Below are 56,282 nucleotides of genomic sequence, written 5' to 3' on the forward strand. Positions count from 1 at the left end.
TCCCGGCAAGCAGTTCAAGCCGAAAGCCTGGGAAAAGATGGATTATCCGCAGCTGAAAACGGCGATTCATGACTATACCCGCGATACCATCGCCCGCTTTAAGCAGGCAGGCGTCCTGCCGGATATGGTGCAGATCGGCAATGAGATCAACGGCGGCATCCTGTGGCCGGAAGGGAAAAGTTGGGGGCAGGGGGGCGGCGAGTTCGACCGGCTGGCCGGGCTGCTGAACGCGGCTATCGCTGGCCTGAAGGAGAACCTGCATCACGGCGAGCAGGTGAAAATCATGCTGCATCTGGCCGAAGGGACCAAGAACGATACCTTCCGCTGGTGGTTTGATGAGATTGATAAACGCCATGTGCCATATGACGTGATTGGTCTGTCGATGTACACCTACTGGAATGGCCCGATCAGCGCCCTGAAGGCCAATATGGATGACATCAGCAAACGCTATAACAAAGACGTTATCGTCGTCGAGGCGGCCTATGCCTATACCCTGGCCAACTGCGACAACGCGGAAAATAGTTTCCAGGCGAAAGAGGAAAAGGACGGGGGTTATCCCGCCACCGTGCAGGGGCAATATCACTATATTCACGATCTGATGCAGGCCGTCATAGATGTTCCCGACCAGCGCGGCAAAGGTATTTTTTACTGGGAGCCCACGTGGATTGCCGTGCCGGGAAATACCTGGGCTACCCCGGCGGGGATGAAATATATCCACGACGAGTGGAAAGAAGGCAATGCACGTGAAAATCAGGCGCTATTTGATTGCCAGGGAAAAGTATTGCCGTCGATAAAAGTTTTTAATTAATTTTTTGTCGTTTTTTTCAGGAAGTTTATTATGAATAAATTTGCACCTTTACATCCGAAGGTTAGTACGCTGCTGCATGGCGCGGATTATAATCCGGAGCAATGGGAGAATGACCCCGATATTATTGATAAAGACATTGCCATGATGCAGCAGGCAAAATGCAATGTGATGTCGGTGGGAATATTTAGCTGGGCGAAACTGGAGCCACGCGAAGGGGTATTTAATTTCGCCTGGCTGGATACTATCCTCGATAAACTGTATGCCGCCGGCATTCATGTTTTTCTGGCCACGCCGAGCGGCGCGCGTCCGGCGTGGATGTCTCAGCGCTATCCGCAGGTTCTGCGGGTGGGACGCGATCGGGTGCCGGCCCTGCACGGCGGCCGTCACAACCACTGTATGTCGTCACCGGTCTATCGCGAGAAAACCCTGAAAATCAATACCCTGCTTGCAGAGCGTTATTCTTCACACCCGGCGGTACTGGGCTGGCATATTTCCAATGAATATGGCGGTGAATGCCATTGCGATCTCTGCCAGAACCGTTTTCGCGACTGGCTGAAGGCGCGTTACCAGACCCTGGAGAACCTCAACCAGGCCTGGTGGAGCACCTTCTGGAGTCATACCTATACCGACTGGTCGCAAATTGAATCACCTGCGCCACAGGGCGAGGTGTCAATTCACGGTCTCAATCTTGACTGGCATCGCTTTAACACCGCTCAGGTGACCGATTTCTGCCGCCATGAAATTGCCCCGCTGAAGGCGGCTAACGCCTCCCTGCCGGTGACCACTAACTTTATGGAGTATTTCTACGATTACGACTACTGGCAACTGGCAAAGGCACTGGACTTTATCTCGTGGGACAGCTATCCGATGTGGCACCGCGATAAAGACGAAACCGCACTGGCCTGCTATACCGCGATGTATCACGACATGATGCGCAGCCTGAAGGGCGGCAAACCGTTTGTGCTGATGGAATCCACACCAGGCGCCACCAACTGGCAGCCGACCAGCAAACTGAAGAAGCCGGGAATGCATATTCTCTCCTCGCTGCAGGCGGTGGCGCATGGCGCCGACTCGGTGCAGTATTTCCAGTGGCGGAAAAGCCGCGGTTCGGTTGAGAAATTTCACGGCGCGGTGGTTGACCACGTCGGGCACATTGATACCCGTATTGGTCGTGAAGTCAGCCAGCTCGGCGAGATACTGAGCAAGCTACCGGAGGTCCGGGGTTGTCGCACCGAGGCGAAAGTAGCGATTATCTTCGACCAGCAAAACCGCTGGGCGCTTGATGACGCCCAGGGGCCGCGCAATCTGGGTATGGAGTATGAGAAGACGGTCAACGAACACTACCGTCCGTTCTGGGAACAGGGTATTGCCGTCGATGTGATTGACGCTGATGTCGATTTAACGCCATACCGGTTAGTGATTGCCCCGATGTTATATATGGTGCGCGACGGCTTTGCCGCGCGGGCAGAGGCGTTTGTCGCCAGCGGCGGCCACCTGGTGACCACCTACTGGACCGGCATCGTCAATGAGTCCGATCTCTGCTATCTCGGCGGCTTCCCGGGCCCGCTGCGCAATCTGCTGGGGATCTGGGCGGAAGAGATCGACTGTCTGAATGACGGCGAGTTTAATCTTGTGCAGGGGCTTGCCGGGAATCAGTGCGGTCTGCAGGGGCCCTATCAGGTGCGCCATCTCTGTGAACTAATCCATACCGAGAGCGCTCAGACGCTAGCCACCTACCGGGATGATTTCTATGCCGGACGGCCGGCGGTGACGGTGAACGGTTTCGGGAAAGGTAAAGCCTGGCATGTCGCCTCCCGCAACGATTTAGCCTTCCAGCGCGATTTCTTTGCTGCCCTGAGCAGGGAGCTGGATCTGCCACGAGCGATAGCGGCGGATTTACCGCCCGGCGTAGTGGCTACCGCGCGCACCGACGGTGAGAGCACGTTTGTCTTCCTGCAGAACTACAGCGCGCAAAGTCATACTCTGACTCTGCCGCCGGGGTATTGGGATTGCCTGACCGACGCGGCGGCGCCGGACCCGCTGACACTCTCAGCATGGGATTGCCGTATTCTTCGTCGTCACGCCTAATCCTTTTTTCTCCACGCCTGCTCTGCTGAGCAGGCTTTTTTTTATCTTAAACCTGGAGTTTATGATGGTGAGTTTAAAATCCTTTCTGCACTATTTCTCTCCTGCACGTCCGGCACAGCCGTTAAGCGAGGTGGAAAAACAGCAAATCGAGGCGCTGATTCAGGCCTTTGGTGGCGAAGCGAATATTACGCAAGTGGATGCCTGTATTACTCGTCTGCGGGTGACGGTTCGTCATCTTGCTGCCGTGGATACTGACGCATTACAGCAGCAGGGCGCGCTGGGCGTCATTATTCTCGGTCAGCAGGTGCATGCTATTTTCGGTAAGCAGTCCGATGCGTTGCGTCAATTGCTGGATGAGCATTTTGCTACCCGGAAATAAATAAAACGGGATAACCTGAAAACAGGTTATCCCGAAAATAAGACAAAGACAGCAGTGGCAATAATGATTACCGGAGGGTAATTAATGACCTTACAGTTGGAGATATAAATAACGTATTTGTCTTACCAGCGCGATATTACCACCAGGCCTCAACCTGCACGCCGAAATTCCAGGTATTATTCGCCGTCTGGTCTTCAAACGGTTTACCATCTTCGGAATCATTCAGGTATGAAGCAAAAATGCGTAATTCCGGGCGTGACATAAAGTCCGGCCCGTCCGCGAGGCCCAGCGCAATGGTATATTTCTCACCGGCCTGTTTGTAGCTGGTGCCATTGTTATAGCTGTCTTTCTGATAGAAACCGCCGACTTCGCCAATCAGGCGGACGTAGTCGGTGAACTGATACTGCCCACGGGCAACCAGCGACAGCATCCGCGTTTTGTCGGTGTAGTCGGTAATATCATCCGCCGAGCCCCAGGTCAGGACGTGGTTGATGGAGAACTTTTCGGTAATCGGGATCAGGCCGGTGTTAATCACGCGATAGCCGGTGGCGTCGTTCACGTAGTTCCACATATCGTACCAGCCGCCGCCCTGGGAGACCATGTTCTGCGCCAGCCCTTTGTTGGCATACTGCAGCACGGTTTTGTTATAGCCGCCCAGCATATCCTGACTGATTTCACCGGTCAGCATCACGCCATTATCGGCATCGTACAGCCCGCCGTAGCTGTCCTGTTTTTTGGTGGTGTTCGGCATGGCGTAGTCGATGCCGAATTCGGTCCACGAACCCGACCACGGCTTCCAGCCTGCATAGCGTAAATCGATATAGTTAATATTGACGTTGCTGTCGCCATCGACGCGATAGTCAACGTCGTTGGCATCGCCGCGGATCCAGGCTAGCGAGACGGCGCCAGGGCCGAGGGTGTAGTTTTCCACCCCGGCCCCGGAGCCGGATATGTTCCAGTATTTGGTATCGATGATGTGCAGATCGTGGCGCTGGTAGTAACGTTTCCCCCCCCAAATCACCGCATTCGGATCGCCGGGGATCAGCCCTTTGATCTGCAGGTTCAGCTGACGTAAACCGAACTGTGCATCATCATTCAGCGTGGTTTCATTATCGTTAGAGCCGTCGGAGACCATGCTGACCATGCTGTCGAGATAGAAGCTGACGTCATCTTTCTTGTAGACCTCGGAGCCCAGCTCTAACTCACCATAGGTATCCGATTCATTACCCAAACGGCCCAGCTTGTTCTTTTGCCATTCCGCTTCACTACCATCGCCGGAGACCCCAACCCCGGCGCGCATATAGCCATGGAAATCGATACTCGGGATTGCGGCGGTCGCCGCAAACGCGGAAGGGGCGATTAGCGCAGCGGCTAACGCGGCGGAAAGGGCGCGCAGTGTCGTATTCATCTCTATCCTCTTATTGTTTTGTATTACGTTCACATAACTGATGTCATAAAATGCCTAAATGTAACTTCAGGCAAACGAGATATGATTATTGTGTGACTAAGTGCAAATAATCATGCTGGTTTTTGTTGTGATGGGTGAGGTGATTCACAATTAACTGTGTTGTGAACGTAATACTTTTTGTGGTGTAATTTTGCGATGAAAGGTGGCGGTGAGCGTTTTTTCAAATGGCCCCTGTTACAATCATGGGATAACAACATAAGGAACCGGACCATGAAGTCTAAAAGCGCTACTCTGGAAGACGTCGCACGCCATGCGGGCGTCTCTTACCAGACCGTGTCCAGGGTACTCAATAAATCTGCCAATGTATCCGAAGCGACGCGCCGCAAGGTGGAGAAATCGATAGAGGCCTTACGCTATGTGCCAAACCGGCTGGCGCAGCAGCTGGTGGGGAAGGAGAGTCAGACGGTCGGGCTGGTGACGATTTCGCTGGCCTGGCATGCGCCTTCCCAGGTGGCGGCGGCGGTAAAACGTTATGCCAATCTGGAAGGTTACCAGGTCCTGATTTCGATGATCGATGAGAGCGTCAACCAAAGTATTCAGGATTCCATCAATGAGCTGAAATCTCAGCGGGTGGATAAAGTCATTATCAACGTGCCGCTGGAGACCGAGCAGGCGCAGAAAATCGCCGCTGACAACGATGATATCGTCTGCCTTTTTCTCGATGTCGACCCCTACAGTTCCGTGTTTAACGTTTCGTTTAATCCGGCAGATGGCACCCGGGCCAGCGTCAAATATCTTTATGAGATGGGGCATCGGGAGATCGCGTTGCTGGCGGGGCCGGACAGCTCCGTCTCGGCCAAACTCCGGCTGAAAAGCTGGCTGGAGACTCTGGAGGGCTACGGCCTGAAGCCGGTGACCGTTCTGCACGGCAACTGGGATGCGCAAAGCGGCTATGCCGGCGCGCTGCAGATGCTGCGCGAAACGCCCAATTTCAGCGCCGTGCTGGTGGGTAATGACCAGATGGCGCTGGGGGTGCTCAGCGCCTTCCATCAGCACCAGGTGGCGGTGCCGGGGGAGAAGTCCGTCATTGGCTATGACGATACCTACGAAAGCTCCTTTTTCTATCCGGCGCTGAGTACGGTGTCGCTGGACCTCGATCTGCAGGGGAAAGAAGCGGTGCGGCGGATCCTCGCCAGCACCAGCGGTGCGCCACATACTTCATCCATCCTGCCGGCGCGCCTGGTGATACGTCATTCCAGCGGCGCCAGAACTGAGCAAGGCAAAGATCTGCAGGCCATCGCGGAACAGCTACGCGCCATCGCCCACCGTCTGGCGCCCTGAAACCTAAGGCGGGGAAACTCGCCTTAGGCCCATTACCCTTAATTTGAACATGGTTGATCTTTGTCGTGGAACGGCGTAACTTAAATGTTATGTTATAACATAATGACGAGGTCATCATGAAAGCCCATATCCATCCCCCCTATCGCACGGTGGTGTTTCACGACACCAGCGTTAATGAGTATTTTAAAGTCGGTTCCACCATCCGCACCGATCGCGTGATTGAACTCGACGGCGAAACTTTTCCGTATGTAACGATCGACGTCTCCTCGAAATCGCATCCGTACTACACCGGCAAACAAAAAACCTTCGCCAGCGAGGGCAGCGCGGCCCGGTTCCGTCAGCGCTTCGGCGGCTTTATTGATGCGAAAAGGAAGGCATGATGCAGGTCGTTAACTCATTACGCAGCGCCAAACAGCGCCACCCGGATTGTCAGCTGGTCAAGCGCAAAGGGCGGCTGTACGTTATCTGTAAGAGCAACCCCCGCTTTAAAGCGGTGCAGGGGCGCAAAAAACGTCGTTAACGGAAGCTCTCCAGAGTGCGGCGCTGCTGGCCGTCGGCGGTAAAATTGTCGGCGGCCAGCCATTGCCGCATGGCGTTATCCAGCTGCGGCCATTCGCCGTCTATCACCGAAAACCAGTCCGTATCCCGGTTATGTCCTTTGCTCACCAGTGCCTGACGAAAACGTCCTTCGTACTGAAAACCCAGCCGTCTTGCCGCCCGGCCCGACGGCATATTGAGACTATTACATTTCCATTCATAGCGACGATAACCGAGCGTATCAAACACATACTGCATCAACAGCCAGTGCGCTTCGGTGGCCATAGCCGTTCGGCTCAGCAACGGTGAAAAATGCACATGTCCCACCTCTACCACGCCGTGGGTGGCATCGATGCGCATTAATGCTAGCGAGCCAACCGCCTTCCCTTGCCGCTGGTCAACGACGGCAAAATGGATCGGGTCTGCCAGCGTGGCGACCTGCTCCACCCAGGCACTGAATTCTGCAAGGTTGCTCTCAGGTTCACGCAGCAGCCACGTCCAGCTGCGGGCGTCTGGCGCCAGCTGGTGAGCAGCAAACAGGTCGCTGGCATGCGCGAGAGTCAGTGGTTCGAGCCGACAGCGGCTGCCCTGTAATACCTGCCGTGCTGGCCATGGACGCGGTTGCCAGTCAGGCAGCGCGGCGCCGAGTTCCTGTCCAAACTGATTGTATTCACGCATTGCGGTTTCCTTAGCGGGGTTTTTCAGGCAGCGTACGCGCTCACTGGTTCCATAAAAAGTGCCACAGGCGTATGTTTTTATAGGGCCACGAGGAGATGAGATGAACATACCGGACGATGGTTTTTTTACGCTGGTGACGCAGGGGATACAGCACCGATCGGATGAAACCCTGCAGCGGGCCCTTTACCACACATTGCGCCATGCCATCCTGCAGGGAACTCTGGCGGCCAACTGCCGTTTGCCCGGATCGCGGGTGATGGCCGGACGGCTGCAGCTGTCGCGGAATACGGTCAATGCTGCCCTGGAGCAGCTGGCGCTGGAGGGGTACCTGACGCGGAGCCGTCAGGGGACGCAGGTGGTACCGCTCGCCGCCTGCCGCGAAGAGGCCGTGAAGGTGCCGCCCGTTGTGCTGCCTGAGCGGCTGCAAGGGCTGCCAGCCGCGATGCGTCGCGACTCTCCGGCGCTGCTGTTTACCCCTGGCATGCCGGCGGTGAACTATTTTCCGTTGCCGCTGTGGCGGCGGCTGATGGATAACGTCTTACGCGACGAGGGCAGCGCGCTGCTGGGCTATGGCGAGGCGGCAGGCGACCCCTTGCTGCGGGAGGCTATCGCTCGTCATCTGGCGCTCTCCCGGGGGATCCGTTGCGATATTCGGCAGATTGTCATTACCGAAGGGGCGCTGGAAGGGGTGAACTTATGCGCTTCGCTGTTGACGGATCCAGGCGACAGCGTGTGGGTGGAAGAGCCGGGGTACCTGGGGGCCAGGAGCAGTTTCCAGCGCGCAGGGCTGCGGGTCAGCGGAATGGCGGTCGATGACGAAGGGATGGGGATTGCCAACGGCGTCGCGGAGCCGCCCCGGCTGATCTTCACCTCTCCCTCTCATCAGTATCCCCTCGGGAGCGTCATGAGCGCCGCGCGACGTCTGGCGCTGGTGGAGTACGCCCGCCTGCACGGGGCGTGGATTGTGGAGGATGACTACGACAGCGAGTTTCGCCATAGCGGAGAGCCGATCCCGGCGATGCTGGGGATGGTGCCGGATGCCCCGGTGGTGTATCTCGGTACCTTCAGCAAAACGCTCTTTCCGGCGCTGCGTATTGGCTTCATGGTGATGCCGCCTGCGCTGGCGGATGCCGTTCAGGATGTGATTGGCACGTTGCTGCGTGGAGGACACCGCACGGAACAGCGGGCGCTGGCCAGGTTTATTGAGAAGGGGCACTATGCTCGCCATCTGGCGGCCATGCGTCGCCTGTACCGCAAGCGCCAACAACAGCTGCGTGAGGCACTGGCGCAAGAGATAACCGTGCCATGCGAGGTCCTTGGCGGGGAAGGGGGGCTCCATTTGACAGTCGCAATGGAAGGATTCGATGACCAGACGATTGCGCAGCAGGCGCGTCAGTTTCAACTGGCGCCTGCCGCGTTAAGTCATTTCTATCTCGACCCGCAGCGGGGGCGGAGCGGGCTGGTGCTGGGATATGGTAATACTTCTGCTTCCCGCTATCCGCTGGCGCTGCGGACGCTAAATCGTCTTATTGTGCAGCACCGGCGCGGGTCAGCGTAAAAACGTCGTAGAAGGAGAGCTCGCCTTTGGTGGCGACCATCTTTTTGAGCTGCGCCTTCTGCTCGCTATCGACATCCGGCGACTGAAGAATACGCTCGATCAGCTGCCGGGGAACAAAGCGGGTGTTATACCATTCCCCGTTGTAGCACACGCGAAAGTCGAGGACATCGATATCTTCATAACGATAGCGCGGATAGACGTCAAAGAAGAAAAAGGCGTTGAACAGGATGAACAGCACCACCAGCAACCAGACCGAGTCTACCAGCGTTTCAGAGCGCAGCATGACCACCAGCGTCGCCAGAAACGCGGCATACATGGCAACAAACAGCCCCGGATGGTTGCGGATAAAACTGATGCTAAAACGCGGGCGATTATCGCGTTTTTCCTGAACGTTGAGTTCGTCAATGGTATGAGTTAGCAGGCGTTGTATTTCTGTCATCTTGGTCCCCGAATTCTGCAATGAGCCAGCCGTGCATGCCCGGCGGACCAGGCGTGGCAGGCTTAGCCTGAAGGCTATTTTATGTTGCAATATTCCACGGCGAAAGTAACAGATCAGTTACAGAAAACCATAACAGTTACGGATTTGGTACCGGAAGGCGCTTAATGATCTGCGCCGGGTTGCCGCCGACAACGGCCCCGGCCGGTACATCTTTGGTGACGACTGCACCGGACGCAATGACCGCATTATCACCAATGGTCACCCCGGGATTGATTACCGCCCGCCCACCAATCCACACATTGTGGCCGATGGTCACTGGTTTGCCATATTCCTGGCCGCTGTTACGCGCTTCGGCATCCAGCGGATGGGTGGCGGTATAAATATGGACGCCCGGCGCCAGCATGCAGTTATCGCCAATATGAATAGGGCAGACGTCCAGCATCACGCAGTCAAAATTGGCGTAAAACGCGTTGCCGAGAAAGATATTGTAGCCGTAGTCGCAGCGAAAGCTTGGCTCGATATACGCATCGCCGGCGCGACCGAACAGCTCGGCCAGAATATGCTGACGTTCTTCCTGCGCATCCGGGGAGGAATGATTATAACGGTGTAACAACTGTCTGGCGCGCAGGCGATCGGCGCGAAGCGTTGGGTCGCCAGATAAATAGAGCTCACCGGCGATCATTTTACGTTTTTCTTCACTCATGGGTCTTCCTTATACCTGACTTTAGATGGCCGTAGCAGTATAAAAAAGAAACCGGTTACAGGGTTGCTGTTAGCTGAATGATGTGATGACTATCACAAAGATACCCTGCGGCGGCTGACGCGTATCGTCCGGTCAGCAGACCACGTTGTGCGCGTCGATTAGCGGATAAACTTCCAGACTGAGGTCGGGATCTTATCGTACAGCTTATTCATGGTCAGTTCAGCCAGACGATGATCGGCGGCTGAGTAAAATACCGCCAGTTCATTATCAGACAGTTCATATTTATTTTTTTCAATGACGCGCTCCAGCGTGTCAATTGTCTGGCAACGACGTAAGCGCATCAAATAGTCTGTTTTAGTTAATGGCTTATCAGACATAATTCCACCTTTTGATTGTAATAATTCTAACACGAGAGACTGGCCGGGTTTTCCCGGCTGGCGTTGACAAAGCAACGAAATAGTCGATTACCGGATTTTTTCCACTTTTGCAAATCCGTTGAGTTAATGCCGTAGTTACTGAACAAGGTAAAAGTATCGTCCAGATATTCGTCAACCTGAGCGACCAGTTTATTATCCTCAGTGTACTTAATTTTATAATTAAGCGCGAATGTGGCAATGTGCTCGATCAATTCATTTAACTGAAGATTGACAGCCGAAGTCGGGTCGTTGACCCAGCCATGGTTGCTCTCTTCCAGGTTTGCAAGGCAGTCATGATACAGCGTTTCGCAGAGAAAGCGTAGCTGTGCAATATCATGTCTTTTTGGCGAGTATTCGTCCATAACGCATCCCCTTTTGAGTGGTTTAAACGACGACTAACAAACACCGTTGTGGGATGAACACGACTAACCGACCTGACACTAACTGAGTAATCCTGCTGATTTAACTATAATCCACTCTCCAACAGATTTCATCGTGCTATTACGAAAAATTACAATTATCAGAGAGAAATTATCTTAAAAATAGACGAATTAATTTCGCAGGCCCTGGCACACAGCCCGAGAAATAGAGAAGTCTTATCAATCATCGGCTTAAGGCAGGCAGCTGTCGCGTTCAGAAACCGCCGGCCGCGGGCGTTGGTATTAGGATTATTCCTGGTAAATGAGTGTGTAAAGATCATAAGTACCAGGCAATGTGAAAAAATAGCCAGGACCATATCAATATATATTAAATGCAGTGTGAAAAATAAACAATGGCAATATGTGCCCTGTTGCGACGGACAAAAAAAGGGCCGCGAAAGCGGCCCTTTGTTCAAGTGTGACGATTAATGATGCTCAACCTGATGGCTGTGCTCAATATCTTCCGATTTCTTGCTAAAGCGGCGACGAACCACCACGAAGAACACTGGCACGAAGAAGATGGCCAGAATCGTCGCGGTCACCATCCCGCCCATTACGCCAGTACCGACGGCGTTCTGCGCGCCGGAGCCGGCACCCGAGCTGATCACCAGCGGCATAACGCCGAGGATAAACGCCAGGGAGGTCATCAGGATCGGACGCAGACGCATACGCACTGCTTCAAGCGTTGCCTCAATTAGCCCTTTACCCTCTTTCTCCATCAGGTCTTTGGCGAATTCAACGATCAATATCGCGTTCTTCGCCGACAGGCCGATGGTGGTCAACAGGCCCACCTGGAAGTAAACGTCGTTGGTTAAACCGCGGAAGGTAGCGGCTAACAGCGCACCGACCACACCCAGCGGAACGACCAGCATGACCGAGAACGGAATTGACCAGCTCTCATACAGCGCTGCCAGACACAGGAAGACGACAATCAGCGAAATGGCATACAGGGCAGGGGCCTGGTTGCCGGACAGTCGTTCCTGATAAGACATCCCGGTCCAGTCGTAGCCGATACCGGAAGGCAGTTTACCCGCCAGCTCTTCCATCAGGCTCATCGCCTCACCGGTACTCTTGCCTGGCGCTGCCTGGCCGAGAATTTCCAGGGACGGCAGGCCGTTGTAGCGTTCCAGACGCGGCGAACCGTATTCCCAACGCGAAGTAGAGAAGGCGGAGAACGGCACCATCTGACCATCGCTGCCACGAACATACCACTTGCCGATGTCTTCCGGCAGCATACGGTATTTCGCTTCAGACATGATGTACACTTTCTTCACGCGGCCGCGGTCGATAAAGTCGTTGACATAGCTCCCGCCCCAGGCCGCGCCCAGCGTTGTGTTGATGTCGCTGATGGAGACGCCCAGCGCCTGGGCTTTTTCCTGATCGATATCGATTTTAAACTGCGGTGTATCTTCCAGGCCGTTAGGGCGCACGCCGGTCAGCACGTCAGGGTGCTGCGCCACCATGCCAAACAGCTGGTTACGCGCCTGGGTCAGTTTTTCGTGGCCCAGACCGCCCTGGTCAATGAGCTGGAAGTCAAAGCCGGTCGCGGTACCCAGTTCAACGATAGCTGGCAGGTTAAAGGCGAACACCATCGCATCTTTAATCTGCGAGAAGTAGCCCATCGCCCGGCCGGTGATCGCTTCAACTTTGTTTTCCTCACCCGGACGCTGGCTCCAGTCTTTCAGCGAGACGAACGCGATGCCGGTGTTCTGGCCGCGGCCGGCGAAGCCGAAGCCGTTAACCGCAAACACGGATTCCACGTTGTCCTTCTCTTTGGTGAGATAGTAATTCGTCATCTCATCCAGCACTTTCTGCGTACGCTCCTGGGTGGCGCCGGCAGGCAGCTGCGCCATGCTCAGGAATACCCCCTGGTCCTCGTCCGGCAGGAACGAGCTCGGCAGACGGACGAAGAGCCACGCCATGCCCACCACGATGATCAGATACAGGACCAGATAACGACCGGTGCTGCGCAGAATGTTGCCTACGCTGTCGGTGTAGTGGTGCGTGCTCTTATCGAACATGCGGTTAAACCAACCGAAGAAACCGGTGGTCGCGCCATGGCTGCCTTTCTGAATAGGCTTCAGCATCGTGGCGCACAGCGCTGGCGTCAGGATCAACGCCACCAGTACCGACAGCGCCATCGCAGAAACGATGGTGATGGAGAACTGGCGATAGATGGCCCCGGTTGAACCGCCGAAGAACGCCATTGGGATAAATACCGCCGACAGCACCATGGCGATACCGACCAGCGCGCCCTGGATCTGTCCCATCGATTTACGCGTCGCTTCTTTCGGCGGCAGACCCTCTTCCGCCATTACGCGCTCGACGTTCTCGACCACCACGATGGCGTCATCCACCAACAGGCCGATGGCGAGCACCATCCCGAACATCGTCAGGGTGTTTATCGAGAAGCCAAACGCCGCCAACACCGCGAAGGTGCCTAACAGGACTACGGGTACGGCGATGGTCGGGATCAGCGTGGCGCGGAAGTTCTGCAGGAACAGATACATGACCAGGAACACCAGGATGATCGCTTCCACCAGCGTTTTAACCACTTCGTGAATAGAAATTTTCACGAACGGGGTGGTGTCATACGGGTAAACGATCTTCATCCCCGACGGGAAAAACGGCTCCATCTTCGCCAGTTCTGCACGGATAGCGTTGGCGGTATCCAGCGCGTTCGCGCCGGTAGCCAGTTTAATACCCAGACCGGATGCCGGCTGGCCGTTAAACTTCGCCACTACGTCATAGCTTTCGCCGCCCAGCTCAATTTTGGCGACATCGCGCAGACGAACCTGGGAACCGTCCTGGTTCACCTTCAGCAGAATGTTGCCAAACTCTTCGGTATTGGTCAGACGGGTTTGCGCGATGATCGAGGCGTTAAGCTGCTGGCCTTTCACCGGCGGCGTACCGCCTAACTGACCCGCGGCCACCTGGGCGTTCTGCGCTTTCAGGGCGCTGATCACGTCCACCGGCGTCAGCTGGAAGTTGTTCAGTTTGTTCGGATCCATCCAGATACGCATCGCGTACTGGGAACCGAACAGCTGAACGTCGCCGACACCGCTGGTACGGCTGATCGGGTCCTTCATGTTGGCCGCCACGTAGTCCGAAATATCGTCCTGGTTCATGGTGCCGTTGGTGTTAATAACGCCGACAACCATCAGGAAGCTGCTGGACGCTTTCTCAACGCTAATCCCTTGCTGCTGTACTTCTTGCGGCAGCAGAGGCGTCGCCAGCGCCAGCTTGTTCTGAACCTGAACCTGGGCAATATCCGGATCGGTACCGGATTCGAAGGTCAGGGTGATGGTCGCCGTACCGGTGGAGTCGCCATTGGAGGACATGTACATCAGGTGGTCGATACCGTTCATATTCTGTTCGATAACCTGAGTCACGGTGTTCTGCACGGTTTCGGCGTCAGCACCGGGGTACATGGCGGTAATGGAAATTGCGGGCGGCGCAATCGTCGGATATTGCGCTACCGGCAATTTGAGGATCGATAATCCCCCAGCCAGCATGATGATGATGGCGATCACCCATGCAAATATGGGGCGATCGATAAAGAAATTAGGCATGTCTTAACGGCTCCTGTTTAAGTTAAGACTTGGTTTGTTCTGATGGCGCGTTGCCTGCGGCTTGCTGTTTATCATCAGAAGCTACTTCCTGCGCTTTTACCTGCACGCCTGGTTTGATTTTTTGCAGGCCGGTGACGATAACGCGATCGCCCGTTTTCAGACCGTCAGTGACCAGCCATTTATCGCCAATCGCCTGAGACGCTGTGACCTGGCGGACTTCGACTTTATCGCCTTCCCCGACCACCATGACGCTGGCGTCGCCGCGCGGCGTACGGGTAACACCCTGTTGCGGTACCAGCAGGGCGTCAGGGTTAACCCCTTCTTCCAGACGGGCACGCACAAACATCCCCGGTAGCAGGGTGTGGTCCGGGTTCGGGAAAATCGCGCGCAGCGTGATAGAGCCGGTGGTCTGATCGACGGTGACATCCGAAAATTCCAGCGTGCCGGCCTGCGGATACTTAAGACCGTCATTCGTCACCAGCTCCACTTTCGCTTTGCCGTTTTCCTGTTTCAGGCGGCCATCGGCCAGCTCCTGTTTCAGGCGCAGGAAATCATTGCTCGACTGGGTGACGTCAACATAGATCGGATCCAGCTGCTGAACAGTTGCCAGGGCAGTCGTTTGACCATTCTGCACCAGCGCCCCTTCGGTCACCGCGGATTTACCAATCCGGCCGCTGATCGGCGAGGTGACTTTGGTGTAGGCCAGATTGATGCGCGCAGTTTCCACGGCCGCTTTCGCTGCGACCACGGCCGCATTGCTCTGCTGTGCCGTCGCGACGGCGGTATCGTAGTCTTGTTGACTAATATATTTAGTGCCTAACAGTTTCTGATAACGCTTGACCGTCAGTTGATCCATGTTCGCCGCCGCCTGGGCTTTTGCCAGGTCGCCTTTGGCGCTGTCATAGCTGGCCTGATAGGTGGCGGGATCGATCTGATACAGGGAAACGCCGGCCTGGATATCGCTACCTTCCACGAAGTTACGTTTTAAAATAATGCCACTGACCTGAGGACGGACTTCCGCAATGCGATAGGCGCTGGTGCGGCCTGGCAGTTCGGTGGTTATTTGTAGAGGTGCGGATTTGAGCGTCACAATACCGACTTCCGGCATGTGCTGGGCTCCTTGTTGAGCCGGTTTATCGTCACATCCTGTTAGCGCTAAGCTGCCTGAGAGCATCAGAACGACCGCCAGAGGCGTTAACCCTCTGTTTTTGTTCATATGTAAACCTCGAGTGTCCAATTTCAAAATGTTCAGTGGCTCAAACAACCACAAACCCACTACAGTCTTTCTATTATGGTCATGCTATGGTACATACATTCACAAATGTATGTAAACGTAACCTCTGTAAAGTCATTAACCTATGGCACGAAAAACCAAACAACAGGCACGTGAAACCCGGCAACTGATTCTGGATGTTGCTCTGCGTCTGTTTTCGCAGCAAGGCGTATCATCTACCTCGTTGGCAACAATTGCAAAAGCTGCGGGTGTAACGAGGGGGGCTATCTACTGGCATTTCAAGAATAAATCAGATTTATTCAACGAAATTTGGGAGCTGTCAGACGCCAGTATTAGCGATCTCGAAATTGAGTATCGGGCAAAATTCCCCAACGATCCACTCTCAGTTATCAGGGAGATATTAGTCTATGTTCTTGAAGCGACAGTGACAGAGGAACGTCGACGATTAATGATGGAGATTATCTATCATAAGTGTGAGTTTGTCGGTGAGATGACCGTAGTGCAGCAGGCCCAGCGGCAGCTCTCCCTGGCGAGCTACGAGCGTATCGAGCAGACCTTAAAAGAGTGCATCGCCGCGAAGCTGTTGCCCGCCAATTTACTCACCCGGCGGGCGGCCGTGTTAATGCGCAGCTACCTTTCCGGCCTGATGGAAAACTGGCTGTTTGCCCCTGACTCGTTCGACCTGCATGCGGAAGCGCGCGACTACGTCGCCATCCTGCTGGAGATGTATCAGTTCTGTCCCACGCTACGCGGCCCGGAGAGCCTGACAGCTTAACGTTAGCGCGCGGATGAACGTGAATTTTTAGCGCCGTCCGCCGCTATTCGCCAGCGAAGAGAAGTGCTATTCTGCGCGCTTGCGACGACCCCCGGTATTCTCCGGCATTTGCATTCATTCATATTAACTATGCTGCACACGATCTCCAGGCAACGCGCCACGTTTATCTTTTTCATTACGCTGCTCTGCTTTATTGGCCTTTTCAGCCCAGTCCAGGGCCGCGCCGCGGACCTCCCTGACCGGGCAGAGGTGCAGAGCCAGCTCAATACGTTAAACAAGCAAAAAGAACTGACTCCCCAGGACAAACTGGTCCAGCAGGATTTGACCCAGACGCTGGAAACGCTGGATAAAATCGAGCGCATCAAAAGCGAGACGGCACAGCTGCGTCAGCAGGTCGAGCAAGCCCCGGCGAAGCTGCGCCAGGCGGTGGATAGTCTCAACAACCTGAGCGAGGTCTCTGACGACGCCGCCACGCGCAAAACGCTCAGTACGCTCTCTCTGCGTCAACTGGAGTCACGCGTCACCCAGACGCTGGACGATCTGCAGAATGCGCAAAACGATCTGGCGACCTATAACAGCCAGCTGGTTTCCCTGCAAACGCAGCCGGAACGTGTGCAGAACGCGATGTATAACGCCTCCCAACAGTTGCAGCAGATCCGCAATCGGCTGAATGGCACCTCGGTGGGCGACGATACGCTGCGCCCGACCCAGCAGGTGCTGTTGCAGGCTCAACAGGCGCTGCTCAACGCGCAGATTGAGCAGCAGCGCAAGAGCCTCGAAGGCAACACCGTCCTGCAGGATACCCTGCAGAAGCAGCGTGACTACGTCACCGCCTGGAGCAACCGGCTGGAGCATCAGCTGCAGCTGCTGCAGGAGGCGGTGAACAGCAAGCGGCTTACGCTGACGGAGAAAACCGCCCAGGAGGCGGTCACCCCGGATGAAACCACGCGAATTCAGGCCAATCCGCTGGTCAAGCAGGAGCTGGATATTAACCATCAGCTCAGCGAGAAGCTGATCCAGGCGACGGAGAACGGTAACCAGCTGGTGCAGCGCAATATCCAGGTGAAGAACTGGCTCGACCGCGCGCTGCAGTCTGAACGGGATATTAAAGAGCAAATTTCAGTTCTGCGGGGGAGCCTGCTGCTGTCGCGCATTCTTTATCAGCAACAGCAGACGCTGCCGTCGGCGGACGAACTGCAGGATATGACCAACCGCATCGCCGACCTGCGGCTCGAGCAGTTTGAGGTGAACCAGCAGCGCGACGCGCTGTTCCAGAGCGACGCCTTTGTCGCCAAACTGGAGGAGGGGCACAGCAGCGAAGTGAACGATGAAGTCCACGCCGCGCTACTGGAAGTGATCGACATGCGCCGCGAACTGCTTGACCAGTTCAACAAACAGCTGGGGAACCAGCTGATGATGGCCATCAACCTGCAGATCAACCAGCAGCAGTTGATGAGCGTCTCGAGCAGTCTGAAGGAAATTCTGACCCAACAAATTTTCTGGGTGAACAGCAATAAACCGATGGACTGGGAGTGGATTAAGGCCTTCCCGGAAGCGCTGAAAGGTCAGTTTAAGGCGATGAAAATCACCGTGAACTGGGAAAAAGCGTGGCCCGCGGTGTTTATCGCTTTCCTGGCCGGTTTACCATTGCTGCTGATTGCCGGCCTGATCCGCTGGCGTCTGCAGTGGCTGAAGGATTATCAGGCTAAGCTTGCTTCCCAGGTGGGGCAGCTGCGCAACGATACCCAGCTGCATACGCCAAAGGCGATCCTGATCGACCTGATTCGGGCCTTGCCGGTGGTGCTGGTAATTTTGGCGATTGGCCTGATCTTACTCACCATGCAGCTTAATATCAGCGGACTGCTGTGGGCGTACAGTAAAAAGCTGGCCATGTTCTGGCTGGTCTTTGGTCTGTGCTGGAAAGTGCTGGAAAAGAACGGCGTGGCGGTCAGCCACTTCAATATGCCTGCGCAGTTGACCAGCCACTGGCGGCGACAAATTGTTCGCGTCAGCCTCGCGTTGCTGCCGCTGAATTTTTGGTCGGTGATTTCCGAGCTGTCGCCACTGAACCTGATGGACGACGTGCTGGGGCAGTTTGTGATTTTCTTCAATCTGCTGCTGATTGCCGTGCTGGTCTGGCCGATGTGTCGGGAAAGCTGGCGTGATAAAGAATCACACAGCCTGCGCCTGCTGACGATCACCGTGCTGTCTATTGTCCCGGTAGCCCTGATGGTGCTGACGGCGACCGGTTACTTCTACACCACGCTGCGCCTGGCGGGACGCTGGATCGAGACCGTGTATCTGGTGATGATCTGGAACCTGCTGTACCAGACCGTGCTGCGCGGTCTGAGCGTGGCGGCGCGACGTATCGCCTGGCGCCGGGCGCTGGCGCGCCGTCAGCATCTGGTGAAGGAGGGTGCGGAAGGCGCCGAGCCGCAGGAGGAGCCGACTATCGCTCTCGAGCAGGTCAACCAGCAGACGCTGCGCATCACCATGCTGGTGATGATCGCGCTGTTCGCGGTCATGTTCTGGGCGATTTGGTCTGATCTGATCACCGTTTTCGCCTATCTCGACAGCATTACCCTCTGGCACTACAACGGTACCGAAGCGGGGGCCAGCGTGGTGCGCAGCGTCACGATGGGCAGTCTGCTGTTTGCCATTGTGGCGTCGATGGTCGCCTGGGCGCTAATACGCAACCTGCCGGGTCTGCTGGAGGTGCTGGTTCTCTCGCGTCTCAATATGCGTCAGGGCACCTCCTACGCCATCACCACCATTCTTAACTATGCGATTATCGCCATCGGGGCGATGACGGTGTTCGGGTCGCTGGGCGTCTCCTGGGATAAACTACAATGGCTGGCGGCCGCGCTGTCGGTTGGTTTAGGTTTTGGCCTGCAGGAGATCTTCGGTAACTTCGTCTCCGGTCTGATTATTCTGTTCGAGCGTCCAGTGCGCATTGGGGATACGGTAACCATCGGCACCTTCTCCGGTACGGTAAGCAAAATCCGTATCCGCGCGACCACCATCACCGACTTCGATCGCAAAGAGGTAATTATCCCGAACAAGGCGTTCGTTACCGAGCGCTTGATCAACTGGTCGCTCTCCGACACCGTGACCCGGGTGGTGATCCGCCTCGGCGTCGCCTATGGCTCCGATCTGGATAAAGTGAAAGCGGTGCTGCTGAAGGCCGCGCACGATCATCCGAAAGTGATGCAGGAGCCGGCGCCAGCGGTTTTCTTCACCACCTTCGGGGCCAGTACGCTGGATCATGAACTGCGTCTGTATGTTCGTGAACTGCGCGATCGCAGCTACACGGTGGATGAGCTCAACCGCGCCATCGACCGCCTGTGCCGGGAGAATGACATTAACATTGCCTTTAACCAGCTGGAAGTTCATCTGCGCAATGAAAAAGGCGATGAAGTCACCGAAGTGAAGCGGGACGGGAAGGGGGACGATCTGGCGCCCACCACCGCGTCCTGATCGAAGAGGGGCGGCGCAAAGCCGCCCCTGCTGCTTCAGGGTGCCAGCGCGGCGAGTTCTTCATCGCTGAGCCCGGTGAGCTCCTGCACGGTTTGACGTTCGAGGCCGCGCGCCAACATTCTGGCGGCGATGCTGCGGGTGGCTTCCTGCTCACCCTCTTGCTGTCCCTGTTTACGGCCTTTTTCTTCCAGCCATTCGGCAATGGTCATCATCAGCTCCTTATGCCTGGGCGACTGCGCCGCCAGCGTGCGGATCAGCGCCCCCGGATGTTCCGTAGTTCCCGCCTGCAACATATAGCGCAGCAGCGTATTCAGCTGCGCTTCGGTCAGATAGCCTTGCGTCATCAGCGCAATCAGCGGCACCTGCAGCTCGGCCAGATCGCGATGGCGGATATGCTTTTGCAGCAGCTCCAGCATGGCCATCCGCCGATGACGGGCGATCTGATTATCTGGCATTACGGTGAGGTCCACCAGCGGAAAATCATTGCTATAGAGCGTCTTCGCCAGCGCCGGATCGGCGAATAGCTGTTGCCAGTTGCGGGCCCAGGGCCAGGGGCTCACTTTGCCGTGATAAAACAGAATGGGCACCACCAGCGGCAGCGTGTCGTGGCCAGCGTCCAGATGACGCTGCATGGCGGCCAGCGCATAGCGCAGCAGGCGAAATGCCATCAGCTTGTCCGGGGTACTCTGGTGCTCAATCAGCGCGTACACATAGCCCGGTCCATGACGCGTGCGCAGTGAGTAAAGGATATCGGAATAGCTGGCGCGCAGGTCCTCTTCAACAAAGCTACCGGAGACCAGCTGCAGCGAATCCAGTTCGCAGATCGCCAGAAACGGCGCGGGGAGATACAACTGCAAAAAATCCTTCGCGACCGCCTGATGCATGAGCATCTGGCGAAACACCGCGTCGTGTGGGGTTTGACTGACTTTTTCCATCAATATTGTCTCCAGTGGCGTCATGCGCAGAGGACCAGACTGCCAGCACACTGCCGGAGACAACATCCTACTTCTCTGGGTTTTGCGACCCGCTTTCCGCGTTTTTTAACTTGTTTGCATAATCCCGCCTGACAATTTCCAGCGCGCCCAGCACGGTTTGCGCCGGGATCTGATGTGATTCCAGCAACATGATTAAATCGACGGCCAGTTTGACCTCATCGGATGCATTTTCCAGCGACATCGGGCTCTCCTGTTAGCGCGTCAGCCGCGCCAGTACGTTTTCAATCTTGTCCAGTGCCTGTCGGCAGCGCGCCAACCGGCCGCTGTAGGCTTCAACTTCTTTCCCCAGCCGCTGCTGCTCGTCAAGGCTGGTCGCCTGCGCCAGCTGACGCTGACGTTGGTCGCGCATCGCCAGCAGGCGGCGCTCATACTCCTGATGCTGCAGGCGACGGCGCTGCCAGCGGCTCAGCGTTGGCGACGCGTGGTCCCAACTGCGCAAGGACCAGGTGGCGGTTTCACGACGCAGCGCGGCGATTTGCGCCGCCAGACGCTCGGCAATCCAGACCACCTGCGGCAGCTGCTGGCGCTCGACGGCCTGGCTCAGTTGGGAAAAGTTTTGCCGGGCTTCCGCCAGATAGTCCTGCATCAGCGTGCTGCGGGTATGAAAGAGCTGACGGTCAAAGCGTGGGCTCAGGGTCGCGTGCTCCGCCAGCGGCGCCACCAGCGCGGCCAGCTCGCTGAGCTGATCGTTCAGCGTTTGTAAAAGTTGAGCTGTTTTCACCACACCTCTCCATTCCCTTCCAGCCAACTGTGCTACAGTAGCCTCATCTGTTTGATAACGATTCGCATTATGCCACCTGTTATTCTAACCATTATCGGCTGGCTGGCGGTAGCGCTGGGTACGCTGGGCATCTTCTTACCGTTGCTGCCGACGACGCCGTTTATTCTGCTCGCCGCCTGGTGCTTTGCCCGCTCATCGCCGCGCTTTCACCAGTGGCTGCTGTATCGCTCCTGGTTTGGCGGCTATCTTCGCCATTGGCAGCAGTACCGCGCGATGCCTCGCGGCGCCAAACCGCGCGCCATTGCGATGATCGTAGTGACTTTTGCTATTTCGCTGTGGCTGGTTAAGCTTACGTGGGTGCGCATCATGCTGTTGGTCATTCTGGCCTGCCTGCTGATCTTTATGTGGCGCATTCCGGTGGTTGACGCAAAGCAACAAAAGCACTGATGCGCAATAATGCCTGTTGCAATTGTTGCTGACAGCCAGTAAATTCTGGCGTTTTCGAGCGCGGGCAAGCCTGGTCAAAGGTTAAACAAATGTTTCTTTGGCCCCTTTTGCACGCCCGTGGGTAACACCGTTTCAATCAGGCATACACTTATGACCGCAACTGCACAGCAGCTTGAATATCTGAAGAACAGCATCCAGAGTATCGAGGATTATCCAAAACCTGGCATTCTTTTCCGCGATGTCACCAGCTTACTGGAAGACCCGAAGGCCTACGCGCTTAGCATTGAACTGCTGACCGAGCGCTACAGAGACGCGGGTATTACCAAAGTGGTAGGGACTGAGGCGCGTGGCTTCCTGTTCGGCGCCCCGGTTGCGCTGGCGCTGGGCGTGGGCTTTGTTCCGGTTCGCAAGCCGCGTAAGTTGCCGCGTGAAACCATTGCCGAGAGCTATGAGCTGGAGTATGGCACCGATCAGCTGGAGATCCACGTTGACGCAATCAAACCGGGTGACAAAGTGCTGGTGGTGGACGATCTGCTGGCGACCGGCGGCACCATCGACGCGACGGTCAAACTGATCCGCCGTCTCGGCGGCGAAGTGCACGATGCCGCTTTCATTATCAACCTGTTCGATCTGGGCGGCGAACAGCGCCTGGAGAAGCTGGGGATCCACTGCTACAGCCTGGTGCCGTTCCCGGGCCACTAAGCAAATCCCTCCACATAGCCTCGCCGATCGGGCGGGGCTGTGATAGCATGACCCCTTCGTGATTTCACCTTCCAGCGTTTCAGAGCCAGCCCATGAGTTATCAGGTCTTAGCCCGTAAATGGCGCCCACAAACCTTTGCTGACGTCGTCGGCCAGGAACATGTGCTGACCGCACTGGCGAACGGCTTGTCGTTAGGGCGCATTCATCACGCTTATCTCTTTTCCGGTACCCGCGGGGTCGGTAAGACCTCCATCGCCCGTCTGCTGGCGAAAGGGTTAAACTGTGAAACCGGCATCACCGCCACCCCCTGCGGCGTGTGCGATAACTGCCGGGAAATTGAACAGGGGCGTTTTGTCGATCTGATTGAGATTGACGCCGCCTCGCGCACCAAAGTCGAAGATACCCGCGACCTGCTGGATAACGTCCAGTACGCGCCGGCCCGCGGCCGCTTTAAGGTCTATCTCATCGACGAAGTCCATATGTTGTCGCGCCACAGCTTCAACGCGTTATTAAAAACGCTGGAGGAGCCGCCAGCACACGTCAAATTCCTGCTGGCGACGACGGATCCGCAGAAGCTGCCGGTGACGATCTTATCCCGCTGCCTGCAGTTCCATCTCAAAGCCCTGGATGTTGAACAGATCCGCCATCAGCTGGAGCATATTCTTGGCGAAGAGCAGATTGCCTTTGAGCCCCGCGCGCTGCAGCTCTTGTCGCGGGCAGCCGACGGCAGCCTGCGCGATGCCTTAAGCCTGACCGATCAGGCGATTGCCAGTGGAGAAGGACAGCTGACGGCCGCATCGGTGAGCACCATGCTCGGCACCCTTGATGACGATCAGGCGCTGTCGCTGATTGAAGCGCTGGTCGCTGCCGACGGCGAGCGGGTGATGGCGGGCGTCAATGACGCCGCCGCACGCGGCGTCGAGTGGGAGGCGCTGTTGGTGGAGATGCAGAGCCTGCTGCACCGCATCGCCATGGTACAGCTGTCGCCTTCGGCGCTGGGCGCCGATATGGCCACGGTCGAAGTGCGGATGCGCGAACTGGCGCGAACCGTACCGCCGGGTGACGTTCAGCTTTACTACCAAACGCTGCTGATGGGCCGCAAAGAGCTGCCTTATGCGCCGGACCGGCGAATGGGCGTCGAAATGACGCTGCTCCGCGCGCTGGCGTTTCATCCGCGTAAGCCGCTGCCAGAGCCGGAAGTGCAGCCAGCACAGACCGCCGCGCCCGCGCCGCGTCAGCCGGTTGCCCCCGCTGCGCCGCCGCAGCAGCCGTCGCAGAGTTTGCCGCCGACCACCAGCCAGGTGCTGGCGGCCCGCAGCCACCTGCAGCGCAGCCAGGGAGCAACCACTCCAAAAAAGAGTGAACCGGCAGCCGCTTCCCGCGCGCGGCCGGTGAATAACGCTGCGCTGGAGCGACTGAGTTCGATTACCGAGCGCGTCCAGGCTCGTCCGGCGGCGGCTGCCCTTGAGCAGGCCCCGGCGAAGAAAGAGGCCTATCGCTGGAAGGCGACGACAGTGGTTGAAGAGGCCAAAGTCGAAGTCGCGACGCCAAAAGCGCTGAAAAAAGCGCTGGAGCATGAGAAGACGCCGGAGCTGGCGGCCAAGCTCGCCGAAGAAGCGGTCGAGCGCGACAGCTGGGCGGCGGAAGTGAGCCGGCTGGCGGTACCTAAGCTGGTCGAGCAGGTGGCGCTCAACGCGTGGAAAGAGCAGGAGGGCAGCCGCGTCTGTCTGCATCTGCGCCCCAGCCAGCGTCACCTCAATTCCACCGGAGCGCAGCAAAAGCTGGCTGAAGCGCTGGGGGTGTTGTACGGTACGCCGGTTGAATTGACCATCGTGGAAGATGATAATCCCGCGATGCGTACGCCGCTGGAGTGGCGGCAGGCTATTTATGAAGAAAAGCTCGCGCAGGCGCGCGAAGCCATTATCGCGGATAATAACATTCAGACCCTGCGTCGTTTCTTCGACGCCGATCTGGATGAAGAGAGTATCCGCCCCATTTGAACGCCAGTCTGACTGGCATTCAGTACCTTTAACGATGACTGAGAGAGAAGCCTATGTTTGGTGGAAAAGGCGGCCTGGGTAACCTGATGAAGCAGGCCCAGCAGATGCAAGACAAAATGCAGAAGATGCAGGAAGAGATCGCTCAGCTGGAAGTGACTGGCGAATCCGGCGCGGGTCTGGTGAAAGTGACCATTAACGGCGCGCACAACTGCCGCCGTGTGGAAATCGACCCAAGCCTGCTGGAAGACGACAAAGAGATGCTGGAAGATCTGGTGGCTGCCGCGTTTAACGACGCCGCGCGCCGCATTGAAGAGACCCAGAAAGAGAAGATGGCTTCCGTTTCTGCCGGTATGCAGCTGCCGCCAGGCTTCAAGATGCCGTTCTGATGCAAACCAGCCCGCTGTTAACTCAGCTTATGGAAGCGCTGCGCTGTCTGCCGGGCGTTGGCCCGAAGTCGGCGCAGCGCATGGCGTTTACCCTGCTGCAGCGCGATCGCAGCGGCGGTATGCGCCTGGCGCAGGCGCTGACGCGCGCGATGTCGGAGATCGGCCACTGCGCCGATTGCCGCACCTTCACCGAGCAGGAGGTGTGCAATATCTGCAGCAACCCGCGTCGCCAGGAAAACGGCCAGATCTGCGTGGTGGAGAGTCCGGCGGACATCCACGCCATCGAGCAGACCGGGCAGTATTCCGGCCGCTACTTCGTGCTGATGGGGCACCTGTCGCCGCTCGACGGCATCGGGCCAGATGACATCGGGCTCGATCGCCTTGAACAACGGCTGGAAGCGGAGTCGATCACCGAGGTGATCCTTGCCACTAACCCGACCGTTGAGGGTGAGGCGACGGCCAACTACATCGCGGAGCTGTGCGCGCAGTATGGCGTTGATGCCAGCCGCATCGCCCACGGCGTGCCGGTGGGCGGCGAGCTGGAAATGGTCGACGGCACCACGCTGTCCCACTCGCTGGCCGGTCGTCACAAGATTACTTTCTGAACAAATGGAGGCGGCCAGCGCCGCCTCCGCTTGAAAAATTTCCCCGCAGTCCCCATCTCCCACTCAACGGTTTTTTACCCCATTTAAAATGGCATTGTTGAGGTTGAATCAGATGAAAGGACAAGAAACTCGTGGTTTTCAGTCAGAGGTAAAGCAACTTCTGCACCTGATGATCCATTCCCTCTATTCCAACAAAGAAATCTTTCTGCGTGAGCTGATTTCCAACGCCTCTGATGCGGCCGATAAGCTGCGTTTCCGCGCGCTGTCGCAGCCGGATTTGTATGAGGGCGATGGCGAGCTGCGCGTACGGGTTTCGTTTGATAAAGACAACCGCACCCTGACCATCGCCGATAACGGTATCGGCATGAACCGGGAAGAGGTTATCGATCATCTCGGCACTATCGCCAAATCCGGCACCAAAGCGTTTCTGGAATCGATGGGTTCCGACCAGGCGAAAGACAGCCAGCTGATCGGCCAGTTCGGCGTCGGCTTCTACTCTGCCTTCATCGTGGCGGATAAAGTGACCGTGCGTACCCGTGCGGCGGGCGATAAACCTGAGAATGGCGTGTTCTGGGAATCCGCCGGCGAAGGGGAATATACCGTTGCCGACATCACCAAAGCCGATCGCGGCACCGAAATCACCCTGCATCTGCGTGAGGGCGAAGACGATTTCCTCAACGACTGGCGCGTGCGCTCCATCATCAGCAAGTATTCCGACCATATCGCGCTGCCGGTTGAGATTGAAAAGCAGGAAGAGAAAGACGGCGAAACCGTGATTTCGTGGGAAAAAATCAACAAGGCGCAGGCCCTGTGGACCCGCAGCAAGTCCGAAGTGAACGACGACGAATACAAAGAGTTCTACAAGCATATCGCTCACGACTACAGCGACCCGCTGACCTGGAGCCACAACCGCGTGGAAGGTAAGCAGGAGTATACCAGCCTGCTGTATATCCCGTCGCAGGCGCCGTGGGATATGTGGAACCGCGATCATAAACACGGCCTGAAGCTGTACGTGCAGCGTGTGTTCATTATGGACGACGCCGAGCAGTTTATGCCGAACTACCTGCGCTTCGTGCGTGGCCTGATCGACTCCAACGATCTGCCGCTGAACGTCTCCCGTGAAATCCTGCAGGACAGCAGCGTGACCCGCAACCTGCGTACCGCGCTGACCAAACGCGCGCTGCAGATGCTGGATAAGCTGGCGAAAGACGACGCTGAAAAATATCAAACTTTCTGGAAACAGTTCGGCCTGGTGCTGAAAGAGGGCCCGGCGGAAGATCCGAGCAACCAGGAAGCGATCGCCAAACTGCTGCGTTTCGCGACGACGCATACCGACTCCTCCGCGCAGACCGTGTCGCTGGAAGAGTATGTCTCGCGGATGAAAGAAGGCCAGGAGAAGATCTACTACATCACTGCCGACAGCTATGCGGCGGCGAAGAGCAGCCCGCACCTCGAACTGCTGCGTAAGAAAGGGATTGAAGTTCTGCTGCTCTCCGATCGCATCGACGAGTGGATGATGAGCTACCTGACCGAGTTCGACGGCAAAGCGTTCCAGTCGGTGGCGAAAGCCGACGAGTCGCTGGACAAGCTGGCGGATGAAGTGGACGAGTCCACCAAAGAAGCTGAAAAAGCGCTGGAGCCGTTCGTTGAGCGTGTGAAAAACCTGCTTGGCGACCGGGTGAAAGAGGTGCGTCTGACCCATCGTCTGACCGACACCCCGGCGATTGTCACTACCGATGCCGATGAGATGAGCACGCAGATGGCGAAGCTGTTCGCGGCAGCGGGCCAGGCGGCACCGGAAGTGAAATACATCTTCGAACTGAACCCGGCGCATCAGCTGGTGAAACGCGCCGCCGATACGCAGGATGACGCGCAGTTCGGCGAATGGGTGGAACTGCTGCTGGATCAGGCGCTGCTGGCCGAGCGCGGCACGCTGGAAGATCCGAACCAGTTTATCCGTCGTATGAACCAGCTGCTGGCTTCCTGACGCGAACCTGAACGAGTAGCCCGGCCGAGCGACGCGACGCCGGGAACGGGATAAATGCCCCGCCTGAGCAATTTGCTCCGGCGGGGCATTTCACATTGGATTGCATAAAATATCTCACCATTAACCGTTTCAGCCGCACCGCCTTCCTTGAGCCATCGCCGTTCTGGTGGTATGGTTTAGCGTTTTTGAAAAATTGAATCGACTTTTGAGGGGATTTTCGTAATGCGTATTATTCTGCTTGGCGCTCCGGGCGCGGGTAAAGGAACTCAGGCTCAGTTCATCATGGAGAAATACGGTATTCCGCAAATCTCCACCGGCGATATGCTGCGCGCGGCGGTAAAATCCGGCTCTGAGCTCGGTAAGCAAGCGAAAGACATTATGGACGCCGGCAAGCTGGTAACCGATGAGCTGGTCATCGCGCTGGTGAAAGAGCGTATCGCCCAGGAAGATTGCCGTAACGGCTTCCTGCTGGACGGCTTCCCGCGCACCATTCCGCAGGCTGACGCCATGAAAGAAGCGGGTATTACCGTTGATTACGTGCTGGAATTCGACGTGCCGGACGAACTGATCGTCGACCGCATCGTTGGCCGTCGCGTTCACGCGGCATCCGGTCGCGTCTACCACATCAAATTCAATCCGCCGAAGGTGGAAGGCAAAGACGATGTGACCGGCGAAGAGCTGACCACCCGTAAAGACGACCAGGAAGAGACCGTGCGTAAGCGCCTGGTGGAATACCATCAGATGACAGCACCGCTGATCGGCTACTACACCAAAGAAGCGCAGGCGGGCAACACCAAATATGCCAAAGTCGACGGCACCAAAGCGGTAGCTGACGTGCGCGCTGAACTGGAAAAAATCCTCGGCTGATAAAGCCTTTTCTCATCCTGCTGCCGCAGGATGAGAACTCCTCTCATTTCTACCTTTTGCTATGATTGGTTCCGTTTAGCGCCATTTCAGCTACAATTGGCTGCGATTCAAATGGTTAAGAGGCGGTAATGCATCAGACGAAAACAGGTATCTTGCTGGCCAATTTAGGCACTCCCGATGCGCCCACCCCCGGTGCGGTGAAGCGCTATCTGCGACAATTCCTCAGCGACAAACGGGTGGTGGATACATCTCGTCTGCTATGGTGGCCGCTGCTGAGTGGCGTCATACTGCCGATTCGCTCCCCGCGCGTGGCGAAGCTCTATCAGTCCGTGTGGATGGAGGAGGGATCGCCGCTGATGGTATACAGCCGTCGCCAGCAGCAGGCGCTGGCCGCCAGGCTGCCGGATACGCCGGTGGCGCTGGGCATGAGCTATGGTTCGCCGTCGCTGGCCAGCGCGGTGGATGATTTACTGGCGCAGGGGGTGGGACACATCGTGGTGCTGCCGCTGTACCCACAATATTCCTGTTCGACGGTGGCCGCCGTCTGGGATGAGCTGGCGCGGATCCTTGCGAAAAAGCGCGCTATTCCGGGTATCTCGTTTATTCGCGACTATGCCGATCACCCGGACTATATCCATGCGCTGGCGGCCAGCGTGCGCGCCTCCTTCGCGGTGCACGGGGAACCCGATCTGCTGCTGCTCTCCTACCATGGGATCCCGCAGCGCTATGCCAACCAGGGCGATGATTATCCCCAGCGCTGTCGCGATACCACGCGGGAACTGGTTTCCGCGCTGGGGCTGCCGCCGGAGCGGGTGATGATGACCTTCCAGTCGCGCTTTGGCCGGGAACCCTGGCTGACGCCGTACACCGATGAGACGCTGAAGATGCTTGGCGAGCAGGGGACGAAGCATATTCAGGTGCTGTGCCCGGGGTTTGCCGCTGACTGTCTCGAAACGCTGGAAGAGATTGCTGTTCAGAACCGGGAAGTTTTCCTCGAAGCGGGTGGCGAGCAGTATGAATATATTCCGGCGCTAAATGCGGATGTGGCGCATATTGAGATGATGGTCAACCTGACGGCGCCTTATCGCTGATCGCGCGCAGGGCGGGGAATATGCTACTATTTCCCGCTTGTTCCCTGTTATTTAAGCGCCACTATGAAATTTCCCGGTAAACGCAAATCCAAACACTATTTTCCCGTCAACGCCCGCGACCCGCTGCTGCAGCAAATTCAGCCGGAGAATGAATCCAGCGTCTCCTGGGTGGTCGGTATCGACCAGACGCTGGTGGATATCGAAGCGAAAGTGGATGAAGCGTTTATCGTACGCTATGGTCTGAGCGCGGGCCACTCGCTGGTGATTGAAGATGACGTCGCCGAGGCGCTGTACCAGGAGCTGGTACGCAATAATCTCATTACCCATCAGTTTGCCGGCGGCACCATCGGCAATACCATGCATAACTACTCGGTGCTGGCGGACGATCGCTCGGTGCTGCTTGGCGTGATGTGCAGCAATATCGACATCGGCGGCTATGCCTATCGCTACCTGTGCAATACCTCCAGCCGCACCGATCTGAACTATCTGCAGGGCGTCGACGGCGCCATTGGCCGCTGTTTTACCCTGATCAGCGACAGCGGCGAGCGCACCTTCGCCATCAGCCCGGGTCACATGAACAAGCTGCGCCCGGAAAGCATTCCGGAATCGGTGATCGCCGGCGCCTCGGCGCTGGTGCTCACCTCCTACCTGGTACGCTGCAAGCCGGGCGAGCCGATGCCAGACGCCACGATGAAAGCCATCGAGTACGCCAAAAAGCATGATGTTCCGGTGGTGTTAACTCTCGGAACTAAATACGTGATTGCCGATAACCCTGCGTGGTGGCAGCAGTTCCTGCAGGAGCATGTCTCGATTCTGGCGATGAATGAAGAAGAAGGGGAAGCCCTGACCGGTTTTGCCGATCCGCTGTCGGCGGCGGATAAAGCGCTGGACTGGGTCGACCTGGTGCTGTGCACTGCCGGTCCGGCGGGCCTGTATATGGCGGGCTTTACCGAAGAAGAGGCGAAGCGGAAAACCCAGCATCCGCTGCTGCCGGGGGCGATCCCGGAGTTTAACCAGTTTGAATTCAGCCGTGCGATGCGCCACCAGGATTGCGTTAATCCGCTGCGTATCTATTCACATATCGCCCCGTATATGGGCGGGCCTGAAAAAATCATGAATACCAACGGCGCTGGCGACGGCGCCCTGGCGGCGCTGCTGCATGACATCACCGCCAATAACTACCACCGCAATAACGTGCCCAACTCCAGCAAGCACAAATGCAAATGGCTGACCTACTCCTCACTGGCGCAGGTGTGTAAATATGCCAACCGCGTGAGCTATCAGGTGCTGAACCAGCACTCGCCGCGTTTAACCCGCGGCCTGCCGGAGCGTGAGGACAGCCTGGAAGAGGCGTACTGGGATCGGTAAGCGCGCCCCTCTCCCGACGGGGAGAGGGCAGTACATCAGCCGGTGACCACTTCACCGGCCGGTGGCGTTTCCAAAAGCTGCAGCATGGCGCGGGCAATTTCCCGCTCGCCCATCACCACCTGATTAGCCCCGCGATCGATAATGTAGTCCACTTCATCATCGTAATGGGCGCGGGCGATGATCTCGATATTCGGGCATTTTTCCCGTGCGGAAGCGACAATCTCTCCGGCCTCGTAGCCGTTGGGGATAGTCAGCAGCAGCCAGCGGGCGCAGTCGAGATGCGCCAGTTCCATGATCTCTTCATTGGCGGCATTACCCAGCACCGCGCTGATCCCGCGCTCGCGTAACTCATCCACGCGGGTACGCGAGGTTTCAACCACCACCAGCGGGATCCCCTGGGCCATCAGCTTCTCGCCCAGCAGACTGCCGACGCGGCCGAAGCCAACCAGCAGCGCGTGGTTACAGATATCGACTGGCACCTGTTTCTCATCTTCCAGCACCTCTTCCAGCGTCTGCTCGTCGAGGGTTTCGGTTTTATCGAGATATTTTTCCAGCAGGGTAAACAGCACCGGGTTGAGCATAATCGAGATAATCGCCCCGGCCAGCACCAGGTTTTGTCCAGCCTGCGGCAGCAGGTTAAGCGCCATCCCCAGGCCGGCGAGAATAAAGGCAAACTCACCAATCTGCGCCAGGCTGGCGGCAATGGTCAATGCGGTACGCGGCGAATGACCAAACATACGCACGAGGAAAAAGGCGGCGGCGGATTTACCAAAGATAATAATCGCCAGTGTCGCCAGCACCGCCAGCGGCTGCTGCACCAGCACCATCGGGTCAAACAGCATGCCGACGGAGACAAAGAACAGCACCGCGAAGGCGTCGCGCAGCGGCAGGGTGTCATGGGCGGCGCGGTGGCTCAGCTCAGATTCGTTAAGCACCATGCCGGCGAAGAAGGCGCCAAGGGCGAAGGAGACATCAAACAGCTCCACGGCGCCGAAGGCGATGCCCAGCGCCAGGGCCAGCACCGACAGGGTGAACAGCTCGCGTGATCCGGTGGCGGCGCTGCGCGACATGATCCACGGCACCAACCGGCGACCGACCAGCATCATGATGGCGATAAAGGCCACCACTTTACCAATGGTGATCCCGAGGTCGAGGGCCAGAGAGGCGAACCCAACGTCACCTTTCTCCGTCATCCCGGCAATCGCTGGCAGCAGGACCAGCGTCAGGACCATCACCAGGTCTTCTACAATCAGCCAGCCAATGGCAATCTGCCCGCGCTGACTGTCAATAAGCTGTCGCTCCTCGAGGGCACGCAGTAGCACCACGGTACTGGCGGTGGAGAGACACAGGCCAAAGACGATGCCGGTCATCAGCGACCAGCCAAGGGCGGCGGAAAGTGCCATACCCAGCAGCGTCGCCACGGCTATCTGGGCGATGGCCCCGGGAATGGCGATCGACTTTACCGCCATCAGATCTTTCAGGGAAAAATGCAGCCCGACGCCGAACATCAGCAGGATCACGCCGAGTTCTGCCAGTTCAGGAGCCAGTTTGGTATCAGCAACAAAGCCTGGGGTGAAAGGTCCGGCCAGCACGCCCGCTAAGAGATATCCCACCAGAGGAGAAATACGTAGCTTATTGGCAATCATGCCGAGAATAAAGGCGAGCACGAGGCCGCCGACAATGGTGGTGATAAGCGGTGTTGCGTGGTGCATTCCGTCTCCTTTCCAGTGGTGTATCGGTCCATTTTGCTACCCTATCCGGGTAATAGTTTATGACAAAAACGTTCACTTTGTTTATGAATAATTCTTGAATTGTGCAAAAAAATGGAATTAACCGGCCAAAAGGCACAGAAGGGAAAATCGCGGAGGGAATGCGCGCATCAGGCTGATGGCGCAAGGGATAACGGCGGCCAGCGTTGCACTTTGGCCGCCGGATAATCAGGCTTTTTGCCGGTTATCAGGAAGAAATATCGTCAGGAAACCCAGCAGCGGCAGGAAGGCGCAGATTTTATACACCAGATCGATACTGGTATGGTCCGCCAGCAGGCCCAGCACCGCGGCGCCAAGGCCACCCATGCCAAAGGCGAAGCCGAAGAACAGGCCAGAAACCATGCCGATTCGACCCGGCAGCAGCTCCTGCGCATAGACCAGGATAGCGGAAAAGGCCGAGGCGAGGATAAAACCAATAATCACCGTTAAAATCCCCGTCCATTCAAGGCTGGCGTAGGGTAAAACGAGGGTAAACGGCGCCACACCGAGGATAGAGCCCCAAATCACATATTTACGTCCAATTTTATCGCCAACTGGCCCGCCGATTACCGTCCCGGCGGCAACCGCGAACAGGAAGGCAAACAGATGAAGCTGGGCATTTTGCACCGATAATCCGAACTTATGCATCAGATAAAAGGTGTAATAGCTGCTAATGCTCGCCATATAGAAATATTTCGAGAAAATCAGCATCAGCAGAATACCTACCGCCAGAATCACCTTATTGCGCGGCAGCGGATTAACGATCAGCGGCTTCGGTTTGCCTTTATTCATCCGGTGCTGTGCGGCATACCAGCGGCTGATTTGCGACAGCACCACAATAGCCAGCAGGGCGGCCAGCACGAACCAGGCGACGTTGCCTTTGCCATAGGGGGCGATAATCACCGCCGCCAGCAATGGACCAAGCGAGCTGCCGAAGTTGCCGCCGACCTGGAACAGCGACTGGGCCAGGCCGTGACGGCCGCCAGAGGCCATCCGCGCCACGCGGGATGATTCCGGATGGAAAACCGAGGAGCCGGTACCCACCAGCGCGGCAGCCAGCAGCACCATGCCGAAACTCCCGGCCAGCGCCAGGAGAATCAAACCGCAGAGGGTGAAGCACATGCCCACCGGCAGCGACCACGGCATCGAGCGTTTATCGGTGATGTAGCCAATCACCGGCTGGAATAGCGATGAGGTGAGCTGGAAGGTGAGGGTGATCATCCCGATCTGCACGAAGGTAAGGGAGAACTCCGCCTGCAGCAGTGGGTAAATCGCAAGGATGAGCGACTGGATCATATCGTTAAGCAAATGGGACAGGCTGATCGCGCCTAAGATGCCAAACGAGGTGCGTGCTTTTTGCGGCGGCGCAGCGGGGCCGGACAGGGGTTGAGCGGTCTGATTGATTGCCATAGGTTCACGTCACTTTTTTATATAGCTTTCGTCATTTTTACGCCATGGCGACGACCCTGATTTTCCCGGCTACTACATGGGAAATATAACCAACGGGCTGACGCAATGCCATACAATGCGAAGGCGTATAGAGAATGCAGGTGGAATTATTATCCGACTAACATACCTGTCCTTAGGGGGTGAAGGAAGTCGCAATTCTGAAAACATATTTGTCAACGCGACTAACTCGCTATACTTTCGGCACTTGGGATTAAGTCAGGGAGTGAAGCATGCAGTATTTTAAACATCGCGTAGCGCTGGCGTTATTTGCCGCCTTATCGCTGGGCAGCCTGTCCGCACAGGCCTATGAGCAGGATAAAACCTATAAAATTACCATCCTGCACACCAACGATCATCACGGCCATTTCTGGCGCAATGACTACGGCGAATATGGTCTGGCGGCGCAGAAAACGTTGGTCGATGGCATCCGGAAAGAAGTGGCGGCGGAAGGGGGGAGCGTCCTGCTGTTATCCGGCGGCGATATTAATACCGGCGTGCCGGAGTCTGATTTACAGGATGCAGAGCCCGATTTTCGCGGCATGAACCTGATCGGCTACGACGCAATGGCGGTGGGGAACCATGAATTTGATAATCCGCTGAGCGTGCTGCGCCAGCAGGAAAAGTGGGCGAAGTTCCCGTTCCTGTCGGCCAATATTTATCAGAAAAGCACCGGCGAACGGCTGTTCAAACCCTGGGCGCTGTTTAAGCGCGGCGGGCTGAAAATCGCGGTGATTGGCTTAACCACCGACGATACGGCCAAGATTGGCAATCCGGAATATTTCACCGATATCGAATTCCGCAAACCGGCGGAAGAGGCGAAGCTGGTGATCCAGGAGCTGCAGCAGAATGAAAAGCCGGACGTGATCCTGGCCACCACCCATATGGGCCATTACGACAATGGCAACCACGGCTCTAACGCGCCGGGCGACGTTGAAATGGCGCGGAGTTTACCTGCGGGATCGCTGGCGATGATCGTCGGCGGTCACTCGCAGGATCCGGTATGCATGGCGTCGGAAAATAAAAAGCAGGTCGATTATGTGCCAGGCACCCCGTGCGCGCCGGATCGTCAGAACGGCATCTGGATCGTCCAGGCGCATGAGTGGGGCAAATACGTCGGCCGCGCCGATTTTGAGTTCCGCAACGGCGAGATGAAGCTGGTGCATTATCAGTTGATCCCGGTGAACCTGAAGAAAAAAGTGACTTACGATAACGGCCAAAGCGAGCGGGTGCTGTATACGCCGCAGATCGCAGAGAACCCGCAGATGATGTCGCTGCTGACGCCGTTCCAGAACAAAGGCAAAGCGCAACTGCAGGTCAAAATTGGTAGCGTGAATGGTCATCTGGAGGGCGACCGCAGTAAAGTGCGCTTTGTGCAGACCAATATGGGGCACCTGCTGCTGGCGGCGCAGATGGCGCGCAGCAATGCGGATTTCGCGGTGATGAGCGGCGGTGGGATCCGCGACTCCATCGAGGCGGGGGATATCACCTATAAGGATGTGATGAAGGTCCAGCCGTTCGGCAATGTGCTGACCTATGTCGATATGAGCGGCAAGGAGGTGGTGGATTACCTGACCGCCGTCGCGCAGATGAAGCCGGATTCCGGCGCCTATCCGCAGTTTGCCAACGTCAGCTTTGTAGCCAAAGATGGCAAACTGAACGATCTGAAAATCAAAGGCGAACCGGTGGATCCGGCGAAGACCTACCGGATGGCGACGCTGAGCTTTAACGCTACCGGCGGCGATGGCTATCCGAACATTGCCGATAAACCCGGGTATGTGAATACCGGCTTTATCGATGCCGAAGTGCTGAAAGAGTATATCGAGAAGAACTCGCCGCTGGATGCGGCAGCCTACGAGCCGAAAGGCGAGGTGAGCTGGCAGTAAGCCTGGGCTTCAGGTTGGCTATTTCCCCGGTGGCGCTGCGCTTACCGGGGCTACGAGTTGGGTAACCCGGATAAGGCGCGTGCGCCGCTATCCGGGATGGTGTGCTCAATCGCGGCGGGCGATATCGGCGAACTTCGCGTCCAGAAGCTGCGCCAGATCGCTGGCCGCCAGCTCAATATCCAGACCGCGTTTGCCGCCGGAAATATAGATGGTGGCAAATTCCTGCGCCGGAGCGTCAATCACCGTCGGCAGGCGCTTCTTCTGCCCCAGCGGACTGATGCCGCCCACCAGATAGCCGGTGATACGCTGCGCCACCATCGGGTCGGCCATGTCGACTTTCTTGGCGCCCAGCGCTTTCGCCACTTTCTTCAAATCCAGCTGCCCGGCGACCGGGGTGACGGCGACCGCCAGATGCTTCATATCGCCGTTAACGGCGACCAGCAGGGTCTTGTAAACCTGGTCGGCATTGAGGCCGAGCTTGCGCACCACTTCATCTCCGAAGTTGGTCTCATTGGGATCGTGATCGTAACTGTGGATCTGAAAGGGGATTTTGTTTTTTTCGAGTAATTTAACGGCGGGAGTCATAGCTATCCTTCTTACCAACCGGTTTTGCGTGACGTCAGAATACGCCCGCAGGTTGTCTAAAAAATAGTACCATCTTGCGCAATAGTGTTGGCAGTGATGGTCACTTTGAGCGACAATCAGACGATCCGGGATGCAAATCCCGGGATAATAATAATGATGAAATTCCTCTTTGACGGGCCAATAGCAATATTGGCCATTTTTTTAGGTCAGCATATCCGGCAGATTCCCTTCGCCATACAGGTGCAGCGCGCCGACGGCAACCACGTAGCGCCCCGGCGGCAAGGCCAGCAGCGTCTCGCGCCAGGCGAGATTGCGCTGGTGCATCAGCACATCATACAAAGACTGGCTAAAGGTCGTCGGCAGCGATACCGCGCCGCGCGATGGCGGTTGCTCCAGCCACCAGCCGATCATCACCTGTAGCAGGCGGGCATTGGTCCGCCAGTGGCTCAGCGTATCCTCCAGCAGCGCCATCCCCCCGTCGGGCAGATCGCGCAGCAGCGCGATTTGGCTGTCGGCGCCTTCCAGCTCCATCACCGTTATGTTGCTCTCGCGGGCGGCCATCAGCAACTGATAATCGATGCCGTAATCCGGTCGCAGTCCCAGCTTCTGCGCCTGGGTGGCTTGTAGCACCATCGCCACCTGCCACAGCGGCTGGCTGTCGAACAGCCCGACCGACAGGCCCAGCTCGCCGGCTCGCGCCTCTAGCGCGCTCAACTGCGCATCGCTCAGACGTTCTGCCAGCGGCGGGTAAGAGGGAAGGTTGCTAAACGGGGTTTCATTGCCGCTGATATCGGCCTCGACGATTAACGCATCGGCCTGGCGTATTTTTTTCAGAAGCTTCGCTGGCGGCGGCGCCATGTCGCGGGTGCCCATATGGATGCTGCCGACGAGGTGCAAATAGCGTTCGCCGGGCAGGACGATATCCATCGCAGGCCAGGAATAAGACGAGCCGACGGCGGCTCGCCACAGCATTTTTATCCGGTTTAACAGGCCCATACGCGCTCCGAAGTGTGAGGCATTCATGCTAGCGCATATGGTGATACACGTCACCCTTCCGGCGGGCTTTTCTTGTGTCAGCAAAAATACAGGCGCCGAACAACGTCGGCGCCCGTTTCATCTGACGGCGTTTACTCTTTTGGTTTAAAGCGCAGCAGGCGGTTGGCGTTACTCACCACGGTGATCGACGACAGCGCCATCGCCGCGCCGGCGACCACCGGGTTGAGCAGGGTGCCGGTCAGCGGCCAGAGGATCCCGGCGGCAATCGGGATACCCAGCGAGTTGTAGGCAAACGCGCCCAGCAGGTTCTGCTTCATATTGCGTAAGGTCGCCTTCGAAATCGCCAGCGCATCGGCCACGCCGTGAAGACTATGGCGCATCAGGGTGATCGCCGCGGTTTCAATAGCGACATCGCTGCCGCCGCCCATGGCGATCCCGACATCCGCCTGGGCCAGCGCCGGAGCGTCGTTAATGCCGTCGCCAACCATCGCCACTTTGTGCCCCTGGCTCTGCAGTCGTTTAATGGCATCGGCTTTACCGTCCGGCAGCACGCCAGCGATCACTTCATCAATGCCGGCTTCTTTGGCGATGGCCTTCGCGGTGGTGGGATTATCCCCGGTAAGCATCACCAGCCGGTAGCCCTGCCGATGCAGGCGGGCCAGGGCGTCGACGCTGTCTTCGCGCAGCGGGTCACGGATGGCGAACAGCGCGGCCGCCTGACCATCCACCGCCAGCAGCACCGGCGTGGCGCCGCGCGAGGCCTGCGCCGTCATCTCGCTTTCTATATCGCCGGTGGCGATATGCTGCTCGTTGAGCAGCGCCTGGTTGCCGAGCAGCAGGCGATGACCTTCCGCTTCGCCGCTGACGCCAAGGCCGCGCAGGGTGCGGAAGCCGCTCACTTCCGGCAACGAACTGTCGGCGGCTTTATCGAGGATCGCTCGCGCCAGCGGATGACTTGAGCCCTGCTCCAGCGCGGCGGCAAGACGCAACGCGGTATGCTCATCAACGCCAGCGAAAGTTTTCACCGCCACCACCTGCGGCTTGCCTTCGGTCAGGGTGCCGGTTTTATCGAACACCAGGGTGTCGAGTTCACTGGCGCGCTGCAGAGCATCGGCATCGCGCACCAGCACACCGTACTCCGCCGCCCGGCCAACGCCGGAGATAATCGACATCGGCGTCGCCAGGCCTAACGCGCACGGACAGGCGATAATCAGTACCGTGGTGGCAATGACCAGGGTATAGACGATCTGCGGCGCCGGGCCGAAGACGTACCAGATCGCGGCGCTGATCAGCGCAATGGCGACTACCGCCGGAACAAATACGGCGGAGATTTTATCCGCCAGCTGGCCGATCTCCGGCTTGCTGCTCTGCGCCTGGCGCACCATACGGATAATTCTTGCCAGCGTGGTCTGGCTGCCGACGGCGCTGGCGGTGAACAGCACGCTGCCGTCCTGCACCACGGTGCCGGCGTGAATGGCATCGCCATCGCCTTTTTGCTGTGGCACCGGTTCGCCGGTGAGCATCGCTTCATCAAACCAGGCTTCGCCCTGGCTTATCACGCCGTCGACCGGGACGCGGTCGCCGGTGGTCAGGCGCAGCGTCATACCCGCCTGAACTTCCGCGAGCGGCAGATCCTTTTCCCCCTTAGGGGTCACCACGCGGGCTGAAGGCGGCGTCAGATCGAGCAGTTTCTCCAGCGCTTTCGAGGAGCGCTGACGCGCGCGGGCCTCCAGCATATGGCCGAGGTTAATCAGGCCGATAATCATCGCGCTGGCTTCGTAATACAGATGCCGGGCTTCCATCGGGAACCACTGTGGCCACAGGTTGACGCTCATCGAGTACAGCCAGGCGACGCCGGTGCCGAGCGCTACCAGCGTATCCATGGTGGCGGTGCCGTTTTTCAGGCTTTTCCACGCGCTGTGGTAGAAGTGGCCGCCGGCAAAGACCATGACGGCGAGGGTGATAAGGCCGATGACCAGCCACAGCGAACGGTTGTCGTCGCTGACCATCATGTTATCGCCGATCATCCCCCAGACCATCACCGGCACGCCGACCAGCAGGGCGACAATCGCCTGCCAGCGAAAACGCTTCATCGTAGCAATAGCGGTTTCCTGCTGGCGTTCGCGGCGTTGCAGATCGTCTTCGATCGCCTCCGCGCCATAGCCGGCTTTCTCCACCGCCTGCACTAATTCTGCGGCGGACGCACTGCCCATCACCAGCGCCGTGCGTTCCGCCAGGTTAACCCGCGCCTGTGAGACGCCCGGCACCGCGGCAAGCGCGTTTTGTACCCGGGAGACGCAGCTGGCGCAGCTCATGCCGTTGATCAGCAGCTGTTGACTGTCATCTTCGTCATGGGCTGCCGGAAGCTCAGGAGTGGCCGCTGTCAGTGCTTCCGACGGGATTGATGATTCTGCCAGCGGTTTAGCCTTTGGGTGGCTGAGCTCCGCGCCGTATCCGGCTTGTTTCACGGTATCAATCAGCGCTTGCGCGCTGGCGCTGCCCGTGACATGGGCTTCAGTGAGGGTCACCTCGGCTTGCTCAACGTCAGGACGCTGTTCCAGACTCTCTTTCACGCGTTTGACGCAGTGGCCGCAGGAGAGGCCATCCAGCGTCAGGTCGATAGTGTTAGACATAAATAACTCCTGAATAATTTTCCGGTCAACGATTGACCAGACCCACTCTTTCATCGAGTATTAAGAAGGTTAAACCTTCCAGCAAGGGGAAGGTCAAGGAGAAAAAATGAATATCAGCGATGTGGCGAAAAAAACCGGTTTAACCAGCAAAGCGATTCGTTTTTACGAAGAGAAGGGGCTGGTGACGCCGCCGTTGCGGAGCGAAAACGGCTACCGCACTTACAGTCAGCAGCATCTCGATGAGCTGACGCTGCTGCGCCAGGCGCGGCAGGTGGGGTTTAACCTGGAAGAGTGCCGCGAGCTGGTGGCCTTGTTCAACGACCCGTCGCGGCACAGCGCCGATGTGAAAAAACGCACGCTGGAGAAAGTGGCGGATATCGAGAACCATATCCGCGAGCTGCAAAATATGCGCGCGCACCTGCTGGCGCTGGCCGAATCCTGCCCCGGCGACGACAGCGCGGAGTGCCCGATTATCGATAATCTTTCCGGCTGCTGCCATCGCAAGGCGCAGGCTTAACGGACGACGGGTCTGATTCGTAGCGTAATTCCTTCTACGGCAATTACTTCAACCTTGCTGCCCGCCGCGAGGTCTTCATCGGCAATCACCGGCCAGGAGCTGTCGCCCACGCGTACATGGCCGCGGCCGTTTACCAGCGGGGCATCCAGCGTCAGGCGGCGGCCCACCAGTTGCTGCCCGCGCTGGTTGAGCTGAGCATCGGCCGGACGCTGCGTTTTGACCCGCTTGCGCAGCCATTTCGACCACAGCCACGCCGCCAGCAGGGTGAGAACGGCAAACAGCGTCCCTTGCCATTCCCAGCTCAGCGGCAGGAGCCAGGTGAGAGCGCCGGTCACCACGCCAGCGACGCCGCTCCACAGCAGATAGCCGCTGCCGCCAAGCATCTCGGCCGCCAGCAGCAGCCCGCCCAGGCTTAACCAGAACAGATGCGGATGGGCGAAGATCATGTCGATCATGATTTTTTCCGATCGCCAGCGCCTTCTTTGATCAGCTCGCTGATCCCGGCAATCGATCCCATCAGGCTACTGGCATCCAGCGGCATCAGCACCACTTTGCTGTTGTTAGCGGCGCCAATCTGCTGCAGCGCATCGGTGTACTTCTGCGCCACGAAGTAGTTGATCGCCTGAATATCGCCCGAGGCGATTGCCGAGGAGACCATCTGAGTGGCGCGGGCTTCCGCTTCGGCGGAACGTTCGCGAGCTTCGGCCTGCAGGAAAGCGGACTGCCGTTCCCCCTCGGCTTTGAGGATCTGCGACTGCTTTTCCCCTTCCGCTTTCAGAATTTCCGCCTGTCGCACCCCTTCGGCCTCAAGGATATAGGCGCGTTTGGTACGTTCGGCTTTCATCTGGGCGTTCATTGAGGCAATAAGCTCCGCCGGCGGGCGAACGTCGCGAATTTCGACGCGGGTGATTTTTACTCCCCACGGATTAGTGGCGTCGTCAACGATATGCAGCAGACGGGTGTTAATGCTGTCGCGTTGGGAGAGCATTTCGTCCAGCTCCATCGAGCCGAGCACGGTACGGATATTGGTCATCGTCAGGTTGACGATCGCCTGCTCAAGATTGCTGACCTCGTAGGCGGCCTTTGGCGCGTCAATCACCTGAATAAAGCAGACCGCGTCGATGGTGACGTTGGCGTTATCCCGGGAGATAACCTCCTGCGAGGGGATGTCGAGCACCTGCTCCATCATGTTCACTTTGCGGCCGATTCGGTCCATAAACGGCACGACTAAGCTTAATCCCGGCTGCAGCGTCTGGGTAAAGCGCCCAAAACGTTCTACCGTCCACTGATAGCCTTGCGGGACAATTTTCACCGCCGCGGCCACAATGACCAGCGCGACGAAAATAAGGATAGGAATAAAAATCAGCATCAAAAACCTCCTGTCTTGTTGCCTGGTGGGGCGCTACAAGGAAATAGCGCATGTTTAAACTGAGTATATCTTTCTCCTCATCCTGGAGAAAGGAAAGTGGGGTAAACTAGCGGTGTTTCAGAAAATAATCAGGAAGACTCATGAAGGAAAATAACGCGCTTTTGCGTCTCGAGGGTGTGGGGTTTAAGACCGACGACGCAGTTATTTTACACAATATCACTCTTCAGCTCAGACCCGGAGAATTTAAGCTGATTACCGGGCCTTCCGGCTGCGGGAAAAGCACCTTGCTGAAGATTATCGCCTCGCTGCTCAGCCCAACCTCCGGACGCCTTTTTTTTGACGATGTGGATATCGCGACGCTGTCGCCGGAAACCTATCGTCAGCAGGTGTCTTACTGCGCGCAGACGCCGGCGCTGTTCGGTGATTCAGTCTACGATAACCTGGTTTTTCCGTGGCAGATCCGCAACAAACAACCCGATCCGCAGGCGCTGGTGGCTGACCTGCAGCGCTTTGGCCTTGGCGAAAATATGCTGGAAAAGTCTATTAACGAACTGTCCGGCGGGGAAAAGCAGCGCGTATCGCTGATCCGCAATTTACAATTTCTGCCGCGCGTGCTGCTGCTGGACGAAATTACCAGCGCGCTGGATGAAAGTAATAAACAGAATGTGAATGACATTATTCATGGCTACGCGACGGAAAAACAGGTCGCTGTTCTGTGGGTCACCCACGATCGCAACGAAATTTCGCATGCCGATGGAGTGATTACGCTGCAACCTGCCGGCGGAAACATGCAGGAGGTACAGCATGAACGGGCATAACATTACGAACGAATCGCTGGCGCTGTCGATGGTGCTGGTGCTGATCGCTATTCTGGTCAGCTATCGGGAAAAACTGGCACTGGAAAAAGATATTATCTGGAGTATTTGCCGGGCGATCGTGCAGCTGATTATCGTCGGCTATGTGCTGAAATATATCTTTAACGTCAATCATGCGGTTCTGACGCTGTTGATGGTGCTGTTTATCTGCTTTAACGCGGCGTGGAATGCGAAGAAGCGCAGTAAATATATCGATAAAGCTTTTGTCTCGTCGTTTATCGCTATTACCACTGGCGCCGGACTAACGTTGGCGGTACTGGTCTTTTCGGGGTCGATCGCCTTCGTGCCGATGCAGGTGATCCCGATTGCCGGGATGGTGGCCGGGAACGCCATGGTGGCGGTGGGGCTGTGCTACAACAATATGGGCCAGCGCTTCAGCAGCGAGCAGCAGCAGATTCAGGAGAAGCTGAGCCTCGGCGCGACGCCGAAGATGGCTGCGGCGCGGCTGATTCGCGAGAGCATTCGCGCGTCATTGATTCCCACCGTCGATTCAGCGAAAACGGTCGGGCTGGTGAGCTTGCCTGGGATGATGTCGGGGCTAATTTTTGCCGGTATTGACCCGGTGAAGGCGATTAAGTACCAGATCATGGTGACCTTTATGCTGCTGTCGACCGCCAGCCTGTCGACGATTATCGCCGGCTATCTGACCTACCGGAAGTTCTTCAATGCCCGTCATCAGCTGGTGGTAACGCAGCTGAAAAAGCACCCATGAACGATCCCGGGTTGCGGCGTTCACGCCTTACCCGGGCTACCACGGCGTAATCTGTAGCCCGGATAAGCGTAGCGCTATCCGGGTCAACGCCTCTGATTAGTACAGCAGCGAATAGAGCTGGCGGCGGTATTTGGCGGCCAGCGCATCGCCGGTACCGAGGGCGGCGAGGATCTCCTGCAGCATCTTGCGCGCCTGGCCATCGCCGGCGCCTAAATCCTTCTGCAGATGGCTGAACAGCAGCGCCAGCGCTTCTTCATTACGCCCGACCTGATGCAGCTGCAGCGCCAGCTGGGAGGCCAGCTGCGCATCGTCCGGATTCTGTTCCACCTGCTGCTGCAACTGCTGAATTTCCGGGGTGTCGGCGGCCTGTTTGAGCAGCTCAATCTGCGCCACCAGACCCTGATAGTGGGTGTCCTGATCCTGCAGCGGGATGGTTTTCAGCACGCTTTCCGCTTCATCGGAACGGTGCAGGGCAATCAGCGTTTCCGCCAGCAGCAGACCAATCTGGCTGTCCTGATTCGACAGCTGCCAGGCTTCCTTCAGCAGCGGTAATGCCTCGGCGTATTTTTCTTCCTGCATCAGGGCCAGCGCCTGCTGGGCTTTCAGCTCCTCTTCACGCGGCAGGACTTTATCCAGCAGGGCGCGAATCGCTTCCTCCGGCTGCGGGCCTTCAAAACCGTCCACCGGCTGGCCGTTCTGGAACAGATAAACTGTAGGGATGGCGCGCAGACCAAACTGTGAAGCGAGCATTTGCTCGGCGTCGCAATCGACCTTCGCCAGCGTGAACTGGCCGTTATACTGGGCGGCCAGGCGCTCGAGGACTGGGGTCAGTTGTTCGCAGTGCTGGCTGCGGGCAGACCAGAAATAAAACAGCACCGGGACGTTCATGGACTGCTGTAGCGTCTGCTGCAGGTTCGCTTCGCTAATATTGACAATATTCTGTTCGGACATGGGCATTTCTCGTTAGTCGATTTCTGTTTTACATGGGGGCGGCATGCCGCGCTTCAACTCAGCCGTGGATAATTTTGTCCATCGCGCGGGCAGGCAGCAGGCGTTTGAGCAGCGCCACCGCGTGAGTCACCAGAGTGACCGGGTAGCGCAGCTTTGGCTTATCGCTGGTAAAAGCGTGGCGCACTTTTTCCACCACCGCCTCCGGTCCGAGGGTAAAGCGAGCGGCGATGCCCGGGTTTTCTACGGGTTTATCGCTTTGCGTCTGGTTGACGTTATCGGTAAAGCGGGTGCGGATCGGGCCCGGTTCAATCAGGCTGACCTGAATACCACTGTGGCGCAATTCCATGCGTAGCGCATCGGACCACGCCTCGAGGGCGTATTTACTGGCGGCATAGGCCCCGCGACCGGGACTGGCGATAAGCCCCATCACCGAGGAGGTCATCACGATGCGCCCTTCGCCGTGCGGCGTCATCGCCGGCAGCAGCAGCATGGTCAGCTGATGCGCGCCGAAAAAGTTGGCGGAAAACTGCTGTTCCATCTGCTGGCGGCTGATGGTGTTCAGCGGGCCATAGACGCCATAACCGGCGTTATTGAACAGGCCATAGAGACGATTATCGGTCAGCGCAATCACCTCCGCCGCCGCGCGCTCCACGCTCTGTGGGTCATCCAGATCGAGCAAAATACCGGTTAGCCCCAGCTCCTGCATCCGCGCGACATCCTCCGCTTTGCGGCAGGCCGCCAGCACGCGAAAGCCCTGGCGGGTTAAATCCAGCGCGCTTTCCAGACCAATTCCGCTGGAACAGCCTGTCACTAAAACCGTTTTTTGCATAACTTTACCTGTCAGCGACCCCTGGCGTTCAGGAGTCATGATTAACTAAGGGAGCCAGCCGGTTCGCCATCCAGTCGGCGATAAACGGCTGCGCGTCGCGATTTGGGTGAATGCCGTCGTCCTGCATCCATTGCGGTTTGAGATAGACCTCCTCCATAAAAAAAGGCAGGAGAGGAATACCGAACTCTTTGGCCAGGGCCGGGTAAATCGCGCCGAAGGCTTCATTATAGCGGCGGCCATAGTTCGCCGGCAGGTGAATTTGCATCAGCAGCGGCTCGGCGTTGGCCGCTTTGATATCTTTAATAATGGTGCGCAGTGTTTGCTCGGTCTGCTGTGGCGGAAAACCGCGCAGCCCGTCATTGCCGCCGAGCTCAACCAGCACCCAGCGCGGCTGATGCTGCTTAAGCAGCGCTGGCAGGCGGGCCAGCCCCTGCTGCGAGGTATCGCCGCTGATGCTGGCGTTCACCACCGGTGTTTTCGCCTGCCACTTCTCATTGAGCAGCGCAGGCCAGGCGGCGTTGGCCGCCATTCGATAGCCAGCGCTCAGGCTGTCGCCGAGGATCAGCAGCGTGTCCGCCGCCATTGCGCGGCAGGTAAACAGGAACAAAAACAGGAAAGGCACATGCCAGCGGAAAACATACTTGAAGTTCATCATCTTAAGAAGTCCGTCGGTCAGGGAGAGCATCAGCTCTCCATCCTTACCGGAGTTGAGCTGGTTGTCAAACCGCGGCAGACCATCGCCCTGATCGGCGAGTCAGGTTCCGGTAAATCGACCCTGCTGGCGATCCTCGCTGGCCTGGACGATGGCAGCAGCGGGGAAGTCTCGATGCTGGGCAAACCGCTGCATCGGATGGATGAGGAGGCGCGGGCGGCGCTGCGGGCGCAGCACGTTGGCTTTGTTTTTCAGTCGTTTATGCTCATCCCGACGCTCAACGCCCTGGAGAACGTCGAGCTGCCGGCGCTGCTGCGCGGCGCCAGCGACAGTGAGAGCCAGGGCGATGCCCGCGCGCTGCTTGAGCAGTTGGGGCTTGGCAAACGCCTGCACCACCTGCCGGCGCAGCTCTCCGGCGGCGAACAGCAGCGGGTGGCGCTGGCCCGGGCCTTCAACGGGCGCCCGGCCCTCCTGTTCGCCGATGAGCCCACCGGCAACCTCGATCGCCAGACCGGGGACAAAATTGCCGATCTGCTGTTCTCGCTTAATCGCGAACACGGCACCACCCTGATCCTCGTCACTCACGATCCGCTGCTGGCGGCGCGCTGCGACCGCCGTCTGCGCCTGGTGGATGGCCAACTGCGGGAGGAAGCATGATCGCCCGCTGGTTCTGGCGCGAATGGCGCTCGCCGTCGCTGCTGATCGTTTGGCTGGCGTTAAGCCTCGCCGTGGCCTGCGTGCTGGCCCTGGGGTCGATAAGCGATCGGATGGAGAAAGGCCTTAGCCAGCAAAGCCGTGAGTTTATGGCCGGCGACCGTACGCTGCGCAGTTCGCGCGAGGTACCCGCCGAGTGGATCGCGCAAGCGCGGAAGTCAGGGCTGACCGTCGGCGAGCAGCTGAGCTTCGCCACCATGACGTTCGCCGGTGATACGCCGCAGCTGGCGGACGTTAAGGCGGTGGACGACCGCTATCCGCTGTATGGCACCCTCGAGACGCAGCCGCCGGGGCTGAAGCCGCAGGCGGGGAGCGTGCTGCTGGCGCCAAGGCTGATGGCGCTCCTGAACCTGAAAACCGGCGATACGATTGACGTTGGCGATGCCACGCTGCGCATTGCCGGGGAAGTGATTCAGGAGCCGGATGCAGGGTTTAACCCCTTCCAGATGGCGCCGCGACTGATGATGAATATGGCTGACGTGGCAAAAACCGGGGCCGTGCAGCCCGGCAGTCGCGTCGCATGGCGCTATAAGTTCGCCGGTAACGTGCAACAGCTGGCGGATTATGAACAATGGCTGCTGCCGAAGCTCGGCGCGGAACATCGCTGGACTGGCCTTGAACAGGACGACAGCGCGCTGGGCAAATCCCTTGAGCGCTCGCAGCAATTCCTGCTGTTATCCGCGCTGTTGACGCTGCTGCTGGCCGTTGCCGCGATCGCCGTGGCGATGAGCCACTACTGCCGCAGTCGCTACGATCTGGTCGCAATTTTGAAGACGCTGGGTGCCGGGCGGGCGCAGCTGCGCAAGCTCATCGTCGGCCAGTGGCTGCTGCTGCTGACGCTGTCGGTAATAAGCGGCGGGGTCGTGGGCCTGGCGCTGGAGCGCCTGCTGCTGTTGATGCTCAAACCGGTGCTACCCGCCGCGCTACCCGCTGCCAGCGGTTGGCCGTGGCTGTGGGCTATCGGGGCGACAGGCGTCATTTCCCTGCTGGTGGGCCTGCGGCCGTATCGACTGCTGCTGGCGACCCTGCCGCTGCGAGTGCTGCGTCAGGATGTGGTGGCTAACGTCTGGCCGCTGAAACACTATATTCCTGTGGTCTGCGCGGTGGTGGTCGGCGGGCTGGCCTGGCTGATGGGCGGCAGCCCGCTGCTGTGGTCGGTGCTGGCCGGGGCGGTGGTGCTGGCGCTGCTGTGCGGCCTGGTGGGCTGGGGATTACTGTGGCTGCTCAAACGCCTGACGCTCAAAGCCTTGCCGCTGCGTCTGGCGGTGAACCGCCTGCTGCGCCAGCCGTGGTCGACCCTCAGCCAGCTGGCGGCGTTTTCCCTGTCGTTTATGCTACTGGCGCTGCTGCTGGTGCTGCGCGGCGATCTGCTTGACCGCTGGCAGCAGCAGTTGCCCCGGGAAAGCCCGAACTACTTTCTGATCAATATTGCCCCTGAGCAGATAATGCCGGTGAAGACTTTCCTCGCCGAACACCAGACCCGGGCGGCGGAATTTTATCCGATCGTCCGGGCTCGTCTGACGCAGATCAACGGTCACTCCACGGACGGTAACAAAGATGAAGCGCTTAACCGGGAACTCAATCTGACCTGGAGCGCCGATCGTCCGGATCATAATCCGCTGGTGGCCGGCAACTGGCCGCCGAAGCCGGGCGAGGTATCGATTGAAGAGGGACTGGCGCAGCGGCTGGGGGTGAAGATCGGCGATACGGTGACCTTTACCGGCGATACTCAGGACTTCAGCGCGAAGGTCAGCAGCGTGCGCAAAGTTGACTGGGAGAGCCTGCGGCCCAACTTCTTCTTTATTTTCCCCTCCGGGGCGCTGGACGGGCAGCCGCAGAGCTGGCTCACCAGCTTCCGCTGGGATAACGGTCCCGCGATGTTGACCCAGTTGAACCGCGAGTTTCCCACCGTTAGCTTGTTGGATATCGGCGCCATCCTGCGTCAGGTCGGCCAGGTGCTCTCCCAGGTCAGCCGGGCGCTGGAGGTGATGGTGGGCCTGGTCACGGCCTGCGGCGTGCTGCTGTTGCTGGCGCAGGTCCAGGTCGGTATGCGCCAGCGGCATCAGGAGCTGGTGGTCTGGCGCACGCTGGGGGCCGGGAAATCGCTGCTGCGCGCCACGCTGTGGGCGGAGTTTGCCCTGCTGGGGCTGGTTTCCGGACTGGTGGCGGCGATAGGCGCGGAAGTGGCGCTGGCGATGCTGCAGACGAAAGTATTTGATTTCCCCTGGACGCCGGACTGGCGCTTGTGGGTGATGCTGCCGCTGACGGGAGCGGTGTTGTTATCTCTGTGCGGCGGCGGGCTGGGGCTGCGTTTGTTAAAAGGGAAAGCGTTGTTCCGCCAGTTTAGCCAGTAAGATTATTGCATTTTGATGATGCGCCGCCGTTTTTGGCGGCGCTTTTATTTTAAGCGCACAAATTGATAACTCGTTGATTTTTAAGCGCACAAAACATTAAAAAACCGACAACACGCTGTACTGATTCGCGGTTAATATTCAGCTGGTAAATATAAGGTTGCTTATTAATCAAGGAAAAACTATGGCACATAAAATAAAAGCGCTGGCGGTCTCGATCGGCGCAACACTGGTGTTCGCTTCATTTGCTTCCCACGCGGAGATCACGCTGCTGAAACAAGATCCGCAGGCGGGCGATCCGTTAAGCCGGCTTAACTTTACCGTCGGCGGGAGTATTCGTCCGCAGTTCAACATGATGAGCGGTGATGGTGATAAAGGATCTTATAAGCGTAACGGTTTCGACGGTGGCACCCGTTTCCGCTTCGCGGCGGATTACTACCTGTTCGATGATATTAGCTGGATCAGCTACTACGAACTGGGGGTGAACATTCCGGCACTGTTTGACTGGGATAACCACTACGCGGAAGGCGCAAACAATACCACCCGCCGCATGCTGTATACCGGCCTGAAAAGCGATACCTGGGGCACATTAACCTACGGGCAGCAGAACAGCATTTACTATGATGTGGTGGGGGTGAAAACCGATATCTGGGACTACGACATGATCGGCCAGGCCCCGGGAAACGGTATTAACGGCGATTACGATGGCTCCTATCGTTCACGTAATATGCTGAAATATAAGAAAACCGTGGGTGATGTCGATCTTTACGGCTCTTATCTGTTCGAAGATAGTGAGTATCTGCCGGGCAACGGCCTGCGCTACAAGCGTAAAGGCGGCGGTTCTGTTGGTGCGGACTACCACATCATGAAGGACCTGACCTGGGGTACCGCGTGGAACTATACCCGCGCCGAAATGCGCGACCCGTCAAGCGCCGACAGCAAAACCTATGACCAGAACATCGTCGGTACCGCGCTGAGCTGGACCCCGGATAACTGGACCTTCTCCTTCGGCGGCGGCTGGTATCAGAACTTCCTCACCACCAAAAAAACCGATGTGCATAACTACTTCGCCGGTGACGCCTGGGGGATTGAATATTTTGCGGGCTATAAATTCCCGATCAATCAATACGCTGTTAAATCTATTCAGCCGTACTTTATGGGCGACCGCCTGCAGTACGTGAATGGCCGCAACTACCAGCGTATCGATAACGGTCTGGGGATCAGCTTCCAGCTGGATTACGGTTTCCGCGTTGACTACGAACACGTGTTTACCTCCAGCACCGACAACCTGGGGGATATGAACCTGGTGCGTCTGCGTTACGACTTCTAAGCGGTCACAACTCCCCGGTCGCGCTGCGCTACCGGGGCTATAAATTGCGCCGACCAGTAGCCCGGCTAAGGCGTTTACGCCGCAAGCCGGGACAATAGCGCATGCGATTACTTCGCCAGCCAGGCGGCGACCTCCTGCCAGTTGCCGCGAAAAATAATCTTCCCGGCTTTTTTCCCCAACTGATAGCGATACATTGGATCGTAATATTCTTCCAGCAGCGGCACCAGCCAGGCGAAGTGCGCCTCGGTGCTGGCGGTGTGCTGCTGCTGCGCCAGCGCCTCATCGAGCCGTTCAGTCAACTGAGCAAAACGCTGCAGCCCCAGGCGACGGCGGATGGCAAACAGACCGTGATGGAGGTACTCGCCGTATGCCTGCCAGCCTTTCTCTTCGCCATACGCGGCGATAAAGTCGCGATACATGCGATCGAAATACTCTTCGCGCAGCCGTTCGAGGCGAATGTCAAATGGATCTTCCACCACCGCCAGCGGCGATTGCGCCATGCGGAGGCGCAGGCACTCCGGCAGATGGTTGGCACCGATCATATGGCCTTCATCTTCCAGCACCCAGCGGGTCTGCTGTTCGGCTTTTTTAAGCAGGCTGACCGCCAGGTGGTTTTCAAAGGTGGCCTGCGGGTGCTGATCCTGCAGGGTTCGACCGAATGAAGAACCGCGGTGATGGGCAAGCCCTTCCAGATCGATACCGTCCGGTCGCGAGCAGACCAGCTGAGTTTTGCCATTGCCGGTGCAGCCGCCAATCAGCACAATCGGGCGCTGTACCAGTTCGTCGGTGGCCTGGATCGCCGCCTGGCGTAGCGCTTTATAGCCGCCGACGATCAGGGGGTACTCCACGCCAGCGTCTTTCAGCCACTGCTGGACGATATGCGATCGCTGGCCGCCGCGGGCGCAGCACAGGTAACCGTGCGGGTAACGGGCGCACGCTTCCAGCCACGCCTGGATCCGGCTGGCGCGCAGGTCGCCATCAACCAGCTTATGGCCGAGCGCCAGCGCCGCCTCTGGCCCCTGACGCTTGTAGCAGGTGCCGACCGCGGCGCGTTCTTCATCATTCATCAGCGGCAGGTTGATCGCCGCCGGCATCGCGCTTTGGCTAAACTCCACCGGGGCGCGTACGTCAATCAGTGGCGTATCGCTGGCGAGAATGGCGCGATAATCCGTCCCATTGGTCATGGGGTATCCTCTGAAGTCAAAACAGAAATGGGCTTTACAGCAAGGGGGGGATTGTACGCGCCTCAAGGTGTGCCGGGGAAGGGGATAGATCAAATCCCCGGCACGCAGGGCTTAGCTGAGCTGCGATTGCGCCCAGAACAGGCCGCTGGTGTACTCCGGCGGCAGCAGCGGCTTGATCGCTTCCAGCGTCGCGCTCAGGCGATCGGTATCACTGTCGGTGAGGTTCAGGTGCCCGACTTTGCGACCCGGACGCACCTCTTTATCGTACCAGTGCAGGTGCACCAGCGGCAGCTTCAGCCAGTCGTAGTTGAGATCGGTGCCGATCAGGTTGATCATTACCGACGGGCTGTTGACCACCGGCGGCGGCAGCGGCAGGTCGGTAATCGCTCGCAGATGCAGTTCAAACTGGCTGATGGAGGCGCCATTTTGCGTCCAGTGGCCGCTGTTGTGCACGCGCGGCGCCAGCTCGTTGATCAGCAGCCCCTCGGCGGTGACGAAGCACTCCATCGCCATCACGCCGACGTAGTTCAGCTCGTTCATGATCGCCGTCAGCATGCTTTCCGCTTGTTCCTGCTGGCGGGCATTGGCCTGCGGGAAGGCCACGCTGGCGCGCAGAATACCGTCCTGATGCAGGTTGCGGGTCAGCGGGTAGAAGACGGTGCTACCGTCATGGGCGCGGGCGCCCACCAGCGACACTTCGCCGGAGAAGTTAATCCCCTGCTCGACGATGCACTCGCCGTAGTTATCCTCCGGGAGTTGCGCGATTTCGTCAGCGCGCAGGCGCCACTGGCCGCGGCCGTCGTAGCCGCCGACGCGACGCTTAACGATCGCCAGCTCGCCAAGGCGGGCAAACACCGCCGGCCATTCGCTTTTATCCGCCAGCAGCTGCCACGGGGCAGTGGCCAGGCCAAGCTTGTCGAACAGCTGCTTTTGCGTCAGGCGGTCGGCGATAATCGGGAAGACATCGCGGTTGACGAACGCCGGATGGCGGGCCAGCTCGCGGGTGAGGGCGGTTTCCGGCCAGCGTTCAATTTCTGCCGTGATGACGCTCTGCTGGAACGGCACCGCTTCCGGGTCGGCTTCCAGGCCGACTGGCCAGACGGCGATGCCCAGCGGCTCACCGGCCTGGCGCAGCATGCGACCTAACTGACCGTTACCGAGCACGCATACCTGTTTCATGCCGCACCCCGCGGATCCGGGTTATCCAGCACTTCATCGGTTTGTGCCTGACGCCAGGCGCTCAGGCGCTGGTGCAGTTCGGCATCATGCTGGGCAAGGATCTGCGCGGCGAGCAGGCCAGCATTCGCTGCGCCAGCTTTGCCGATAGCCAGCGTACCGACCGGAATGCCGCGCGGCATTTGCACAATGGAGTAGAGGCTGTCGACACCGCTTAAGGCCGCGCTCTGAACCGGTACGCCGAGCACCGGCACCAGGGTTTTCGCCGCAATCATGCCCGGCAGATGCGCCGCGCCGCCTGCCCCTGCAATAATCACCTGATAACCGTGGCTCTCGGCGCTTTCAGCAAAGCTGAACAGCTTATCAGGCGTACGGTGGGCGGAGACCACTTCGACATGGTACGGAACGTTCAGGGCATCAAGGATTTCTGCGGTAAATTGCATGGTAGCCCAGTCGCTTTTGGACCCCATCACGATGGCGATACGCGCCGAATTATTGCGGGAAGACATGCGTCTTAAAACTCCTGTGGGTGTGTTTCACACTGCTTTAGAGGCCACAGAGAATAGCATGAACTGCCAGCAAGGAAAACGGTTGCGTGCGCATGGTTAGCCGTCTTTTGTCTCGTTCAGTGATGACGTCGATCGCGGCTTAGTGGCCTTTATCTCATTCATGATACAGGTGATGAGCAGCACTACCCCCCACGGGAGCATCAGGGTGCCCATCACCAGTAAATAGATTTGTACCAGCCGACTATCGTGAGGGCGGGTACAGAGCAAATAAATGGCATAGAAATAGATGGCCCACGCCAGCATTGCACACCAGACAAACGTCAGCGTGTTGCCAATAGCGACGCCGACTAAGGCGATATAACTTACCCCTAACGGATTGAGGATCGCGATGATCGTTCCCCACATCAGCGGCTGACTCCACTTTTTTCTGTTCATGCTCGTTCCTTGAGAGTGATGTCGTGGGAGACTAGCATGCAGGACGCGGGGAAGCGCGCACCTTTACCCGGGCAAAAGACGGTTTCGGAATTGTGCTCGCGCAGGAACTAGAACGGAAAGTGGATCAGTTCGACGTCGTCCGGTGTCACCTTGACCATCGAACCTTCGCTGTGCCAGGCGCCAAGTACCACGCGCCATGCGGGTTGGCCGTTGGCCTGCAGTTCATGGACCGCCGGGCGATGGGTATGGCCGTGGATCAGCCACTGCACATGATGTCTTTCCATGACGTCAACTACCGCCTGTGGATTCACATCCATAATGTCCATTGATTTACTGCTGTTGGCGGCTTTGCTGTCGGCGCGCATGCGGGCGGCGATGCGGCGGCGGATAAACAGCGGCAGGGCCAGGAACAGACGCTGGATCCACGGGGTGTGGACTTTGGCGCGAAACGCCAGATAGTTTTGGTCATCGGTGCACAGCGTGTCGCCATGCATAATCAACACTTCACGGCCATAGAGGTCCAGTCGCTCTTCTTCGGCGAGCAGGAGCATCCCGCTCTGGCGGGCAAAGCGCTGGCCGACGAGAAAATCGCGGTTGCCGTGGATGAAGTAGCACGGCACGCCGGCGTCGACGACGGCTTTGATTGCCGAGGCAATTTGTTGGTGCAGCGGGTTCGGATCGTCATCGCCGATCCACGCCTCAAACAGATCGCCAAGGATATACAGGGCGTCCGCCTGGCGGGCTTCGCCCTGTAAAAAACGCAGAAAACCGGCGGTGATCGCCGGTTCTTCTGTTTGCAGGTGCAAATCTGCAATAAAAAGTGTCGCCACGAATTACTCGCTGACGGTGACGCTTTTGATGATCACATCATCTTTCGGCACATCCTGGTGCATGCCGCTGCGGCCGGTGGCAACCGCTTTGATTTTGTCTACCACGTCCATGCCTTCAACCACTTCGGCGAAAACGCAGTAGCCCCAACCCTGCAGGCTTTCGCCAGAGAAGTTCAGGAAGTCGTTATCGGCCACGTTGATGAAGAACTGGGCGGTGGCAGAGTGCGGCGCCTGAGTACGGGCCATTGCCAGCGTACCACGGGTGTTTTTCAGGCCGTTGTTCGCTTCGTTCTGAATCGGAGATTTGGTCTCTTTTTGTTTCATGCCCGGTTCGAAACCGCCGCCCTGAATCATAAAGCCGTTGATAACACGGTGGAAAATGGTGTTGTCGTAGAAACCTTCGCGGCAGTAGTCCAGGAAGTTTTTAACTGTTTCCGGCGCTTTGTCGTCAAACGTTTTGATTACGATATCGCCATGATTGGTGTGGAAAGTAACCATTTTTGCATCCTGTTCCGATGAGTGTGGTGCCAGCACCCGATGTCGGGTGAGATATAGGGGGGTGTTATAGCATAACCGCGGGGGTCGATGCACCTTGCAATGTGTGCTGCGTCCGGTCTGAATTATGGGTATTATAGAGACTTCATTACCCACACACGTCTACACGGAATCTTCGATGTTAAAAATTTTTAATACACTGACGCGCCAGAAAGAGGAATTTAAACCTATCCATGCCGGGGAAGTCGGCATGTACGTGTGTGGTATTACCGTTTACGATCTCTGTCATATCGGCCATGGCCGTACCTTCGTCTCCTTTGACGTCGTGGCGCGCTATCTGCGTTTTCTTGGCTATAAGCTGAAGTACGTGCGCAATATCACCGATATCGACGACAAAATCATTAAGCGCGCTAATGAAAACGGCGAAAGCTTTGTCGCGCTGGTCGATCGCATGATTGCCGAAATGCACAAAGATTTTGACGCGCTGAATATTCTGCGTCCCGACAGCGAACCGCGCGCAACGCACCATATCGCGGAGATCATTGAGATCACCGAGCAGCTGATCGCTAAAGGCCATGCTTACGTGGCAGATAACGGCGACGTGATGTTTGACGTGCCGACGGACCCGAACTACGGTCTGCTGTCGCGTCAGGATCTCGATCAGCTGCAGGCGGGGGCGCGCGTCGACGTGGTTGACGTCAAGCGGAATCCGATGGACTTCGTCCTGTGGAAGATGTCGAAAGAGGGCGAGCCAAGCTGGCCGTCGCCGTGGGGCGCGGGTCGTCCGGGCTGGCATATCGAGTGCTCGGCGATGAACTGCAAGCAGCTCGGCAACCACTTCGATATTCACGGCGGCGGTTCGGATCTGATGTTCCCGCATCATGAAAACGAAATCGCCCAGTCCACCTGCGCCCATGACGGCGAGTACGTTAACTACTGGATGCACTCCGGCATGGTGATGGTTGACCGTGAGAAGATGTCGAAATCGCTGGGTAACTTCTTTACCGTCCGCGACGTGCTGAAGTATTACGATGCGGAGACGATTCGCTACTTCCTGA

Annotated in this window: 54 protein-coding genes, 1 pseudogene and 1 other annotated feature (2 of these 56 only partly in view); of the genes and pseudogenes, 27 read left to right on the top strand and 28 right to left on the bottom strand. The window is 57.7% G+C overall.

What is annotated here, in order from left to right:
• The 3 genes from A1WC_RS19895 to A1WC_RS19885 form a co-directional block, all read left to right on the top strand.
• Nucleotides 1-808: the 3' portion of a glycoside hydrolase family 53 protein gene (locus A1WC_RS19895; protein WP_008805426.1), read on the top strand. The gene continues 395 nt to the left of window position 1, outside the view; 808 of the gene's 1,203 nt are visible here — the last part of the coding sequence; its start codon lies beyond the left edge, outside the window; its stop codon occupies nt 806-808.
• 30 nt (nt 809-838) lie between these two features.
• On the top strand, nt 839-2,896 hold the full coding sequence (locus tag A1WC_RS19890) for a beta-galactosidase (RefSeq protein ID WP_016160390.1): 2,058 nt from the start codon (nt 839-841) through the stop codon (nt 2,894-2,896).
• Nucleotides 2,897-2,960: 64 nt separating this feature from the next.
• On the top strand, nt 2,961-3,275 hold the full coding sequence (locus tag A1WC_RS19885; RefSeq protein ID WP_008805428.1) for a glucose PTS transporter subunit EIIB: 315 nt from the start codon (nt 2,961-2,963) through the stop codon (nt 3,273-3,275).
• 136 nt (nt 3,276-3,411) lie between these two features.
• On the opposite strand, the gene A1WC_RS19880 is transcribed toward A1WC_RS19885, so the two are convergent.
• A complete protein-coding gene (locus A1WC_RS19880) occupies nt 3,412-4,683 on the bottom strand; it encodes a maltoporin (RefSeq protein WP_008805429.1) in 1,272 nt (423 codons plus the stop codon).
• Nucleotides 4,684-4,953: 270 nt separating this feature from the next.
• Between A1WC_RS19880 and A1WC_RS19875 the strand changes: the two genes are divergently transcribed.
• From A1WC_RS19875 to ykgO, 3 genes are all read left to right on the top strand, one after another.
• Nucleotides 4,954-6,024 (top strand): LacI family DNA-binding transcriptional regulator, encoded by a 1,071-nt coding sequence (locus A1WC_RS19875; protein ID WP_008805430.1) that lies wholly within the window; start codon nt 4,954-4,956, stop codon nt 6,022-6,024.
• A 116-nt stretch (nt 6,025-6,140) separates the two neighbouring features.
• On the top strand, nt 6,141-6,404 hold the full coding sequence (locus A1WC_RS19870; protein WP_008805431.1) for a type B 50S ribosomal protein L31: 264 nt from the start codon (nt 6,141-6,143) through the stop codon (nt 6,402-6,404).
• Nucleotides 6,404-6,544 carry a type B 50S ribosomal protein L36 gene (gene ykgO, locus A1WC_RS19865; RefSeq protein ID WP_002892018.1) on the top strand — a complete coding sequence of 47 codons (141 nt, stop codon included), beginning with the start codon at nt 6,404-6,406 and terminating at the stop codon, nt 6,542-6,544. Before A1WC_RS19870 ends, ykgO begins: the two co-directional genes overlap by 1 nt.
• Here the strand turns inward: ykgO and A1WC_RS19860 are convergent.
• On the bottom strand, nt 6,541-7,239 hold the full coding sequence (locus A1WC_RS19860; protein WP_016160391.1) for a GNAT family N-acetyltransferase: 699 nt from the start codon (nt 7,237-7,239) through the stop codon (nt 6,541-6,543). The two genes, ykgO and A1WC_RS19860, sit on opposite strands and share 4 nt — an antisense overlap.
• Before the next feature lie 100 nt (nt 7,240-7,339).
• Here A1WC_RS19860 and A1WC_RS19855 point away from each other — a divergent pair, with 100 nt between their 5' ends.
• The gene (locus A1WC_RS19855; protein WP_016160392.1) at nt 7,340-8,797 is read left to right on the top strand and encodes a PLP-dependent aminotransferase family protein; all 1,458 of its coding nucleotides are present in this window, start codon (nt 7,340-7,342) and stop codon (nt 8,795-8,797) included.
• Here A1WC_RS19855 and A1WC_RS19850 read toward each other — a convergent pair.
• Nucleotides 8,766-9,236, bottom strand: a complete 471-nt coding sequence (locus tag A1WC_RS19850; protein WP_008805434.1) for a YlaC family protein — start codon at nt 9,234-9,236, stop codon at nt 8,766-8,768. The two genes, A1WC_RS19855 and A1WC_RS19850, sit on opposite strands and share 32 nt — an antisense overlap.
• Before the next feature lie 39 nt (nt 9,237-9,275).
• Here A1WC_RS19850 and A1WC_RS27820 point away from each other — a divergent pair.
• Nucleotides 9,276-9,401, top strand: a pseudogene (locus A1WC_RS27820) (hypothetical protein); the annotation flags it as partial.
• Here the strand turns inward: A1WC_RS27820 and maa are convergent.
• The 5 genes from maa to acrA form a co-directional block, all read right to left on the bottom strand.
• Nucleotides 9,373-9,939: a maltose O-acetyltransferase gene (maa, locus tag A1WC_RS19845; protein ID WP_016160393.1), complete on the bottom strand. Its 567-nt coding sequence runs from the start codon at nt 9,937-9,939 to the stop codon at nt 9,373-9,375. The pseudogene A1WC_RS27820 and the gene maa sit on opposite strands and share 29 nt — an antisense overlap.
• A gap of 158 nt (nt 9,940-10,097) precedes the next feature.
• Nucleotides 10,098-10,316 carry an HHA domain-containing protein gene (locus A1WC_RS19840; protein ID WP_002892050.1) on the bottom strand — a complete coding sequence of 73 codons (219 nt, stop codon included), beginning with the start codon at nt 10,314-10,316 and terminating at the stop codon, nt 10,098-10,100.
• A 26-nt stretch (nt 10,317-10,342) separates the two neighbouring features.
• Nucleotides 10,343-10,717: an Hha toxicity modulator TomB gene (gene tomB / locus A1WC_RS19835; RefSeq protein WP_008805436.1), complete on the bottom strand. Its 375-nt coding sequence runs from the start codon at nt 10,715-10,717 to the stop codon at nt 10,343-10,345.
• 482 nt (nt 10,718-11,199) lie between these two features.
• Nucleotides 11,200-14,346, bottom strand: a complete 3,147-nt coding sequence (gene acrB / locus A1WC_RS19830) for a multidrug efflux RND transporter permease subunit AcrB (protein ID WP_008805437.1) — start codon at nt 14,344-14,346, stop codon at nt 11,200-11,202.
• Between the two features lie 22 nt (nt 14,347-14,368).
• Complete coding sequence (gene acrA, locus A1WC_RS19825) at nt 14,369-15,562, bottom strand: multidrug efflux RND transporter periplasmic adaptor subunit AcrA (RefSeq protein ID WP_008805438.1); 1,194 nt, start codon at nt 15,560-15,562, stop codon at nt 14,369-14,371.
• A 142-nt stretch (nt 15,563-15,704) separates the two neighbouring features.
• On the opposite strand from acrA, the gene acrR reads away from it, so the two are divergent.
• Nucleotides 15,705-16,355, top strand: coding sequence for a multidrug efflux transporter transcriptional repressor AcrR (gene acrR / locus A1WC_RS0124920; RefSeq protein WP_008805439.1), 651 nt, complete (start codon nt 15,705-15,707; stop codon nt 16,353-16,355).
• A gap of 129 nt (nt 16,356-16,484) precedes the next feature.
• A complete protein-coding gene (mscK, locus tag A1WC_RS19820; protein ID WP_016160396.1) occupies nt 16,485-19,832 on the top strand; it encodes a mechanosensitive channel MscK in 3,348 nt (1,115 codons plus the stop codon).
• 35 nt (nt 19,833-19,867) lie between these two features.
• Here mscK and A1WC_RS19815 read toward each other — a convergent pair whose 3' ends face one another.
• The 3 genes from A1WC_RS19815 to priC all read right to left on the bottom strand — a co-directional run bounded on the left by A1WC_RS19815 (nt 19,868) and on the right by priC (nt 21,548).
• Entirely contained in the window at nt 19,868-20,767 is a 900-nt protein-coding gene (locus tag A1WC_RS19815) for an Rpn family recombination-promoting nuclease/putative transposase (RefSeq protein WP_016160397.1), read from the bottom strand.
• Nucleotides 20,768-20,834: 67 nt separating this feature from the next.
• Nucleotides 20,835-21,008, bottom strand: a complete 174-nt coding sequence (gene rsmS / locus A1WC_RS25780) for a pleiotropic regulatory protein RsmS (RefSeq protein ID WP_008805442.1) — start codon at nt 21,006-21,008, stop codon at nt 20,835-20,837.
• 12 nt (nt 21,009-21,020) lie between these two features.
• Complete coding sequence (priC, locus tag A1WC_RS19810; protein ID WP_016160398.1) at nt 21,021-21,548, bottom strand: primosomal replication protein N''; 528 nt, start codon at nt 21,546-21,548, stop codon at nt 21,021-21,023.
• Nucleotides 21,549-21,617: 69 nt separating this feature from the next.
• On the opposite strand from priC, the gene A1WC_RS19805 reads away from it, so the two are divergent.
• The 9 genes from A1WC_RS19805 (at nt 21,618) to A1WC_RS19765 (ending at nt 31,001) form a co-directional block, all read left to right on the top strand.
• Nucleotides 21,618-21,995 (top strand): DUF454 family protein, encoded by a 378-nt coding sequence (locus A1WC_RS19805; protein ID WP_008805444.1) that lies wholly within the window; start codon nt 21,618-21,620, stop codon nt 21,993-21,995.
• A gap of 150 nt (nt 21,996-22,145) precedes the next feature.
• The gene (gene apt, locus A1WC_RS19800) at nt 22,146-22,697 is read left to right on the top strand and encodes an adenine phosphoribosyltransferase (protein WP_016160399.1); all 552 of its coding nucleotides are present in this window, start codon (nt 22,146-22,148) and stop codon (nt 22,695-22,697) included.
• 92 nt (nt 22,698-22,789) lie between these two features.
• The gene (dnaX, locus tag A1WC_RS19795; RefSeq protein WP_012968809.1) at nt 22,790-24,697 is read left to right on the top strand and encodes a DNA polymerase III subunit gamma/tau; all 1,908 of its coding nucleotides are present in this window, start codon (nt 22,790-22,792) and stop codon (nt 24,695-24,697) included.
• Nucleotides 24,030-24,094, top strand: a sequence feature (DnaX frameshifting element). It overlaps the preceding gene by 65 nt.
• 53 nt (nt 24,698-24,750) lie before the next feature.
• The gene (locus A1WC_RS19790; RefSeq protein ID WP_008805448.1) at nt 24,751-25,083 is read left to right on the top strand and encodes a YbaB/EbfC family nucleoid-associated protein; all 333 of its coding nucleotides are present in this window, start codon (nt 24,751-24,753) and stop codon (nt 25,081-25,083) included.
• Nucleotides 25,083-25,688: a recombination mediator RecR gene (recR, locus tag A1WC_RS19785; RefSeq protein WP_008805449.1), complete on the top strand. Its 606-nt coding sequence runs from the start codon at nt 25,083-25,085 to the stop codon at nt 25,686-25,688. The genes A1WC_RS19790 and recR overlap by 1 nt, the downstream gene beginning before the upstream one ends.
• Before the next feature lie 112 nt (nt 25,689-25,800).
• Complete coding sequence (htpG, locus tag A1WC_RS19780; RefSeq protein ID WP_012542661.1) at nt 25,801-27,675, top strand: molecular chaperone HtpG; 1,875 nt, start codon at nt 25,801-25,803, stop codon at nt 27,673-27,675.
• Between the two features lie 222 nt (nt 27,676-27,897).
• Nucleotides 27,898-28,542, top strand: a complete 645-nt coding sequence (adk, locus tag A1WC_RS19775; protein WP_002892184.1) for an adenylate kinase — start codon at nt 27,898-27,900, stop codon at nt 28,540-28,542.
• A gap of 128 nt (nt 28,543-28,670) precedes the next feature.
• Nucleotides 28,671-29,633 carry a ferrochelatase gene (gene hemH / locus A1WC_RS19770; protein ID WP_016160400.1) on the top strand — a complete coding sequence of 321 codons (963 nt, stop codon included), beginning with the start codon at nt 28,671-28,673 and terminating at the stop codon, nt 29,631-29,633.
• A 63-nt stretch (nt 29,634-29,696) separates the two neighbouring features.
• Nucleotides 29,697-31,001: an inosine/guanosine kinase gene (locus A1WC_RS19765; RefSeq protein ID WP_016160401.1), complete on the top strand. Its 1,305-nt coding sequence runs from the start codon at nt 29,697-29,699 to the stop codon at nt 30,999-31,001.
• Between the two features lie 35 nt (nt 31,002-31,036).
• On the opposite strand, the gene ybaL is transcribed toward A1WC_RS19765, so the two are convergent.
• On the bottom strand, nt 31,037-32,713 hold the full coding sequence (ybaL, locus tag A1WC_RS19760; RefSeq protein WP_008805453.1) for a YbaL family putative K(+) efflux transporter: 1,677 nt from the start codon (nt 32,711-32,713) through the stop codon (nt 31,037-31,039).
• A 225-nt stretch (nt 32,714-32,938) separates the two neighbouring features.
• Entirely contained in the window at nt 32,939-34,159 is a 1,221-nt protein-coding gene (locus A1WC_RS19755) for an MFS transporter (protein ID WP_008805454.1), read from the bottom strand.
• Nucleotides 34,160-34,428: 269 nt separating this feature from the next.
• Between A1WC_RS19755 and ushA the strand changes: the two genes are divergently transcribed.
• Nucleotides 34,429-36,081 (top strand): bifunctional UDP-sugar hydrolase/5'-nucleotidase UshA, encoded by a 1,653-nt coding sequence (gene ushA / locus A1WC_RS19750; RefSeq protein ID WP_012542660.1) that lies wholly within the window; start codon nt 34,429-34,431, stop codon nt 36,079-36,081.
• 105 nt (nt 36,082-36,186) lie between these two features.
• On the opposite strand, the gene ybaK is transcribed toward ushA, so the two are convergent.
• The 3 genes from ybaK to copA all read right to left on the bottom strand — a co-directional run bounded on the left by ybaK (nt 36,187) and on the right by copA (nt 40,295).
• Complete coding sequence (gene ybaK, locus A1WC_RS19745; RefSeq protein ID WP_004204728.1) at nt 36,187-36,666, bottom strand: Cys-tRNA(Pro)/Cys-tRNA(Cys) deacylase YbaK; 480 nt, start codon at nt 36,664-36,666, stop codon at nt 36,187-36,189.
• A 201-nt stretch (nt 36,667-36,867) separates the two neighbouring features.
• Nucleotides 36,868-37,662 carry a TraB/GumN family protein gene (locus A1WC_RS19740; protein WP_016160402.1) on the bottom strand — a complete coding sequence of 265 codons (795 nt, stop codon included), beginning with the start codon at nt 37,660-37,662 and terminating at the stop codon, nt 36,868-36,870.
• 131 nt (nt 37,663-37,793) lie between these two features.
• The gene (gene copA, locus A1WC_RS19735) at nt 37,794-40,295 is read right to left on the bottom strand and encodes a copper-exporting P-type ATPase CopA (protein WP_016160403.1); all 2,502 of its coding nucleotides are present in this window, start codon (nt 40,293-40,295) and stop codon (nt 37,794-37,796) included.
• Nucleotides 40,296-40,401: 106 nt separating this feature from the next.
• On the opposite strand from copA, the gene cueR reads away from it, so the two are divergent.
• Entirely contained in the window at nt 40,402-40,812 is a 411-nt protein-coding gene (gene cueR, locus A1WC_RS19730; protein ID WP_002892208.1) for a Cu(I)-responsive transcriptional regulator, read from the top strand.
• Here the strand turns inward: cueR and A1WC_RS19725 are convergent.
• A complete protein-coding gene (locus A1WC_RS19725; protein ID WP_016160404.1) occupies nt 40,809-41,267 on the bottom strand; it encodes an NfeD family protein in 459 nt (152 codons plus the stop codon). The genes cueR and A1WC_RS19725 overlap by 4 nt on opposite strands.
• Nucleotides 41,264-42,181, bottom strand: a complete 918-nt coding sequence (locus A1WC_RS19720) for an SPFH domain-containing protein (RefSeq protein WP_002892258.1) — start codon at nt 42,179-42,181, stop codon at nt 41,264-41,266. Before A1WC_RS19720 ends, A1WC_RS19725 begins: the two co-directional genes overlap by 4 nt.
• A 140-nt stretch (nt 42,182-42,321) precedes the next feature.
• On the opposite strand from A1WC_RS19720, the gene fetA reads away from it, so the two are divergent.
• Together fetA and fetB are read left to right on the top strand one after the other, a co-directional pair.
• Nucleotides 42,322-42,999, top strand: coding sequence for an iron efflux ABC transporter ATP-binding subunit FetA (gene fetA / locus A1WC_RS19715; RefSeq protein WP_016160405.1), 678 nt, complete (start codon nt 42,322-42,324; stop codon nt 42,997-42,999).
• On the top strand, nt 42,986-43,768 hold the full coding sequence (fetB, locus tag A1WC_RS19710) for an iron efflux ABC transporter permease subunit FetB (protein ID WP_008805460.1): 783 nt from the start codon (nt 42,986-42,988) through the stop codon (nt 43,766-43,768). Before fetA ends, fetB begins: the two co-directional genes overlap by 14 nt.
• Nucleotides 43,769-43,864: 96 nt before the next feature.
• Here the strand turns inward: fetB and A1WC_RS19705 are convergent, their stop codons facing one another.
• Genes A1WC_RS19705 through tesA form a run of 3 tightly spaced genes read right to left on the bottom strand, consistent with a single transcriptional unit; the run spans nt 43,865 to nt 46,200 of the window.
• Nucleotides 43,865-44,719, bottom strand: coding sequence for a co-chaperone YbbN (locus A1WC_RS19705; protein ID WP_008805461.1), 855 nt, complete (start codon nt 44,717-44,719; stop codon nt 43,865-43,867).
• A 58-nt stretch (nt 44,720-44,777) separates the two neighbouring features.
• Nucleotides 44,778-45,587, bottom strand: a complete 810-nt coding sequence (locus tag A1WC_RS19700) for an SDR family oxidoreductase (RefSeq protein WP_009484702.1) — start codon at nt 45,585-45,587, stop codon at nt 44,778-44,780.
• A complete protein-coding gene (gene tesA, locus A1WC_RS19695; RefSeq protein WP_032691134.1) occupies nt 45,577-46,200 on the bottom strand; it encodes a multifunctional acyl-CoA thioesterase I/protease I/lysophospholipase L1 in 624 nt (207 codons plus the stop codon). Before tesA ends, A1WC_RS19700 begins: the two co-directional genes overlap by 11 nt.
• Between tesA and ybbA the strand changes: the two genes are divergently transcribed.
• Entirely contained in the window at nt 46,171-46,857 is a 687-nt protein-coding gene (gene ybbA / locus A1WC_RS19690; protein WP_008805463.1) for a putative ABC transporter ATP-binding protein YbbA, read from the top strand. The genes tesA and ybbA overlap by 30 nt on opposite strands.
• On the top strand, nt 46,854-49,268 hold the full coding sequence (ybbP, locus tag A1WC_RS19685; protein WP_016160407.1) for a putative ABC transporter permease subunit YbbP: 2,415 nt from the start codon (nt 46,854-46,856) through the stop codon (nt 49,266-49,268). The genes ybbA and ybbP overlap by 4 nt, the downstream gene beginning before the upstream one ends.
• Here ybbP and A1WC_RS27825 read toward each other — a convergent pair.
• A complete protein-coding gene (locus A1WC_RS27825; RefSeq protein ID WP_162535923.1) occupies nt 49,230-49,358 on the bottom strand; it encodes a hypothetical protein in 129 nt (42 codons plus the stop codon). The two genes, ybbP and A1WC_RS27825, sit on opposite strands and share 39 nt — an antisense overlap.
• Before the next feature lie 91 nt (nt 49,359-49,449).
• Here A1WC_RS27825 and A1WC_RS19680 point away from each other — a divergent pair, with 91 nt between their 5' ends.
• Nucleotides 49,450-50,595, top strand: a complete 1,146-nt coding sequence (locus A1WC_RS19680; protein WP_016160408.1) for a porin — start codon at nt 49,450-49,452, stop codon at nt 50,593-50,595.
• A gap of 107 nt (nt 50,596-50,702) precedes the next feature.
• On the opposite strand, the gene mnmH is transcribed toward A1WC_RS19680, so the two are convergent.
• From mnmH to ppiB, 6 genes are all read right to left on the bottom strand, one after another.
• A complete protein-coding gene (mnmH, locus tag A1WC_RS19675) occupies nt 50,703-51,779 on the bottom strand; it encodes a tRNA 2-selenouridine(34) synthase MnmH (RefSeq protein ID WP_016160409.1) in 1,077 nt (358 codons plus the stop codon).
• A 111-nt stretch (nt 51,780-51,890) separates the two neighbouring features.
• Nucleotides 51,891-52,958, bottom strand: a complete 1,068-nt coding sequence (gene purK / locus A1WC_RS19670; RefSeq protein ID WP_012968798.1) for a 5-(carboxyamino)imidazole ribonucleotide synthase — start codon at nt 52,956-52,958, stop codon at nt 51,891-51,893.
• Nucleotides 52,955-53,464, bottom strand: a complete 510-nt coding sequence (purE, locus tag A1WC_RS19665; RefSeq protein ID WP_004151322.1) for a 5-(carboxyamino)imidazole ribonucleotide mutase — start codon at nt 53,462-53,464, stop codon at nt 52,955-52,957. The genes purK and purE overlap by 4 nt, the downstream gene beginning before the upstream one ends.
• A gap of 96 nt (nt 53,465-53,560) precedes the next feature.
• Nucleotides 53,561-53,899, bottom strand: coding sequence for a hypothetical protein (locus tag A1WC_RS19660; RefSeq protein WP_016160410.1), 339 nt, complete (start codon nt 53,897-53,899; stop codon nt 53,561-53,563).
• A gap of 107 nt (nt 53,900-54,006) precedes the next feature.
• Nucleotides 54,007-54,729, bottom strand: coding sequence for a UDP-2,3-diacylglucosamine diphosphatase (gene lpxH, locus A1WC_RS19655; protein WP_012542648.1), 723 nt, complete (start codon nt 54,727-54,729; stop codon nt 54,007-54,009).
• A 3-nt stretch (nt 54,730-54,732) separates the two neighbouring features.
• Nucleotides 54,733-55,227 (bottom strand): peptidylprolyl isomerase B, encoded by a 495-nt coding sequence (gene ppiB / locus A1WC_RS19650; RefSeq protein WP_008805471.1) that lies wholly within the window; start codon nt 55,225-55,227, stop codon nt 54,733-54,735.
• A gap of 175 nt (nt 55,228-55,402) precedes the next feature.
• Here ppiB and cysS point away from each other — a divergent pair, with 175 nt between their 5' ends.
• A protein-coding gene (cysS, locus tag A1WC_RS19645; protein ID WP_004143010.1) for a cysteine--tRNA ligase crosses the window boundary here: on the top strand, nt 55,403-56,282 show its 5' portion. 506 nt of this gene lie beyond the right edge of the window; only the first 880 of its 1,386 coding nucleotides appear in the window; its start codon is at nt 55,403-55,405; its stop codon lies beyond the right edge, outside the window.

It is taken from the genome of Klebsiella sp. KTE92, from assembly GCF_000398905.1.
GTDB classification, from domain to species: Bacteria; Pseudomonadota; Gammaproteobacteria; order Enterobacterales; family Enterobacteriaceae; genus Klebsiella; species Klebsiella variicola.

Excerpts from the sequence above, each read along its gene's own strand:
- fetB (WP_008805460.1), top strand. The coding sequence starts at position 42,986 with ATGAACGGGCATAACATTACGAACGAATCGCTGGCGCTGTCGATGGTG.
- acrA (WP_008805438.1), bottom strand. The coding sequence starts at position 15,562 with ATGAACAAAAACAGAGGGTTAACGCCTCTGGCGGTCGTTCTGATGCTC.
- hemH (WP_016160400.1), top strand. The coding sequence starts at position 28,671 with ATGCATCAGACGAAAACAGGTATCTTGCTGGCCAATTTAGGCACTCCC.
- purE (WP_004151322.1), bottom strand. The coding sequence starts at position 53,464 with ATGTCTTCCCGCAATAATTCGGCGCGTATCGCCATCGTGATGGGGTCC.
- A1WC_RS19700 (WP_009484702.1), bottom strand. The coding sequence starts at position 45,587 with ATGACTCCTGAACGCCAGGGGTCGCTGACAGGTAAAGTTATGCAAAAA.
- A1WC_RS19875 (WP_008805430.1), top strand. The coding sequence starts at position 4,954 with ATGAAGTCTAAAAGCGCTACTCTGGAAGACGTCGCACGCCATGCGGGC.
- rsmS (WP_008805442.1), bottom strand. The coding sequence starts at position 21,008 with ATGTCGCTGGAAAATGCATCCGATGAGGTCAAACTGGCCGTCGATTTA.
- ybbA (WP_008805463.1), top strand. The coding sequence starts at position 46,171 with ATGCCAGCGGAAAACATACTTGAAGTTCATCATCTTAAGAAGTCCGTC.
- A1WC_RS19805 (WP_008805444.1), top strand. The coding sequence starts at position 21,618 with ATGCCACCTGTTATTCTAACCATTATCGGCTGGCTGGCGGTAGCGCTG.
- adk (WP_002892184.1), top strand. The coding sequence starts at position 27,898 with ATGCGTATTATTCTGCTTGGCGCTCCGGGCGCGGGTAAAGGAACTCAG.
- ushA (WP_012542660.1), top strand. The coding sequence starts at position 34,429 with ATGCAGTATTTTAAACATCGCGTAGCGCTGGCGTTATTTGCCGCCTTA.
- mnmH (WP_016160409.1), bottom strand. The coding sequence starts at position 51,779 with ATGACCAATGGGACGGATTATCGCGCCATTCTCGCCAGCGATACGCCA.
- A1WC_RS19855 (WP_016160392.1), top strand. The coding sequence starts at position 7,340 with ATGAACATACCGGACGATGGTTTTTTTACGCTGGTGACGCAGGGGATA.
- recR (WP_008805449.1), top strand. The coding sequence starts at position 25,083 with ATGCAAACCAGCCCGCTGTTAACTCAGCTTATGGAAGCGCTGCGCTGT.
- A1WC_RS19755 (WP_008805454.1), bottom strand. The coding sequence starts at position 34,159 with ATGGCAATCAATCAGACCGCTCAACCCCTGTCCGGCCCCGCTGCGCCG.
- mscK (WP_016160396.1), top strand. The coding sequence starts at position 16,485 with ATGCTGCACACGATCTCCAGGCAACGCGCCACGTTTATCTTTTTCATT.
- tomB (WP_008805436.1), bottom strand. The coding sequence starts at position 10,717 with ATGGACGAATACTCGCCAAAAAGACATGATATTGCACAGCTACGCTTT.
- purK (WP_012968798.1), bottom strand. The coding sequence starts at position 52,958 with ATGAAACAGGTATGCGTGCTCGGTAACGGTCAGTTAGGTCGCATGCTG.
- ykgO (WP_002892018.1), top strand. The coding sequence starts at position 6,404 with ATGCAGGTCGTTAACTCATTACGCAGCGCCAAACAGCGCCACCCGGAT.
- A1WC_RS19740 (WP_016160402.1), bottom strand. The coding sequence starts at position 37,662 with ATGGGCCTGTTAAACCGGATAAAAATGCTGTGGCGAGCCGCCGTCGGC.
- acrR (WP_008805439.1), top strand. The coding sequence starts at position 15,705 with ATGGCACGAAAAACCAAACAACAGGCACGTGAAACCCGGCAACTGATT.
- A1WC_RS19790 (WP_008805448.1), top strand. The coding sequence starts at position 24,751 with ATGTTTGGTGGAAAAGGCGGCCTGGGTAACCTGATGAAGCAGGCCCAG.
- A1WC_RS19840 (WP_002892050.1), bottom strand. The coding sequence starts at position 10,316 with ATGTCTGATAAGCCATTAACTAAAACAGACTATTTGATGCGCTTACGT.
- ybaL (WP_008805453.1), bottom strand. The coding sequence starts at position 32,713 with ATGCACCACGCAACACCGCTTATCACCACCATTGTCGGCGGCCTCGTG.
- A1WC_RS19880 (WP_008805429.1), bottom strand. The coding sequence starts at position 4,683 with ATGAATACGACACTGCGCGCCCTTTCCGCCGCGTTAGCCGCTGCGCTA.
- A1WC_RS19765 (WP_016160401.1), top strand. The coding sequence starts at position 29,697 with ATGAAATTTCCCGGTAAACGCAAATCCAAACACTATTTTCCCGTCAAC.
- A1WC_RS19720 (WP_002892258.1), bottom strand. The coding sequence starts at position 42,181 with ATGCTGATTTTTATTCCTATCCTTATTTTCGTCGCGCTGGTCATTGTG.
- A1WC_RS19680 (WP_016160408.1), top strand. The coding sequence starts at position 49,450 with ATGGCACATAAAATAAAAGCGCTGGCGGTCTCGATCGGCGCAACACTG.
- fetA (WP_016160405.1), top strand. The coding sequence starts at position 42,322 with ATGAAGGAAAATAACGCGCTTTTGCGTCTCGAGGGTGTGGGGTTTAAG.
- copA (WP_016160403.1), bottom strand. The coding sequence starts at position 40,295 with ATGTCTAACACTATCGACCTGACGCTGGATGGCCTCTCCTGCGGCCAC.
- A1WC_RS19660 (WP_016160410.1), bottom strand. The coding sequence starts at position 53,899 with ATGAACAGAAAAAAGTGGAGTCAGCCGCTGATGTGGGGAACGATCATC.
- A1WC_RS19885 (WP_008805428.1), top strand. The coding sequence starts at position 2,961 with ATGGTGAGTTTAAAATCCTTTCTGCACTATTTCTCTCCTGCACGTCCG.
- dnaX (WP_012968809.1), top strand. The coding sequence starts at position 22,790 with ATGAGTTATCAGGTCTTAGCCCGTAAATGGCGCCCACAAACCTTTGCT.
- A1WC_RS19870 (WP_008805431.1), top strand. The coding sequence starts at position 6,141 with ATGAAAGCCCATATCCATCCCCCCTATCGCACGGTGGTGTTTCACGAC.
- A1WC_RS19815 (WP_016160397.1), bottom strand. The coding sequence starts at position 20,767 with ATGGAAAAAGTCAGTCAAACCCCACACGACGCGGTGTTTCGCCAGATG.
- A1WC_RS19705 (WP_008805461.1), bottom strand. The coding sequence starts at position 44,719 with ATGTCCGAACAGAATATTGTCAATATTAGCGAAGCGAACCTGCAGCAG.
- ybaK (WP_004204728.1), bottom strand. The coding sequence starts at position 36,666 with ATGACTCCCGCCGTTAAATTACTCGAAAAAAACAAAATCCCCTTTCAG.
- maa (WP_016160393.1), bottom strand. The coding sequence starts at position 9,939 with ATGAGTGAAGAAAAACGTAAAATGATCGCCGGTGAGCTCTATTTATCT.
- htpG (WP_012542661.1), top strand. The coding sequence starts at position 25,801 with ATGAAAGGACAAGAAACTCGTGGTTTTCAGTCAGAGGTAAAGCAACTT.
- ppiB (WP_008805471.1), bottom strand. The coding sequence starts at position 55,227 with ATGGTTACTTTCCACACCAATCATGGCGATATCGTAATCAAAACGTTT.
- A1WC_RS19890 (WP_016160390.1), top strand. The coding sequence starts at position 839 with ATGAATAAATTTGCACCTTTACATCCGAAGGTTAGTACGCTGCTGCAT.
- A1WC_RS19725 (WP_016160404.1), bottom strand. The coding sequence starts at position 41,267 with ATGATCGACATGATCTTCGCCCATCCGCATCTGTTCTGGTTAAGCCTG.
- acrB (WP_008805437.1), bottom strand. The coding sequence starts at position 14,346 with ATGCCTAATTTCTTTATCGATCGCCCCATATTTGCATGGGTGATCGCC.
- A1WC_RS19850 (WP_008805434.1), bottom strand. The coding sequence starts at position 9,236 with ATGACAGAAATACAACGCCTGCTAACTCATACCATTGACGAACTCAAC.
- apt (WP_016160399.1), top strand. The coding sequence starts at position 22,146 with ATGACCGCAACTGCACAGCAGCTTGAATATCTGAAGAACAGCATCCAG.
- tesA (WP_032691134.1), bottom strand. The coding sequence starts at position 46,200 with ATGAACTTCAAGTATGTTTTCCGCTGGCATGTGCCTTTCCTGTTTTTG.
- ybbP (WP_016160407.1), top strand. The coding sequence starts at position 46,854 with ATGATCGCCCGCTGGTTCTGGCGCGAATGGCGCTCGCCGTCGCTGCTG.
- cueR (WP_002892208.1), top strand. The coding sequence starts at position 40,402 with ATGAATATCAGCGATGTGGCGAAAAAAACCGGTTTAACCAGCAAAGCG.
- A1WC_RS19860 (WP_016160391.1), bottom strand. The coding sequence starts at position 7,239 with ATGCGTGAATACAATCAGTTTGGACAGGAACTCGGCGCCGCGCTGCCT.